The following is a 57,671-nucleotide window of genomic DNA, read 5'->3' on the forward strand; positions in this document are numbered from 1 at the left end:
GGGAGCCAACCATGACGTTGTGGCGGATCCGAGCCACCGTGGACGACCGGCCGGGCTACCTGTCGGTGCTCACGGCGAGCCTCGCCCTGCGCGGGGTCAACATCCTCGCCGTGCAGGTGCACACCACCGAGCGGGGCGCGGTGGACGACTTCCTCGTCGACGCGCCGGACACGCTCGCCGAGGCCGACCTGGTCGCGGCGGTCGAGCGCGGCCGGGGGCGGGACTGCTGGGTGGCGCGCAGCGAGGCACGCGGCCTCGTCGACCAGCCCACCCGGGTGCTCGGGCTGGCCAACCGGCTGGTCCGCGACCCGGAGGCGGCCGGCGAGACGTTGCGCGCCCTGCTCGCCGCGGACACGGTGACCTGGCGGCCGGAGACGTCGGACGCCATCGCCGGGATCGGGCGCGGCACCATGCTGATCGCCGACCCGGGTGGCGGCTGCTACACACTGTTCCGCGCGGTGCCCGAGTTCACGCCCGCCGAGTACGCCCGTGCCCAGGCGCTGGTCGAGTTGGCGGCCACCGTCGCGCGGCGGGCCGCCGAGCAGGTCACCCTGGTACTGCCCGACGGGGCCGAGGTCTTCGTACGGCCGTCGGTCGCCGATGACCTGCCCGGCGTACGCAACCTGCACGAGCGGTGCTCGGAACGCAGCCGGTACCGGCGCTATCTCGGCGCAGCCGCCGTGCCACCGCCGGCCCGGATACGCCGGCTGCTGGAGCCCGCCCGGGGGCTGACCCTGGTCGCGGTGACCGCGGACGCCACGGCGGAGTCGGTGGTCGCCGTGGCGAACCTGCTCGGCGAGGGGGACGAGGCCGAGGTGGCGGTGCTGGTACGTGACGACTGGCAGCGCCGCGGGCTCGGCTCGGCACTGCTGCGCCGACTGGTGCGTCACGCCGACCGGGCCGGGTACACCGCGCTGGTGCTGCACGTGCCGGCCGGCGACACCGCGATGCTTCGCACCGTGGACCGGCTGAACAGCGCGGTCCGTACCGAGGTCGACGGTGGGATCCTCACGCTCACCCTGCCGCTGACCGCGCCGGCGCCGGCGGCCCGCCGGAGCTGACGAGAAGATCCCGCCTGCCGGCGGTCGACGCCGGCGCCGGCCGGCCGCTGCCGGCCCCGGTCAGGTGGTGGGGTAGCGGCTGTAGTCGGGGAAGTTGCCGTACAGCCGCTCGTCGCCGCCCTGCGTGACGGCCTGCACGAGCAGGTCGCCGCCGACGAACGCCCCCTTCCAGGAGGCGCCCCGGCCGCCGAACGGCTCCTCCCGGTCACCACGTGAGCGGGGCCTGTTGATGCCCACCTTGAACGCCTGGAGATCGACCGCGAGTTTGCCCGCCAACTCCTCGTCGTCGCAGGCGAGCGAGGCGACCAGGGCACCGTTGGACGCGTTCATCTGGGCCAGCAGCTCGTCGGTGGTGTCGACCACGACGATCGTGTCGACCGGCCCGAACGGCTCGGCGTGCATGAGCCGGGACCGGCCGGGCGGGGCCAGCAGCACCGCCGGCGCCACGTACGCGGAGGTGTCCTGCGCGGCCAGGAACGGCGCGCCGTCCAGCTTGCCCCGGTACAGCGGCACGGCACCGCCCCGTACCGACTCGTCCACCTTGCGGCGCAGCTCGTCGGCCTTGGTGGCGCTGATCAGCGGCCCGAAGTCCAGTTCGGGCAGCGCGTCGCCGGGCCGCCAGCTCTCCTCGACCGCGAGGGGATGCCCGAACCGGATCGAGGAAACCACCGGCAGGTACATGCCGAGGAACTCGTCGACCAGGTCGCGCTGCACCACGAACCGGGGGTACGCGGTGCAGCGCTGCTTGCCGTACTCGAAGCCCTTCTTCAGGTGCCCGGCCAGCAGGTCCCACTGGGAGAAGTTCCAGATCCCCCAGGCGTTAAGCCCTTCCTGCTCGATGAAGTGGCGCTTGTCGGAGTCCAGCAGCGCGGCGGCCACCTTCCCGCCATTGGACCGTCCGCCGACGAACGCGACCGCGCCGATCTCCGGTGCCCGCACCAGGACCTCGGAGAGTTCCTCGCCGCCGCCGGAGAGCAACGCCGCGGGCAGCCCGGCCCGGCGCATCAGCGCGTGCGCCACGGTGAGGCAGACCGCGCCGCCCTGGGACGGGGTCTTGGCGATGACCGCGTTGCCGGCCAGCAACTGCACGAGCTCGGCGTGCACGAGCACGCTCATCGGGTAGTTCCATGAGGCGATGTTGCTGACCGGCCCGGGCAACGCCTCCCGGCCACCGGCGAGCATCCGGTCGATCTCACCGACGTACCAGCGGACGCCGTCCAGTGCCCGGTCGACGTCGGCGCACGCGAGCCGCCACGGCTTGCCGATCTCCCAGACCAGCAGCAGGGCGAGCAGGTCGCGGTGCGCGTCGAGCGCGTCCAGCGCCTCGCTGACCCGGGCCTTCCGCTCGGCGAGCGGCGTCTGCGCCCAGGTCCGGTGTGCGGCGGCGGCGTGGCTCACGGCGGCCCGCGCGCTCTCCGCGTCCAGCCTGGCCAGGTTGATCAGGACCGTGTTGTCCACCGGGGTCCGGACCGGGGTGGGTGCGCCGACGCCGCGCCAGTCGCCCTCGATCAGGTTGTGCAGGCTGGACACACCGTCGACCTCGGCGCCGAACGCCTCCGGGACGGCGGCCACCGCACGGGCGAGGGTGTCCGTCCAGGCGGTGCCCTCGGCGAGTCGTAGTGCCATCGCGTTCTCCTCAGGATCGTCCAGGGGAGCGGCGGCGTCGATGGCACCGCTGGTGTCGCGTACTGTCGCGCGATCCGGGGCGGGCCAGCAACCGTACGCCCGTATGCCAGGACGGACCGTCCCGTCCCGCGCGCATCACCCGCCGACACACAGATCTTGGACAGTTGCCGTTAGCCGCGAACGGCAACTGTCCAAGATTCATCGTCCGAGTCGCCAGCCAGCGGCCATCAGGGCGCGCCGGACGGTGCCGGCAACCTCGTCCGGCCGCGCGCGCACGAGCCACGCCGGGAACCGCAGGATCCGATCACCGCTCGTCCAGACCGCGTTCTGTCGCCGCATGTCGGCCGCCCACTGGCGTACGTCCATGTGGTAGGCGCCGTCGATTTCCGCGTGCACCCGCCACTCGCGCCAGTACGCATCGAGCCAGCGGACGCGACCGTCCTGGTCGACGCGGCGTTCCTGCAGGTCAGGTCGGGGCAGCGCGTGCCGGCGACACAGCCGCAGAAAGTCGATCTCGGACAGCGCCTCGGCCCCGCCAGCGATGTCCTCGACCGTCTGCCGGATCAGGCGTCGGCGGGGCGCCCGAGGGAGCACGTCGAGCACCTCCCGCAACTCCTGCGGCAGTACCCGACGCTGCTGGCATCCTGCGGCCAGGGCGGCCTGCGCCTCGTCGATCCCGCACGCCCAGCTCGCCGCGTCGACCAGCGCCCGGGCCGTCGTGGTGCGGGTGGGGCGGGCTAGCTGGACGTGCTCCGGTGGCAGCACCGACGTCCGGTGCATCGCCACCGCGACCATGTCGATCGGCAGCCGGCGCAATGTGGTCCGGGCGGCCCGACGATCAGCCGGTACGAGGACGTGCACCGGTTCCCGGCGGAGTCCACGTACGCCGGCCTCCGCCCTGGCCGTCGCGCCGGCCAGCACGGCACCCGGGCCCGCGGCGAGCACAGCGACCCAGAGCTGCTGGTCGCGGGTCAGCCGTCCGTTGCCGGTGAGCAGGACGCCCCGGCAGATCGCGCGCCAACGGCCCGAGCGCACCAGCCCGCGTACCGTGCCCGCAGTGAGCAGTCGCGTCGCCTGGGCGGTGGTCAGTACGCCGGCCTGCTCGAAGGCCAGCCAGTCCAGGTTGTCGGCGTCGGCGCTCGGGAGTGTGGGGAACACCGGCCCGAGTCTGCAGACACGGCGAAGCAACCGCCGCCGGATCTTGGACAGTTGCCGTTAGCCGCGAACGGCAACTGTCCAAGATTTCACGGAAACGGATCGTCAGTGGGCCAGCTCGTCGGCGAGCAACTCCATCAGCAGCCCGTCGTGCCAACGTCCGTCCTCGCCGCGCTCGTACCGGCGCAGCACGCCCACCGGGCGGAAGCCGACCTTGGCGTAACCACGGATCGCCTGGGTGTTCCTCGCGGCCGGGTCGATGGTGAACCGGTGGTGGCCGTACGCCTCGACGAGGTGGCGCACCAGCGTACGGATCGCGTCGGGGCCGAGCCCGAGGCCGTGCACGTCCGGGGCGAGGAAGATGTCGAGGCTGGCGTGCCGGTAGTCCGGATCCTCCTCGGCGTACCACTGGATGGCGCCGACCACCCGCTCGTCACGGCGAACGGTGTAGACGGTCGTCGCCTCGTCGGCGATGTCGGCCTCGACCGCGGCGGCGAGGTCGTCGCTACCGCGCCACCAGCGCCGGACCTCCGGCGTGGCCCGGATCTCGGCCAGCGCCGGCACGTCCGCGGCCGTGGCCGGCCGCAGTGTCACCGCTCGCCCCTGCAGCTCCGGCACCGGACTCAGCCCCCGATCTCGCCATCCTCGACGTGGGTCGTCGACCGATCGCCCGGCAGCGCCGTCCGCCGACGGCGCCGCGCCGGTGCGCGGTCATCGTTCGGGCGGTCCACTGCGGACCGCCGGGGATTCGCTGGCATCGTCACCCTACAAGGCTTCCGCCCTGAGTAGCGCCCGGTCGCTGGGCGTGATCGTGGTCGCGGACGGGCCGAGTGGATCCGCGGGGCGGGATCCGATGGGTGGTAACTTCGCCCGGCGGAGGCGGTCGGCGGCGACCGCGTACGAGGCGACGGGGGTGACGGTGGCGGACCTGCTGGATGCGCGCGACCGTCGCGCCGAGCGGACGGCCCCCGCACCGCAACGGCTGGGCGCCGCCGGCCTGGACGTCATCGTGGGGTGTGAGCCGTGAACCCGGAGACCGAGCCGTGGCAGGGACCGGTGGTGGTGACCGGCACCGACACCGGGGTGGGTAAGACGGTGGTGACCGCGGCGATCACCGCCGCGGCCCAGGCCGCAGGCCTGCGGGTGGCGGTCGTCAAGCCGGGCCAGACGGGTACGGCCCCCGGGGGGCCCGGTGACGTCGACGCGGTGCAGCGGCTGGCCGCCCCGCTCACCGGACGGACGCTGGCGAGCTACCCGGATCCGCTCGCCCCGCTCGCCGCGGCCCGGGTGGCCGAGCTGGAGCCGCTGGAGCTGTACACGGCCGTCGACGCGGTCCGCGAGGAGGCCGAGAAGCACGACCTGGTGATCGTGGAGGGAGCCGGCGGGCTGCTCGTACCGATGGGGCTGCGCCCGTCAGGCGAGCCCTGGACGGTGGCGGACCTGGCCGTCTCGCTGGGCGCACCGGCGGTGGTGGTGACCCGGGCCGGGCTGGGGACGCTCAACCACACGGCGCTCACCCTGGAGGCGTTGGACCGCCGCGCGGTGCCGGCCGGGGTGGTCGTCGGCGCCTGGCCCACCGCGCCCGAGCTGGTCCACTGGGCGAACCTGAGCGATCTGGTGCCGAAGCTGCTCGGCGCGCTGCCGGCCGGTGCCGGCGCGATGGACCCGGGCGTGTTCCGGCGGTCGGCGCCGGGCTGGCTCACCCCGGCGCTGCACGGGGTGCTGGACGACTGGCGTGCCTGGGCCGAGGAGATCGGCTGAACACCTGACTTTCGTCGGTGTCCGCGCAGGTCGGCGGTGGGTAGCCTGGCCGCCGTGACCAGCTGGCGAGGTGTCCGGGAACGGCGCGAGGAAGGCGGCCCGCCGGGCCACCGGCCCCGACCGTGGGAGCGTGCGCTCCGGTACGCGGGGGCGGGGAGGACCGCCCTCGTGCGGGACGTGCTGCTCTTCGCGGTGCTCGCCGCGCCGGTCGGTTACGCCGGTGCCACACCACCCCATCCCCGGTACGCGCTGCCACTGCTGGTGGTCAAGCTGCTGATGCTCGCGACGGCGGTGGCCGTGAGCCGGCGTCGACCACTTGTCGCGCTGGTGTTGGTGGTGCTCGGTTCGCTGGTCGACGGCAACTTCGTCTTCGCCATCCCGGTGTTCAGTTACCTCGTCGGCCGGCGCAGTGCCGCCGCCGCCCCGGCCGTCGTCGTCTTCGCGCTGATCGCGGCGGGCGGTACGGTGCTGAACCTGGCATTGCTCGGCACCGCGGCAGCGACCTGGTTCCTGCTCGCCTCGGTGCTGCTCTTCGCCGGGGTCTTTCCGTGGCTGGTCGGCAGGTACCGGCGGCAGCAGCAGGAGCTGGTGGAGGCCGGTCGCCGGCACGCGGAAGCGTCGGCCCGGGAGGAGCGCGGCGCGGCCGAGCGGATCCGGCTGCGGGAGCGGGCCCGTATCGCGCAGGAGATGCACGACTCGCTGGGTCACGACCTCAGCCTGATCGCGCTGCGCGCGGCCGCCCTGGAGGTCGCGACGGACCTCGACGACCGGCACCGGTTCGCGGCGGGCGAGCTGCGGGCCAGCGTCGCTACCGCCACTGAGCGGCTGCACGAGATCATCGGGTTGCTCCGGGAGGAGGGCGCCGGCACCCGTCCCGCCGACGAGAACGTCGCCGAGCTGGTCGACGGCGCACGCGAGGCGGGGGTCGCGGTACGGCTGGACGCCGAGTTCGACGCGGACGAGCTGCCGACGGTGGTCGGCCACGCCGCGCACCGCGTGGTCCGCGAGGCGCTGACGAACGCGGCCCGGTACGCGCCCGGCGCAGCGGTGACGGTCAGCCTCTCCCGGTCGGGTGACCGGATCGAGGTGACGGTGGTCAACGTCCCGCCGCCGGCCGGCCCGCTGCCCGGTCCGCCGTCGCACGGCAGCGGCCTGCTGGCGCTCGCCGAGCGGGTACGCCTCGCCGGCGGCACGCTCGACGCCGGTCCTCGCGACGACGGTGGCTTCGCCGTGCGGGCCTGGTTGCCTCTGCGGCCGCGGGACGGGCAGGGGCCGGAGCCGGCAGGTAACCCGGTCGACGTGTCGGGTCCGGTGTCCCCGTCGAGGTGGCCGATGGACGGCGAGGAGCTCGCGCCGGACCGTGTGCGGCCGGCGGAGGCGCCGGCCGACGCGGAGCGGCGGCTCCAGGTCGCCCGCCAGCGGGTCCGGCGCAGTCTGCTGGCGGCGCTGGGCGCTCCGGCCGGTTTCGCGCTGGTGCTCTCGCTCGTCTACTACCCGGTGGCGACGGCCGGTACGGTGCTCGACCAGGCGGCCTTCGACGAGTTGCGGGTGGGTGCGCCGCGTGCCGACCTGCCGGGGCTGCCGCACCGGCAGCTCGACCGGCCGGCCGGCGCCGACCGGGACGGGTGCGAGTACTACACGGACGGGAACTTTCCCCTCGCCCAGCCGACGTGGCGGCTCTGCTTCGCCGGGAATCGGCTGGTCAGCAAGGAGCGGATCGACCAGTGACAACTGACGTGGCCGGGGCGGCATCGGTCCGGGTGGTGCTCGCCGACGACGAGGCGATGATCCGCGCCGGAGTGCGGGCGATTCTGGCCACCGACCCGACCATCGAGGTGGTCGCCGAGGCGGCTGACGGCCGCGCTGCCGTCGAGCTGGTCCGGGCGCACCGGCCCCAGGTCGTCCTGCTGGACATCCGGATGCCCAAGCTGGACGGGCTGAGCGCGGCGGCGGAGATCCGCCGCCTGGTGCCGCAGACGGCGGCGGTCATGCTCACCACGTTCAGCGAGGACGACCACATCGCCCGGGCGCTCGGGCACGGGGCGAGCGGCTTCCTGCTGAAGGCCGGTGACCCGCGCGAGCTGATCGCCGGGGTGCACGCGGTCGCCGACGGCGGCGCGTACCTGTCGCCGCGGGTGGCGCGCCGGGTGATCGAGCTGGGCGGCGGGCGGTTGGCCCGGCGTCCGGCGGCCCGGGACCGGACCGCCGCGCTCACCGAGCGGGAGCGGGAGGTGCTGGGACTGGTCGGGGCCGGCCTGTCCAACGCCGAGATCGCCCGCCGGCTCCACCTGGTCGAGGGGACGGTGAAGACGTACCTGACCAGCATCTTCACCCGACTCGAGGTACGCAACCGGGTGCAGGCCGCGATCATCGCCTACGAGGCGGGGCTCGTCGGGCAGTGATCGGCGGCGGCCTGGTCCGCTACTGGATGTAGTCCGTCAACAACGCCGGGGTGAGCCCGGACTTGTAGATCGCCCGCAGCGCTCCGAGCAGGTCGTCCATGAGCGCCGGCCGGAAGTGCATCAGCAGGACGTCGCCGGGCTTCACCACCTTCGTCGGGGTCTGGTAGCGCACCTTCCCCTTGTCGACGGTCTCGCGCCAGTGCAGGGCCGCGATCATCCCACAGTCGCGGGCGGCCTTCAGGGTGTTCGCGTCGCGGCTGCCGAACGGCGGGCGGAACAGCGTCGGTCGCTTGCCGAACAGTTGCTCCAGCTTGTCGGCCGCTCCGCAGATCTCGTGCTTCTGGTAGGCGTACGGCCGGCCGGGCAGCGACGTGTGCGTGATCGTGTGGTTCTCGATCACTCCGCCTGCCGCCTCGATCTGTCTGAAGTAGTCGGGGTGCGCGGCCGCGGCGGGGGAGTTCAGGAACATCGTGACCGGGATGTGCGCCTCCCGGATGAAGTCGATCACCGCGGACGGCCGGGCCAGGGCGCCGTCGTCGATGGTGATGAAGGCGACCTTCTGGTCGGTGGGCACCCGGAACCAGAGGGGAACCGAGGAGCCCGGGGGCAGCTGTACCCGTTGCGGTGGCGGCGCCGGAGGGAACTCCGGCACCTGGGCGAGGTACCAGGCCAACGTCTTGGGCGCGGGCGGGGCGGACGGGGTCGCGGGCGGGCTGGAGAGCGTTGTCGCGGGCGACGGCGGGGCGGACCGGCTCGGCCCACCGGAGGCCGGCGGGCTGCCGGCGGCGGGCCGAGCCCCGTCCGCGCAGGCGGCCGACGCGAAGAGCGTCAGTAACGAGAGGACGGCGAGGAAGCGACGGACGCGGTCTGACGGCACGCGGTTGAACGTTACTCACGAACCGAAAGGTTGCCGGGCCCGGGAATCCAGTGTTCCGGTCCGTCGGGTCAGGCGTCGCGGCGGCGCAGCGCGGCCCGGCCGAGCACGAGCGCGGCGACCGCCCACCCGGCCAGCAGCAGCAAGCCCCACGCTGCCCGGTAGGGCTCGGTGTCGCCCGCCATGAAGTGCCCGCCCGCGACGCCGGGGAAGCCGTCCGCGATCCTATTGAGGAGGGTGATGTCCGGCTCCTGAAGCGACAGCGGCACGATCATCAGGGTGGCGACGAGCACGATCAGGCTGAGTACCGCGCTGCGTAGCGCCGCGCCCAGCCCGAGGGCCAGCACCCCGACCAGCGCCAGGTAGGCGGAGACCGCCAGCAGGTCGCGCAGGGTGCCCGCCACCGGAGCGCTGCCCCACTCGCCGAGCACCGGCCCGGCCACCAGCGTGCCTACTCCGCCGAGCAACAGGCCGAACGGGAAGGTCACCGCCGCGGTCACGACGGCCTTCGCCAGCAGTACGCGGCCGCGCGACGGCGTGCACTGCAGCGTCGTACGGATGGTCCCGCTGGTGAACTCGCTGGTGACGACGAGCAGCCCGAGCGCGAGCACGGCGTACTGGGTGAGCTCCATCGAGCCGATGACGATGCTGCCGACGGTGACGATCCCGCGGTCGTCGGCCGGGTCGTCGTTGGTGTTCGCGTTGGCCGCGTAGATGGCCAGCTGTCCGGCGGTCGCCGCGGTCACCAGCACTGCGGCGAGCAGTGTCCACCAGGTGCTGCGTACCGACCAGAGCTTGGTCCACTCGGCGGCGACGATGCCGCCGAACCCGGCCGAGCGGGTGGTGGGACGGATGCGGGTGGCGGTCATCGGGTCTCTCCTGCCGGGCTGGGGACGCCGGCGTACTCGACGCTGTCGGCGGTCAGTTCCATGAACGCGCGCTCCAGTGACGCGCCGTGCGGGCTCAGCTCGTGCAGCCGCACGCCCAACTCGTACGCCAGGTCGCCGACCCGATCGACGGTGGAGCCGGTGACGGTCAGTTCGTCGGGCCCGGCCGGTTCGACGATGGCGCCGGCCGCCGTGAGCCGGTCGGCCAGCGTGGCCAGGCCGTCCGGCTGCGGGCTGCGTACCCGCACCGCGGCCGCGCTTCCCGCGATGACCTCGGCGATCGGTGCGTCGGCGAGCAGCCGTCCGCGCCCGATCACGACCAACTGGTCGGCGGTGAGCTGCATCTCGGTCATGAGGTGGCTGGAGACGAAGACGGTCCGTCCCTGCTCGGCGAGGAGGCGCATGAGCTGCCGTACCCAGCGCACCCCGTCCGGGTCGAGCCCGTTGACCGGCTCGTCGAACATCAGCACCGGCGGGTCGCCGAGCAGCGCGGCGGCGATGCCGAGCCGCTGGCCCATGCCGAGCGAGAGGGTACGGCCCGGCTTGGCGGCCGCGCGGTCGTCCAACCCGACGGTGGCGAGCACCTCGTCGACCCGGCGCGCCGGGATGCCGTTACTGCGGGCCATGGCCAGCAGGTGCGCCCGCCCGGAGCGGGCCGGGTGGATGGCCTTGGCGTCCAGCAACGCGCCGACCTCGAACAGCGGGTGCCGGAGGTCCCGGTACGCGCGCCCGCCGATCAGCGCCTCGCCGGCGGTGGGCCGGTCGAGCCCGAGGATCATCCGCATGGTGGTGGACTTGCCGGCGCCGTTCGGGCCGAGGAACCCGGTGACCCGGCCGGGTGCGATGTCGACGGTCAGGGCGTCGACGGCGGTGGTACGCCCGAACCGCTTCGTCAACCCACGTAATGTGATCATGCGCCGACGCTAGGCGTCCGGGCGCTCGTGACACCGCGCCCGAACGGCATCACGTACCCCTGACTTTCGTCAGGCGGCCGGATCCCGCTCGCTAGCCGTCGGCCTTCGGCAGGCCGGGCCGCAGCTCCCACACCGTGGTGCGCTTGACCGTGACGCTCTCCAGCGCCGGTGGCACCGGGACGTCGTACGCGGCGAGCTCGTCGAAGCGGTCCCGGGGCAGGAACGCTCGCCCGGGGTCGCCGACCAGCACCCGCGCCCCGGCCCGGGCGGCGCGGAGCAGGAACCGCAGCATCCGCCGGGCCATCGCCTCGCTGTAGAAGACGTCCCCGGCGAGGACCACCTCCGCCCCACCGGCGTCGCCGTCGAGGATGTCGCCGAACTCGGCGTCGACGCGTACCCCGTTGGCTTCGGCGTTGAGCGCGACCGCCGCGACCGCCAGTTCGTCCACCTCGACCGCGCGGACTGCGGTCGCGCCCGCCCGCGCGGCGGCGATCGCGACCAGCCCGGAGCCGGACGCGAGGTCGAGCACCCGGCGGCCGGCGACGAGCTCGGGGTGGTCGGTCACGTAGCGGGCGAGCGCCTGCCCGCCGGCCCAGGCGAAGGCCCAGAACGGCGGCGGCTGGTCGCTGCGGAACTCACCCTCGGTCAGTTCCCAGAGCCCGATCGGCTCGTCCGCCTGGTGCAGCCGCACCTCGGGAACGAACGGCACCGGGGTTAGTCGCGCGTGCAGCCGGACGAAGGTGCTGTTGAGCTCGGACACTTCGCCGATTCTGCCGCACGGGCGACGGCCGTCGGCCCGCGACCGGCCCGGGAGCGGGACCGCGACCGGCCCGGGACCGCGACCGCGACCGGCCCGGACCGCGCCACCACGAGCGGCGGATGCGGGGCCGGCTACGAACCGGCCCCGCCACGGTCGTGACGGGGCCGCTCGTCGGCGCCGGGGCCGGCCCACGGGCCGGCCCCGGCGACGGTCACTTCGAGAACGCCTGGAACTCGGCGATGCGGACCTGGTCGCGCGCCGGGCTGGCGGTCGCGCAGTCGGTCGTGGTCGCCGGGTCGGCGTCCTGCTCACCGGCGTACGCCGGCCCGCCCGTGCACTGGCTCGCCAGGACCTCCAGCCGCAGGTGGGTTGCCTGGGTGGTAGGCACCCGGAACTCACGGAGGTTGATGTCCCGGGTGTACGCCCGGTACGCCCCGCCCGGGAACGCGTCGCTCTTGCTCGTGTAGATGCGCGTGAAGTTCGCCGGGTCGGTGCAGTCGGCCTTCTTCGCGTTGCAGGCGAGCACCGCGAACGAGCGCAGCGAGCTGAGCGCGTTCTGGCTGCCGGCGTCGGCGTCCCCGCTGATGGCCGGGCGCAACATGGCGCTGACGTTCACCCGCTTCACCACGTGCGGCTTGTCGCCGGGCAGCGCCACGGTGACCTGCTTGCCGGCCACCCCGTCGAGCGAGGCCCAGTTCGTCGCCTCGGTGTCGTCGGCGACCCGGTCGAGGTTGACCCCGTCACCGCTGACCGTGGCACCGGACGCGGTGGACGCGAGGTTGCGGTCGAGCTTCAGGTCGAGGTGCCCGTTGTGGCCGGCCTTGGCGGTCACGCGCATCCGCTGGTGCCCGAAGCCGGGCGCCACCGCGATCAGGTCGTACGTCCCGGCCACCAGCTCGACGGTGTCCCCCAGCGCGGTCGCCGGGTCGGTGTCCGCGACCGGGGTGGCCCGCGCCTCGTACGCCCCGACGTAGAGCCGGATCGGCGCGTCGGCGCTCTCTCCACGCGGACGCAGCGTGAACGTCGCGTTGCCGCCGCTCGGCGAGGCGAAGCTCGGCGTGGGGTCGGTGTCGCCGGCGCCGTTGGTGACGGCGTCCCGGCCCATGCCGGAGCGGGCGAACTCGGCCCAGATCAGGTCCTGGTTCTTCCCGTCGAAGCGCAGCAAATCGGCGGTGAGCATGTTGTCGCGCATGTCGAGCATGCTCACCTGACTCGCCGCCTGCAGCAGGAACGAGTCGAAGACCAGCTGCGACCAGCGCCGGTTGCCCGGGCACCGGTCCGCCGGCACCTTGCCCTGCGCGCACTCCAGCTGGAGCTTCGGCGTGCCGAGGCCGTACCGCTTGACCATCGCGGAGCGGACCCGGTGATTGGTGGCACCCCAGATCTCCCCGTCGGCGTGCACGGCCGGGCCGCCGGTGTTGTAGCCCACGTCGGAGTAGTTCAGCGGGCTGCGGCTGAGGTCGTAGTTGCGGATGCCGCTCACCAGGTTGCCGGTGACGTAACCGCCGACGATGAACGGCGTCTCGCCGGGCGCGCGGAGGCCGTGCTGGAACAGGAACTCGGTCGCCAGCAGGTCGCTCCACGACTCACCCATCGATCCACCCTGGTGGCCGCCGATCCCGCTGTCCGGGCCGGCGATCATCCGGTTGCTGATGGCGTGGGTGTACTCGTGACCGATCACGGTCATGTCGTAGTCGCCATCGACACAGGGCGGGTACGGACCGCCGGCCTGCGGCTGCCACAGGTACATGTTGGTGGTCGGCGGCAGGCCGTCGCGCGGGGTGCCCTGGTTGGCGTTGTTGCGGTTGCCGCTCAACGCGCCCTGCTGGGCCCGGCCCTGCTCGGCGTCGCCGCCCAGGCCGTCCGGGGTCAGGTTGACCGCCTGCAGGTTCCACGCCGACTCGGTGAAGCCCAGCTGGTACGCCCAGTCGTGCATCCGGTTGTGCATGGCGAAGAGGTTGCCGATCGCGGCGTCCGTGTCGTTGCGCTGGGCCGAGGTGAACACCTCCGGGTTGCACTTCGCCTGGTGCCACTGGTCGGTGAACGGGTACTCGTACCGCCGCTCCGGGCTGGTCGTGGCGGGCACCATCGGGTTGCCGGCGCCCCAGGAGACCACCGTGTTGGCCGAGTTGCCGCGCGAGGTGAACGTCGGCGTGCCGGTTGCCGCGTCGACGTCCCAGGCGTTGCCGGTGGCCGGATCGCGGTACGCGTCCCGGCAGCCCGGCGCCGGGTCGGCGCACCAGCGGACCCGCGGGTCCTGCCCGGGGCCGAGGTTGCGCGGCGGGGTGGCCGGGAAGACCGCCCAGCTCGGGTTCTCCGAGTCGAAGTCGACCAGGTCCTCCCGGACCAGCACCTTCCCGGTGATGCCGTCGATGTAGGTGGTGAACGCCGCAGGGTGATCGCTGTCCGACCCGATCAGCGTCACCTCGTACGCGCTGCGCGGGCCCTCCAGCGGCGTCGGCACCGCGACCGTGCGCACGCTGTGGCTGGCCACCGCGGCGGCGTCCAGGCCGGCGTCGGTGAGCGCGGCCTCGTACGCCTGCTCCTCGCTGAGGGTGGCCGGGGTGGGCGTCGCGGCGTCCCGGGACAGCGACGAGCTGACCGAGAGCACCTTGCCCTTGCTGACGGCGAGGGTGACCAGGCCGTCGTACCCGGCGGGAAGGTCGCCGAAGCGCTGCCGGAGGGTGACCACCGCGCCGCTGCCGACCGGGCGGACCAGCACCCGCTCCATGTCGGCCACCGCGTCGGCGTCCAACCCGAACAGGTCGCGGTTGGCGGCGAGGTAGGCGCGGGCGGCGGCCTCCGGCTCGGCGGGCAGGCCGGTGGCGAGCGGGGCGGCGCCGGGGCCGAGCGCGTGCGGAGTGCCCAGCTTGTTCCACCGTACGTCCGGGTCGGCCTTGCGGGCGAGTCCGCGCTGGCGGGCGTCGGGCGCGGCGCTGCCGGCGCGGTTGTCGACGTCGGCGTGCTGGTATCCCTCGGCGAAGGGACCGGAGCGGCGCTCCGCAGGGGCGGCGCCGCCGGCTGGCGCGGCGGAGCTGATGCCGGTGGGCAGCAGCGCGGCGACCACCGCGGTCGCCGCCAGGACGGGGATGAGCCGGCGACGCCGCCGGCTCATCCAAGGTGACCACTCCGGGTGTGGCACGGGACCTCCTCGTGGAGCGACATGGCCGGCACCCCGCCGGCCCGCGCATGTTCAGACATGCGCATCTGTGGATACCAGGAGGTGTGCCGCCCGGCAAGGTCCGAGCGGCTAGTCGGTCCTTTCAGCCCATCCGGCCTACGCGTGGCAGCGCTCCCGTTGAACGAACCTGCCCCCGGCGCGCCCGTGCCGGGCCCGTCGGTCGGCGCCGCCGGGAGCGCCCGCCGGTACCGCGACTGCGCCGGCCGGCTGTCGGCGGCTGGTCGGCCGGCGGCGGTGGTGGCGGTGGCGGCGCGGGCGTCCCGCGTGGCGGTGGCGGGGCGGGCGTCCGGTGGCGGTGGCGGGGCGCGGTGGGGGTGGCGCGGCGGCGGTGGCGTCCCGCGGTGGCGTCGGGCGAGGAAGTCGTGTGAGCTCGACGCGGCGGGCGGACCCTGCCGCTGACGAGCCGCCACCGTGGGCGGACGTCGCGTCGACGAGGTTGATACCTCAGAGGCATATTTATGCCTCTGAGGTATCAACCTCGTGGTGATAATCGGCCCGGTGGCCCGGTGGCCCGGTGGCCCGGTGGCCCGGTGGCCCGGTGGCCCGGTGGCCCGGTGGCCCGGTGGCCCGGTGGCCCGGTGGCCCGGTGGCCCGGTGGCCCGGTGGCCCGGTGGCCCGGTGGTTCAGCCGGCCGGCGTCCAGTGTGGGTCGCGGCCGAACGCGGCGATCAGGCGGTCCTGCGCGTCGGCTTCGGTGGGCAGCTCCACACCGGGCCGGGTCAGCTGGGCGCGCTGGTAGTCGACGGCGTGCCTCGCGAACCATCTCGCGCACTCCCGGACCGCGTCGGCGTCCAGCCGAGGGTCGTCGCCGACGGCGACAGCCAGGTCCCAGCCGTGGATGAGGTGCTCGGCGAGGAGCTGGTGCAGGTACTCGGTCGCCGGGAGGGCGCCGGAGGAGAGGTGGACGGTGCGCATCAGTGCGCCGGGGTGGGACGCGGCGATCTCGGCCTGCGACGCGGCCTCCCGGGCGGCCGCGATCGGATCGCCGCCGAGTTGGTCACCGTCGAAGCGGTCACCGACCTCCGCGACGCTGCGGCCGGCGAACAGCGGAACGCTCCACCGGGCCTCGTGCACCACATGGTTGACCAGCGTGCGGACATCCCAGTCCGGGCAGGGGGTCCGCGCCGACCACTGCCGGGGGCTGACCCGCTCGACCCGGTCGATGAAGTCGGCCAGGCTGCGGCGATAGCTCTCCAACAGGTCCATGTCGCCGATTGTCGCGGCGACCCGGGGTGGACCGAGTCGCTATGCCCGGTCTTCCCACGTGGGGCTGCTCGATCAGTCCAGCTCGGTCGGGTCCAGGCCCAATTCGCGAGCGGTGACCAGGCGGACCCACTCGGTGAACTGCCGCCGGGAGATCACCCGGTCGTGCACCGCCAGCTGAACCGCCAGGCCGTCCATCACCGCGCTGATCCGCCAGGCCGCGCCGGCCGGGTCGGCGCACTCGAAGGTGCCGTCACGTACGCCGTCGGCGATGACCGTGGCGAGGTCCTCCCGCCAGCGCAGGTCCAGCCGGCGGGAGACTCGCTCCAGTTCGGGGGTACGCAGCGACTCCGACCATCCGTCGATCCACACCGACCAGGAGGTCGGGCGCCCGGCCGGGGCGTAGAGCTTGATGATCCGGCGCAGCTTGGTCAGCGGCGGGGCGGGAGAGCGGACCACCGCGTCCAGGCGGGCCAGGTCCTGCTCGACCGCGTACTCGAAGGCCTGGGCGAGCAGCCGTTCCTTGGTGGCGAAGTGGTAGAAGACAAGCGCCTGGCTCACCCCGGCGGCCTGCGCGACGTCGGCCGTTCGGGTGTTGGCCAGACCGCGCTCCGCGATCACGTCGCAGGCCGTGCGCAGCAGGGCATCCAGGCGGATCTCGGCCGCACGTCTCGTCACGATCGTTACCGTAGTCCATCCGGATGAATACGGGCAGTTATGATCGAGTGGCTTTCGGCCTGTCAAAGAGTCGGAATCCGGACAGTTCGTCGAAACTCTGTAACATCGAGGCGTAGGGCAGGCTCCTAGGATGCTCTACGCGATGCGGCCGTCCGGCTCGGCCGTGGCCGATTCGGTCGAACAGGGTAGGGACGCGCCGAGTGGGCACCCCGAGTTGGCAACCATTCGCCACCTCGGCTAGAGTTCTCATCCGTCACCGGGGAACGCCGATGACGTGCGGACGTAGCGCAGTTGGTAGCGCATCACCTTGCCAAGGTGAGGGTCGCGGGTTCGAGTCCCGTCGTCCGCTCGGAGATGCCGCCACGCATGACGGGGGCAACCTCGGTGGGGTGGCCGAGAGGCGAGGCAACGGCCTGCAAAGCCGTGTACGCGGGTTCAAATCCCGTCCCCACCTCGTAGCACAGACTCGGGCGATTGGCGCAGTGGGAGCGCGCTTCCTTGACACGGAAGAGGTCACTGGTTCAAACCCAGTATCGCCCACCAGTTGGATGAATAGCTGAAACAGCTCGGCACCGGACATCGGTGGCGAGCTGTTTTCATTTCTGCCGCTGGGCCGCTGGGCCGCTGGGCCGCCGGCGACCCGGCCGAACTGCCGCCGCCGGCGGGTCCCGGCGGCGGGCCCCGGCGGCAGGGCGGCGCGACCGGACCGGTCAGAGTTTGGGGATGACCGCCGCGATCGAGGTCGCGAGGAGCGGACCGATGATCACCAGCCCCGACTGGAGTTCGCTCAGGCTGGTGCGGTTGACACCGAGGATCTCCTCCAGCTTGATCCGGTCCTCCGCCGCGTCGATCAGGTCGGCCTTCGGCACGTGGGCGATGTCCGAGAACTCGTCCACGTACACCTGGCAGCGCCGACGCAGCAGGGTCGCCGACGGGATGTGCATCAACGCGATGAGGATCGAGCCGGCGGCGCCGATGATGAGCGCGGTGGACTGGGGGATCGTCTCCGAGCTGCCCCAACCGACCGATGCGGCACCGATCAGCACCAGTACGAGCAGCAACGAACCCATCATCTGCAGCACCCGGGCGAGGATCCGGCGCAGCCGCATCAGCGCGGCCAGCTGCTCGCCGGGAGTGCCGGTGAGACCGCGCATCGAGACGACGCGCAGCCCTGCGAGGGTCGCCCCGGCCGGTAGGGCCCCGAGTATGACGATGCCGAGGAAGACCCCGAACCGCCAGGTCAGTCCGCGGCCCAGGATGGCGTGGGCGGCGGCCACCGCGCCGGCCACCAGCGCGAGGAAGACCAGCACCGACGAGAAGACCCGTCGGACCGGGACGTGCTGGATCTGCTGGAGGTCGTGCCAGCGAGCCACCCCGGAGCCGATGGTCGATCCGCTGAGCGCGCCGAGCAGCCCGGCGGCGGACGCCCACAGCAGCCACTCGTTACGGGACTCCGGCAGGAGCCGGTCGGGGCTGGTGTACGCGACCCCGAGCGCCGCGGCCGCGCCGATCATCATCATCAGCATCCGTACGACGCGTGGCCAGCCGGCGAGGCCGAGCGGGCGCGGTGTGGTCACCGGCGGCGGCGTTACGGCTTGCATCGGGGCGGCGGGCGTCGGCGCGACGGGCGCCTCCACGGCGGTCATGGCCGGGAACTCTAGTCGATCTTCCGCGCTCTGGCCGCCCCCAGGGATGGGGCGTGGAGTGGGCGTCGCGACTCCGTCCCGGCGCGTTCTTCCCCGCCAATCGTGATCGCGGGCGGGCGGCAGTCGAATCTGTCGCAATTGCTGGCTTTCTCATACGTGCACAAGGGCAAACAGTTCCCGCAGGCTCGTGAGATTCTTCACGCCATTGAACTGCTTCGCGGAGCCGGCACGGGTGATGAGATCGACGCTTGTCACCGCTCTGGTCGCGTCCCATCGCGCCGAATCCCTTTGCTGGCAGGGGATCTGCCGTACGGGCGGGACGTGCGGGCATTCGGGTGTCGGGTGCCAGCCACTCGCTGGCATCAATTTCACTCCCCCCAAGGTGAATTCGACACGCCTTACTCTGAGCGCCGGGGCAGGCGTCCGCGGCCCTCGCGGCAGGTACGGCGAGCGGCCAGGCGGACCCGAAAGTCAGGGAAAGGCACGAAACGATGACGGGTCCAGCCACAAGGGTGTGGAAGGGCATGACGATCCCGGCCGCCGGCACCTATGAACTCGACCAGGCGCACAAGCGGATCGGTTTCGTGGGCCGGCACATGATGGTCAGCCCGGTGCGTGGCGAGTTCACCGAGGGGAAGGCCCGGATCGTCGTCGACGAGGATCCACTGCACTCCTCGGTGGTGGCCACCATCCGATCGTCGAGCATCGTCACCGGACACGACGACCGGGACGTGCACCTGAAGAGCCCCGACTTCCTGGACGTGGAGCGTTACCCCAGGCTGGAGTACCGCAGTACCGGGATGATCCCCCAGGACGAGGTCGATCCGATCTTCTTCTGGGCGCGGCTGCGCGGAAACAACCGCCTCGGGCGCCGCGTCGGGAGCGACCTCGGCGCGCCGCCCGCTCGTGCCTCGGGTCGCTTCGTCCTCAAGGGTGATTTGACGATCAAGGACATCACCCGGCCGGTCGACCTCCAGGTGGAGTTCGGCGGCACCCGTACGGACCTGTCCGGGCAGGAGATCTTCGGGTTCACCGCGACCGCCGAGTTCGACCGTGAGGACTACGGCCTGCTGTGGAACGTCGCGCTGGAGGGCGGCGGCGTGCTCGTCGGCAAGAACGTCCGCATCGAGATCGCCGCCGAGGCGATCCGCCAGCCCTGACGAAGGCAGCGCCGATCGCCCGGGCCGGTAGGCGAGCTGGCTGGGTAGTCTTTCACGGCGCGTACGACGAGTCGACGCGCTGAGGCACGACCGAGCGGGCCGACCACCTCGTCATGAGGAGGTCGGCCCGCCGGAAGCTCGAGTCCGCCGGGCTCGGCAGGTCGATGGCGGCGGTCGGCGTCACAGCGGCGGGGCGACGTCCCGGCGCTCCTCGACTCGGCGGTACTCCACCGGCTCCTCGACCCGGCGGTACTCGACCGGCTCCTCGACCCGGCGGACCGGCTGGTCGGTGGTGACCACCTCGGCACGGCGGCGACCCCAGATGAGCGTGGTCATGATGAGGCCGAGCACGCCGGCCGCCATCAGGATCCAGCCGACGACGTCGAGGTCGATCCCGCCGACGTTCGCGTCGAGCGCGAAGGTGAGGATCGCGCCGACCGCGATCAGGAAGATGCTGGTTCCGATACCCATGACAGCCTCCTTCTGCGGGGATGTGGTGCGCTGTCGGGAGACTCAGTACCCCGCCGTCGAACAGCGCAACCACGCAACCCGCCGGGTACCGTGCGGGGCGATCTTGGGATCGGGTACAGTTCTCCCTGTCACCGGCGCTCGCCGGGGATGTGCGGACGTAGCGCAGTTGGTAGCGCATCACCTTGCCAAGGTGAGGGTCGCGGGTTCGAGTCCCGTCGTCCGCTCGCGGATCCACCTGACGGATGCCTGGCTGTTCCGGGCCGCAGGTGGTCACCACGGGCGATTGGCGCAGTGGGAGCGCGCTTCCTTGACACGGAAGAGGTCACTGGTTCAAACCCAGTATCGCCCACCATCTTGAGCAGAAGGTCCACGGCTCGTCACCGGTGTCGGTGACGAGCCGTAGTGCATCTGGGCCGCTCCGCGGTCGCCGTGGCCCGGGGGCCGACCCGTCCGGCGGCCGCGGTCCTCGCCGCACTCGCGGGGGAGGACCACGGCCGGCCGGGCCCGGTGTCAGCCGACGATGCGGACCGGCCCGCAACCGAAGAAGGTGAAGGTGCCGGCCGGGTCGGTGAACTTGCCGATCAGGCAGCCTTCGGTGTCGCCGGGTGCGAAGCCGCCGTCGGCGGCGCGGAAGTGCAGGACGGCGTCGAGGTCGGCGTCCCGGGTCCGCTCGTCCAACTCGTAGCTGCGCTCGTCGTGCCGCCGGTTGTGCGTCTCGGTGGCGCCGCCGCCGTCGAGCACCACCGCCCGGTTCCCGAAGCGGGCGGTCGTGGCGACGACGGTCCGGGCGTCGAAGGCGAGCGGGTTGCCGTACTCGCCCGCCGCCGTGGTGAGCACCGCCAGGGGCGTGTTGTTCCCGCCGGCGCCCAGGTTGATGCTGTTCGGGTCGCCGCCGGGCTTGATGTTGACGGTGACCGGCACCGCGCAGTCGATGGTGTGGGTCGTGGACCTGGTGTTGTTCGCGGCCACCAGGTCGACGTCGGCCGGGTGGGTGGTCGCCACCGTGGCGGTGAAGGTGACGGTGTGCTGGCCCGGCGTGTCGCACCGCACGGTCCACTGGTCGGACTCGGTGACGTCGGCGCCGACCGCGACGCCGGGCAGCGTCGCCGTCCGGGTGGCCGGGGTCACCGTCACACCCGATCCGGCCGTCGCCGTCGTGGTGAGTGCCGCGTCCGCCGGGCCGTCGGGGCCGTTGTTGGTCACGACGGTGCCGACGGTGATCGTGGCATCCTTCCCGACGAGGCCGATCGGCGGTGCGGCGGTCACGGCGACCGCCTCGACCGCGAGGTCGGCCCGGAGGCAGTCCTCGTCGTCGGGGTGGGCCAGGCAGAAGTCGTGGATCGCGTCGGTGAGGTCGGCTCGTACGATCTCGTCGGCGGCCGCGATGTCGGTGACGACGATGGTGGTCGCGTCCCGGTCGAACGGGGCGATCCAACGTCCCGACGCGTGCGGGTTGAGCCGGCGGGTCTCACCGCCGCCGGGTGCCTCCTCGCCCAGCTCCCACATCGGGTGCCAGTCGTTGAAGGTGCCGATCAGGTCGCCCGACCCGCCGAGCACGTCCACCTTGGACAGCGGTGGCGCGCCCAGGTGGGAGGGGGCACGCTCGTCGACCACCTGGATGTCGGTGACCGTGGCGTTGGCGCGGCCGTTGAACGACGCCCGTACGACTATCGACTTGGCCTCGTCCGCCGCGGCGTCGGCGGCGAAGTCGGGGATCGGTTGGATCGTCGGGTCGTTGGCGGGATCCGAGAGGGCCGGGGCCCCGGCCCAGAGCGCCACGCCGACCGCGACCGGTAGCAGCCACCAGGCCAGGCGGCGGGAGTTGGTTGTCATGCGCATCGTCCTCATCCCCTCAGCACTTCGCGCCGCGGCACTCGGCGAAGTACCACTCGATGCGTCTGGTGTCGGCCGCCTGGGCGGTGGTGTTGTCCACCATCAGGTCGTTCGTGGCCGGGTCGGAGACCGACCAGTCGAAGTCGTCCCAGTTCTCGATCTCTTCCTCGAACTCCCGGCAGTCCGAGGCGGTCCGGCCGAGGTCGGGTGCGTCGTCGGCGCAGTCCTCCGGCTCGTCGTAGACGTTGGGGTAGACGTCCTGCTGGTAGTAGCCGCCGTCGCAGCAGTACTCGTCGGCGAGCCCGAACGGACGGTGCCCGGACTCGTGGCGGATCGTGCTGAAGCTGGTGTTCTCGCCGGAGAAGACGTTCGAGCCGCCCATCGCGCAGTCGCGGAACGAGTCCACGTGCACCACCATCACGCTGTCGGCCCAGCCCGAGTCGGGTACGACGTGGTCGCAGCCGTCCTCGGCCGGGTCGGCCTGGCCGGTGCCGACCTGGAGCCAGAAGTTCATCGCGTCCTGGTGCACGAGGAACGGGTCGTAGCTGTAGAACGAGTTGTAGATGATCTGCTGCACGTCCGACTGGAACTGCGGGTCGGCGGCGCCGTTGTAGTCGTCGGAGTCGCCGACGAACACCCAGTCCACCCGGCTGTAGGTGCTGCCGGTGTAGAGCACCGGGACCTCGTCGCCGGCGCCGGCGGTCGCCGCCACCGACCGCCATCCGGTGAAGATGGGGACGCTGTCGTCGACGCCGCGGCAGCCGTAGCTGAAGCTGCCCCCGCCGGTGATGGTGTGGTTGTACGTGAGGGTGAGCGAGTTGGCCGTGCTCACGTCCGGGGCGGTGCGATCGTTGACCCAGATCTCGAGCGTGTCGGCCCGCGCTGGGGTGAGCGCGCCGTCGAGGAACTCCGCGGTGATGGTGACGGTGTCGCCGACCTGCGGGAAGAGCGGTGTGTGCATGCAGCGAATCCGGATGCCCGGGGCGGCCGGAGGTTCGGTCACCTCGACCCGCAGCCGGATGGAGGCCGACTCGTCGGGCGTTCCGGTGCTGGTGAACACGCCGCAGCCGCCGTTCAGGTCGCCGCTCACCGTGCAGGCGTTGAGGTCGACCGTGAAGCTGAGCGACTGGTCGGTGTCGTCGTCGTTGTCCGTGGGGTCGTCCGGGTCGTCGCCGTCGGGATCGAGGTCGGCGAAGTCGTCGTCGAATCGGAGGAAGCCGTCCTCGTCGCGGATCTCCAGGTAGATCGGGACGGTGCCGCTGGAGAGGGCCACCTGCTTGGAGAACTCCCAGTTCGGTTCGATCGTGTAGGTGTCCTCGAACGGGTCGCTGGCCGGGGTGTCCTCGTTGTTGAACGACTCTCCGGCGATCTCCACGTAGCTGTAGAAGTCGGGGTCCTCGCCGAAGTCGTGGCCTTCGACGCGCTCGACGGTCACCCGGACCGTCATGTTGAGATCGGCCGCCGCCGCCGGGCTGCTGAGCACCAGGACGGGCAGCAACGCGCTGACGAGTACCGGGACGACGGGTATCGCCCCCAGACGTCGCCGCCAGCCCACGGCGGGCTCGGCGGCGTACACCACTTTGGTCATACGGACCTCATTCGAGCAGGTGGCCCGGATCCCGGGGATCGGGCTGCGACGGGAAGAATGCCTGGTGGGACGGGTAGGCACGTCGGAGCGTATGCGTCGGGTGACCGGCTCATTCCGTACAGTCAGCTACCGGATAGGCGCCCGGGCGGGGTGCGGACGAGCGGTGGACGGGCCGGTGAACGTCCGCCGTGGACGGTGAACCGGTCGATGTCTGCCGGGTCTCCCGGCGGTCGGTCGGGGGTGACCGAACGGTCGCTCGACGCGGCTCCCGGCCCGCCAAATGACATGGAAAGTACCCGTGACGTTACGAGATTGTTTCCAAGGTAACGGCTGGGTTGCGGGCGCTTCCGCGTGATCGTTCGTCGCTCCTACCTTTCGGCCACCGTCACCATCCGCGTGACGGCCGGCACACGACGTGGAGGACAACGACGTGCCAGAACCGAACGTGCAGAGGTCCGGGCGCACCGTGCGCGGGGTCGGCCTGCTGGCCGCCGCGGCACTGGTGGCGGCGAGCCTGACGAGCGTGGCGGGAGGTGCCGCCGCGGCCGCGCCGACCAGCAGCGGCGGGCCGACGGCCCGGTACCTCGTCCAGCTCGACGAGCAGCCGCTGGCGACCTACACCGGCGGCGTGGCCGGGATCGCGGCGACCAGGCCGGCCCGGGGCGGCAAGCTCGACAAGAACTCCGGGAACGCCACCGCCTACCGGGAGCACCTGCGCCGCAAGCGCACGGACGTGCTCAAGGGCGTGGGTGTCACGGCACAGCCCCGGGTCACGATGGAGACGGCGTTCAACGGCTTCGTGACGGAGTTGACCGGGCCGCAGGCGGCCCGGCTGCGCGCCACCCGCGGCGTACGCGCGGTGTACGCGGACCGCAGGGTGCACGCACTCACCTCGCACACCCCCGACTACCTGGGCCTGACCGGGCGCGGTGGGGTGTGGCAGCAGCAGTTCGGCGACGTCGGGCACGCCGGCGAAGGCATGATCATCGGGGTCATCGACAGCGGTTTCTGGCCGGAGAGCGCGAGCTTCGCGCCGCTGCCCACCCCGCGCCCGGACCAGGCGGTCATCGACGCCAAGTGGAAGGGCACCTGCGACGTCGGTGTCGAGGCGGCCGTCACCTGCAACAACAAGGTGATCGGGGCGCGCTGGTACAACGACAGCGGGATCGCCGACGCGTTCCCCGACGACTTCCTCTCGCCTCGCGACCGGAACGGTCACGGCACCCACACGGCCAGCACCGCCGCCGGTAACAACGGCGTGCGGGCGACCTCGGGCGGTCGCGACCTCGGCACGATCTCCGGCATGGCGCCGGCCGCCCGGCTCGCGGTCTACAAGGCGCTGTACGACGACGGCGCCGGCTCGGCGGTCGGCAGTGAGATCGACATCGTGCACGCCATCGACGACGCGGTCGCCGACGGCGTCGACGTGATCAACTATTCGATCGGTGACGACAACGAGACCCTCAACGCGATCGACGCGGCGTTCTTCAACGCCGCCGCGGCCGGGGTGTTCGTTTCCGCTGCCGCCGGCAACGCAGGCCCCACCCCGAGCACCGTCGACAACTCCAGCCCGTGGGTGACTACGGTGGCCGCGACCGCCACCGACCAGCAGTACACCCGCACGCTCACCCTCGGTAACGGCACCACCGTCGAGGGTGTGGGCATGGGCGAGACGAGTGTCGGGCCGGCACCGCTGGTCACCGCGCGGGACAGCGCGATCGACCCGAACAACACCTACGCCGCCGAACTCTGCGCCGACGACGTCCTGGACCCGGCCAAGGTCAAGGGCAAGATCGTGATGTGTCTGCGCGGCGAGATCCCGCGCGGCGACAAGAGCATCGCCGTCGCCCGGGCCGGGGGAGTCGGCATGGTGATGTACAACGACACGCTGAACTCGCTCAACGCCGACGTGCACGCGGTTCCGTCGGTGCACATCAACGAGGTCGACGCCGCGACGGTCCTCGCGTACGTCGCCGCCGGCAACGCCACGGCGACCATTTCGCCGAGCACCCTGGAGACGGTCGAGGCGCCCTCGGTCGCGGCGTTCTCCTCGGCCGGTCCGTCGAGGTTGAGCGCCGGCGACCTGCTCAAGCCGGACATCAGCGCCCCGGGCGTGGACGTCGTCGCGGCGTTCTCGCCGTCGGCGGGTGGTAACGACTTCGCCCTGGAGTCCGGTACCTCGATGGCCGCGCCGCACATCGCCGGCATCGCGGCGCTGGTGCTGGCCAAGCACCCGGACTGGTCGCCGTCGGCGGTCCGTTCGGCGCTGATGACCAGCGCGGTCGACCGTACCGACAAGGGCAACCCGATCAAGATCGGCACGTACGACGCCAGCCCGCTGAACTACGGTGCCGGTGAGGTGCGGCCCGGTGGCGCGTTCGATCCGGGACTGGTCTACGACTCCAACCCGCAGGACTGGCTGCAGTACCTGTGCGGGCTGGACGCGGACCGGGCCAGTGAGACCGGGGCGAACGTGGAGGGCTGCGACGAGATCGGCGCGATCGACACCGTCCAGTTGAACTACCCGTCGATCGCCCTGGGCCGGATGGTCGGCAAGCAGAAGGTCACCCGTACCGTCACCAACGTCAGCGACCGGACCAGCACGTACACCGCGTCGGTCGAGTCGCCCGCGGGTTACCAGGTGAAGGTCACCCCGGCCAAGCTGACCGTCCGCCCCGGCGAGACGGCCCGCTTCACGGTCGAGGTCACCAACAGCGGCGGCGCGTTCGACACCTGGGCCGACGGCGCGCTGACCTGGCACGACCAGTACCGGCACGACGTACGGGTCCCGCTGGTCGTGCACAACAGTGGGCTGATCGCCCCCGACTCGATCACCGGTTCCGGCACCTGGGGCAGCGTCAAGATCGCCACCGAGGCCGGCTACCAGGGCAAGCTGGTCGCTCAGCTCACCGGGTTGACCGCCGGCACCAGCAACGCGGTCACGCTGCGCGGCGAGGGAGCCTCGTGGGACTGGTCCTCGCTGGACAACCTGCCGAACCCGCTGCCCGCGTCGATGTACCGCAGCACGCTGCACGTACCGGCCGGCACCCGTGACCCGCACGTGCTGGTGACCTCGCAGCTGCCCGCCTGCTCGGCCATCGACTGGGACGACGAGGAGGGGGTGATGGCGTGCACCGAGTACAGCGTCTACGTCTACGACACCGCCGGCAAGTTCGTCACCGCCACGGTCAGCTCCCGCCGCGGCGCCAAGGTGGACCTGCCGGCCGCCGGGGACTACGTCCTCGTCGTCGAGCAGGGGTTCGTGGAGAACCTGCCCGCGGATCAGGACGGCGTCGGGTACACCGTCACCACCTACCTGCCGGGCGCGCCGGGCAGCTCCACCGGCAAGCTCACCATCGATCCGAAGCAGCGCACGGTCCAGCCGGGCGCGAAGGCGAACCTGACGCTGCGGTGGTCCGGCCTCGAGCCGGGGGTCCGCTACGTCGGGCAGCTGGAGTTCCGCAACGGTGACGGTCCGCTCAAGACCGTGCCGATCACCGTCGAGTCCTGACCCACCTCCGGCCCGGCGGGCCGGCGACGTGACCCAGGTCACCGCCGGCCCGCCGGGCCGTTCCCGGTCGACGCCGAGGTGATCTGCTCGCCATCACGGTGACCGGCGGCGGCGAGGACGACGTGCGGGGCGGCGGGATCACATCCCCGATCCGCCCCGCACGCCTGCGCGGGCCCGTCGAGTTCGTCGGGCGTGCCGCCGAGCTGGCGCTGCTGCGCCGGCTCATCGGCGCCCCGCCGTGCCTGGTCCTGCTGGAGGGTGAACCCGGCATCGGCAAGAGCCGGTTCGTCCGCGAGCTGCTCGCCACGCTGCCCGGGCGGCACCTGATCGGCGAGTGCGACGACGTTCCCGAGCCCTTCCCGCTCGGCGTCCTGCTCGACGCCGTCCGGGCGTACGGCGACCGGCTCGGTCCGCTCAACCCGGTGGCCGGGGCACTCGCTCCGGTGCTGCCCGAACTCACCGACGTGCTCCCCGCCGCGCCACCCCCGCTGACCGACCCGGTGGCGGAGCGGCACCGGCTGCTGCGGGCCGTCGCCGCGCTGCTCGCCGGGCTGTCTCCCGCGGTACTGGTCCTGGAGGACCTGCACTGGGCGGACCCGGCGACCTGCGAGTTCCTCGCCTACCTGAGCGGCCACCCGGTGGACGGGCTGGCCGTGGTGCTCACCGCCCGCACACCGGTGCCCGGTGGCAGCACCCCGATCCACGACGCGCTGGCGCGTACGCCACCCGGGGCGGTCACCCGGGTCCCGCTGGGCCCGCTCGGGGCCGACGACGTACACCGGCTGGCGGCGCGGACACTGCGGCTCGATGAGCCGCCCCAGCAGCTCACCACGACCCTGCTCGACCGCACGGCGGGGATCCCGTTCGTGGTCGAGGAGGTGCTGCGTACGCTCGCCGAGCGGGGCGGCGACCCGCTCGCCGACGACAGCGTCCCGTTCGTCCTGCGCGACGTGCTCCTGTGGCGGCTGCGCCCGCTCGACGAGGGCGCCCGGGAGGTGCTCGGCGCGGCCGCGGTGCTGAGCCTCGCCCCCGACCCGCGCATCCTCACGGAGGTGCTGGGCCAGGACCGGGCGACCGTCGGCGCGGCGCTGACCGCCGCGCACCGGGCCGGGCTGCTGCACGACGCCGGGGACGGGCTGCGGTTCCGGCACGACCTGGCCCGGCAGGTCGTGTACGACCTGGTGCCCCGCCAGACCCGCGAGTGGCTGCACCTGCGTATCGCGCGGGTGCTGGAGCAGAAGCTGCCCCGGCCGGTCGCCCAGCTGGCGTACCACTACCGGCTGGCCGGCAGTGACGCCGACTTCGTCCGCAACGCCGAGGCCGCCGCCGACCTGGCCACCGAACGCGGCGACGACGCGACCGCCGCCGGTTTCCTGCTCCAGACGATGGACGTCGCGGAGCTGCCCCGGCCGGTGCGGGTCCGGCTCGCCGGCAAGTTGGGCCGATCCGCCATCGACGGGCTCAGCCAGGCCACCGCGATCCCGGTGCTGGAACGGCTGCTGGCCGATCGGCGACTGCCACCCGGCGCCCGGGGCGAGCTGGGCCTGGTGCTCGGCCGGCTGCTGCGCCAGCAGGGGGAGGCGCTGCGCGGGTACACCGAGATCGAGCGGGCGGTGCCGTACCTGCGGACGCCGCGCCGTCGGGCGCCGGCCCTCGCGGTGCTGGCGGCCCCCGACACGGTCGTCGGCCGCCACGTCGACGACCACCTGGCCCGGTGCGCGGAGGCCGAGGCCGCCGCGGCGGCCAGTGGAGACCCGGCCGCGCACCTCGCGGTACGGATCGCCCGCGCCTCGCTGCTGCTGGAACTGGGTGACCCGGCGGCCTGGACGGTCATCGCCGAGCTGCGCGCCTCCGCGGCGCTTGCCGACCGGCCCCGGGAACACGCGCGGGCCTGCCTGAACTGGGCGCAGGGCGCGCTGCACGCGGGGCACCTGGACCGGGCCGCGGCGCTCCTCGCGGCCGGCCGGGAACTGGTCGAGGAGACCGGGTACGAGCGGCTGACCGCTCTCGTCGAGGCGACCGGGCTGTCGCTGGAGCGGGCCGCCGGACGGTTGGCCGGGCTGGCCGGGCGGCTCGAGCAACTGGTCGCCGCAGCCGAGCGGATGCCGGTCACCCTGCTCGACGCGCGGGCCGAGCTCGCCACCGTGCTGGCCCGTACGGCCACCGGCCCCGAGATCGGGCGGGCCGAGCGGACGCTGCACGAGGTCGTCGCCACCGCCCAGCGGGTCGGGGCGATCTGGCCGCTGGTGCAGGCGCTCTCGGCGTTGGCCCGGCTGACTCTCGTCGAGCGACCCGACGAGGCCTCCCGGCACGCGACCGACGCCCTGGTGCTGGTGCGTGGCAAGGGAATCTGGGCCTGGGCCGCCGAGGCAGTCCTGGTGCTGACCGAGGCGGCGGTGGCGGCGGGCGAGCCGGCGCGAGCGGTAGCCGTCGTGCGCGAGCTGGCGGCCGGCATCGAGGGGCGCGACGCCCCGGTCGCCGTGGCCGCCCTGCGGCGCTGCCGCGAGCTGATCGGGAGTTGAGTTCTGCCGTCGGCAGATCCGCTCACCGTGAACAACGCTCGATCCCCGGCCGGTGACCGGGCAGGGTGGAGCCATGAGGCTTCTGGTGCTGGGTGGTACGGGGTTCGTGGGCGGGGCGACGGTCGCGGAGGCGGTACGCCGCGGCTGGTCGGTGACGGTGTTCAACCGTGGGCTGCACGGCGACGTGCCGCCGGGCGTACACCGGCTGCGCGGTGACCGGACGACATCCGACGGGTTGGCGGCGCTGGCCGGCGGCGAGTGGGACCTCGTGGTGGACACCTGGGACGGTGCGCCGCGGGTGGCCCTCGACTCGGCCCGCGTGTTGGTCGGCTCGGTCGGGCACTACGGCTACGTGTCCAGCGGTTCGGTCTACGCCGAGCCGGTGGCGCCCGGCTCGGGCGAGGAGGCGCCCACGGTCGAGGCCGCCCCGGACGCCGAGGACGGCGACTACCCGCAGAACAAGGCCGGGGCCGAGCGGGCGGTGCGCGAGGTCTTCGGTGATCGGGCGCTGCTCGCCCGGGCGGGGCTGATCCTCGGTCCGGGGGAGGACATCGGCCGGCTGCCGTGGTGGCTGGGGCGCATCGCCCGGGGCGGGGACGTGCTCGCTCCCGGGCCGGTCGACCTGCCCCTGCAGTACGTCGACGTACGCGACCTCGCCGGCTGGCTGCTCGACCAGGGCGCGCGGGCGGGCGGCGGGGCGTACAACGTGGTCAGTCGCACCGGGCACGCCACCATGGGTGAGCTGCTCGACGCCTGCGTGCGGGTGACCGGGGCGGACGCGCGGCTGCGCTGGACGCCGCCCGAGCCGATCCTGTCCGCGGGCATCGTGCCATGGAACGACCTGCCGATCTGGATCCCGCGCGGCCACGAGTACCGGTGGTTGCAGGAGCGTGCGGTCGAACGCGCGTACGCGGCCGGGCTGACCTGCCGCCCGCTCGCCGAGACGGTCGAGGACACCTGGCGGTGGCTGCGGGAGGTGGGCACGGTGCCGCCGCGCGCCGGGCGTCCGGCGCGGGCCCCGGTCGGCCTGGACCCGGCGCGGGAAGCGGCAGTGCTGGCCGCTGCCGTAGCCGTCGACCCGGTCTGATCTGGACCCGGAACGGGTGGGGCGGTGGCTCGCAGTGCGAGCCACCGCCCCAGCGGGCAGACGGCGTCAGACGACCGCCCGGTAGCCCTGCCAGCCCGTCGCGATCTTCGTGCCGCTGCCGAACGATCCGTTCCCGGTGCCGTTGTGGCGCCACACGTTCCCGGTGGTGTCCCGGGCGACCAGGTCAGCGCGGCCGTCGCCCGTGAGGTCGCCGACGCCGACGATCGCGTTGTACGACGCGCCCCAGCCGTCGAACACCTTGACCCCCGCCTTGATGGTGCCCGGGCTCGCCGGATCGGCGTCGAAGCGCCAGAGCGCGTTGGACCCGTCCAGGGCGAGCAGGTCGCCGCGGCCGTCACCGTTCAGGTCGCCGGCCCCGACGATCTGCTTGTAGCCGGTCCAGCCGGCGCCGATCCTGCTTCGGGCGGAGAGGGCGCCCGTGCTGGTGCCCTTGAAGAGGTAGACGTCCCCGGTGAGCGACTCGCGGGCGACCAGGTCGGGTCGGCCGTCCCCGTCGACGTCACCCGGTGAGGTCAGGAGATCGTACCGGCGCCAGCTCACGGTGCCCGCGAACCCGGTGGACGGGGTCGACGGTGTCAGCGCCTCGCCGCAGGCCGGATGGTAGGCCCGGAGGACGCCGGTGCCGGTCAGGACCAGGACGTCGTTGCACCGGTCGCCGTCGAGGTCGCCGAACGGCACGAACCTCGTGTTGACCGGCCAGCCGGGGCCGGAGATCGCGCTGCCCAGCGTGCCCGTGCCGGTGCCGCGGTGGATGGCGAGCGTGCCGGAGCCGTCGAAGGTGAACACTTCGCCGACACCGTCCTTGCCCGCGTAGTCGCGCGGGGCGGCAAGCCCGTCCGTCACCGGGGTGGTGCCGGAGAGGGCCAGGGCGGTCCCCTGGCCGTCGGCGGGCTGGGCGGTGAGCGTCCAGGTGTACGTGCCGTTGGCGACCAGGACACCCGCGGAGTTCCTGCCGTCCCAGTCGGCGGTGAGCAGACCACGGGCGGCCGAGCCGGCGAGGGTACGGATCAGGGCGCCGGACGCGGTGCGGATGGCCACGGTCCACGAAGCCGCCGGCTTGGACAGCCACCAGGTGCCGGACCAGCTCGCGGCCGCGGAGGTGAGCGCCGAGTCGATGGCGGTCAGCGCGGAGGTCGGTACGCCGCTCGGCACGACGTGCACCCGCTGCTCGGTGTCGGCGTAGGCCACGCCGCCGCCGAAGCGGTCCACGGTCCAGCCGGAGCGGCCGTAGCTGTCCGGCCCGAGGGCGGCCCCGGTGGTGAGCATCCGGCTCGGCAGGTCGGTGTGGGATCCGCTGGCCGGCAGCCCACCGTGCAGGTCGATGAGCTTCAGGCCGCTGTCGGCGCCCGTGCCGGGAACGTGCTGGACGAGGTAGTTGTCGCCGAGGAGGACGTCGCCGGGGGGTGCGGTGGCGGTGCGCTTGGTCGTCCGGTCGTAGAGGCCGGTGCCCCGCTCGTATCCCCAGTAGTCGACGCAGGTCCAGTAGACCCAGCGACCGACCGCCTGGAGGCCGGAGGGGGTGCAGCCGTTACCGGTGGTGAAGGTCTCGACGGGCGAGCCGGCCGGCAGCCGGGTGGCCGTGACCGTGCCCCCGCTGGTCGCACCGCTCCACAGGGTGGAGCCCCAGACCGCCGCCGCGACCTCGTCGCGCCGCTGGAGGACCACACCGTCGGCGCCGGGCCGGAACTCGCCGATGTACTGCCAGCCCCCGGCCGCCTGGTCGATGACCGCGTACCGGCCGGAGAGGTCCATGAGCTCCGGGGAGCTGGCGCCGGTGTCGATGCTCGGGCCCCACTCGGTGGAACCGTTGGGGTACAGGATGTTCAGCTCGGAGCCGTCGGCGGTGCCGGTGTCGTAGCGCCGTCCGTGGTGGCCGGTGCCGTCGGCCAGCATCCAGATGCACCGCGCCCGGGACCCGTCGCGGGGCTGGCAGTCGCCGTCGCTCCCGTCGACCGACCGGTCCACGGTGCTTCGCTGGACCGTCGGCGTGCCACCGGCGCTCGGGGTGGTCAGCCAGGTGCTGCGGTACGCCCCGATGGTCGAGCCCGGTGCGTAGGCGGTGCTGTCGTCGGCGCGGCTGAGGATGCCGCTGCCGAGGGCGAGGCCGTAGATCCGCGCCGGCACCGGCTCGACGGCGGTCAGCCGGCTGCGGGTGATCGAACCGTCGGCGGCCTGGGCGACCCGGTACACGCCCCAGTCGAGGTCGCCCTCCTCGACGTACCGTTCGGCACCGGCCACGAGGACGGAGCCGTCCGGCGCCGGCACGATCTGGTGGGCGGCCGGGTCCATGACCTTCGTCCTGACGATCTCCGTACCACCGAACGAGTAGGCCCAGAGCGGCTGGCCCCGGTAGAGGTTGTTACCCGGCCAGACCGGCTCGACGCCCAGCAGCGCGGAGTCGACGACCGCGAACTCGGCCTGGTAGCTGAAGGAGCCCGTGTCGAGGGTGTGGGGCTGCGCGGACAGGTCGCTCCGGTCGTACACGTCCGCCCCGCCACGGCCGGCGCGCAGCCGCAGCACCGAGTCGGTGCTCAGCCGGAAGCCGCTCACCTCCCAGCCGTTCTCCGGGTCGACCCGGTCGGGCAGCGGGGTGAGCGCCGCGGTGGCGAGGTCGACGAGGCCCCAGTGCGGCCAGACGTCGGAGCCCTCCGAACCGTCGCCGACCTTGTAGCGCAGGACGACGGAGCGGGCGTCGCCGTCCTCGACCACGACTTCGTGGGCGTCCGCGGGGAGCCCGGTCACGGTCGTCCCCGTGACGTCCTCGCCGTGGACCCGCCACAGGTGGTACGCCGCCGGGCTGCCGTCGTCGCCGGTACGGGTGAGGACGACATCGCCGAAGGTGCCCCGGTACGAGTGACCCTCGGGGATCGGCACCTCGACTCCGGTCGGGGTGGCGCCCCGCAGGAGGGTGACGTGCGGAGCCGGCTCGGCGGAGTAGAGCGCGACGGTGTCGGAGCCGGTCCCGTACCCAGCGTCGTCCAACGGATTCCAACGGAAGTAGCCGGTGTCGATGTCGTACTCGAGCGGAGTGGCCAGTCGTCGTTCGAGAGCGGTGGTGGTGCCCGAGACGTACTCCGTCCACAGCAGCCGGTCGTCGCCCTCCTGCGCCCAGAGGAAGCCGGTGACGCCCGCGTTGAGGATCTGCGTTGCCCGCGGAACGGCACGCGGTTCGGCGGGCAGGACGAGCTCGTCCGTGGTGGTGACCGAGGACGTCGTCGGAGCCGCCACGGACGGCGTGGCGGTCATCGTGATGGTGAGGCTCAGCGCCGCGGCCAGGGCGGCCGTGGTGGCTGCCACTGGGCGGACTACTGAGGTGGTCGAGTCGGGCGTCGTCGCGCGCCGGCGTCGGCCGGGTCGGGCCACCGATCCTCCTGAGAAAGAAGTTGGCGTGGTGGACCACGCGGCGACCCGGCCCCTGCCGTGGCTGCCCGCTCGCGTCCCCCACACAAGTGCGGGGAGCGTAGCGTACGGATCGACAGGCATGCAGTCCGACGGATGGTGAAGATCCACACCCGGTCCGGCGGATCGGACGGGCCACATTGTCCGGTCCGTACGCCTCGACGCCACACCCGGGTCAGCGCTCCCGGACCACCGCCACCGGGCACCGGGCGTGCTGGATGAGCTGCTGACTCACCGAGCCGAGCAGCATGCCGCGCAGCCCGCCCCGCCCGCGGGTGCCGACCGTCACCAGCTGCGCCCCGTCGCTCGCCTCGACCAGCATGGACGCGGGACTGCCGACCGCCACCTCGACGGTGGCGTCCAGCCCCGGGAACGTGTGCTGCCAGGGCGTGAGGGACTCCGCCAGCGCGGTGCGCTCATCCGCCAGCCGCTCGTCGATGTTGCCGGAAGCGTCGCCCGCGCCCTGCGGCGACCAGGCCCGGATCACCCGCAGTGGTACCCGTCGCTGGGCGGCGCGCTCGACAGCGAAGCCCAACGCCACCAGTGACTGCTCGGAGCCGTCCACGCCGACCACCACCGGCCCGTCGGCCGACCCGGCCGGCACGTTCCCGGCGGGGGCGCGTACCACCACGACCGGGCAGTGCGCGTGGGCGGTGACCGTGACGGTGGTGGAGCCGACGAGGAGTCCGACGAACCCGCCGTGTCCCCGGCTGCCGAGCACCAGCAGCGCGGACTCCGCCGACCGTTCCTGGAGCATGAACGCGGGCGGACCGTCGATCACCTCGCCGGTGATGTCCAGATCCGGGTGGGCGTTGGCGGTGTCGCCCGCCGCCCGGTGCACCAGCCGCTCGACCTCGCGCCGGGCGGAGTCGTCCGGCCAGACGCCCGGGGCCACGCCGGGACCGAGCCAGCCCACCATGGTCGCCCACTCGAAGACGTACGCCAGGCGGACCGGGCGGCCGCTGTGTGCCGCCTCGTCCAGCGCCCATTGCAGTGCCACCGCCGAGTCGGGGGAGCCGTCGTAGCCGACCAGGATCTCGGCGCCGCTCACGTGCCGCTCCGCAGCTCGGGATCGGTCTCCCGGATCCAGCGCCACTCCGCGACCCGCGGGTCGTCCTCACCGTGCTGGCGAGTGTAGTCGCGGCATGCCTGACGGGTGTCGACCATGTGCTGACGTAGGTGGGCGGCACGGGCGGCCAACCCGGGCACCCGGTCGATGACGTCGATGACCAGGTGGAAGCGGTCCAGGTCGTTGAGCATCACCATGTCGAACGGGGTCGTGGTGGTGCCTTCCTCCTTGTAGCCGCGTACGTGCAGGTTGTCGTGGTTGGTGCGGCGGTAGGTGAGGCGGTGGATCAGCCACGGGTAGCCGTGGTACGCGAAGATGATCTGCCGGTCGGCGGTGAAGATGGTGTCGAACTCGCTGTCGGACAGGCCGTGCGGGTGTTCGCTGGGCGGCTGGAGCCGCATCAGATCGACCACGTTGACCAGCCGTACCTTCAGCTCCGGCAGGTGCTGGCGGAGCAGGTCCGCGGCGGCCAGCGTCTCCAGGGTCGGCACGTCACCGCAGCAGGCGAGCACCACGTCCGGCTCGCTGCCGGCGTCGTTGCTGGCCCAGTCCCAGATGCCCAGCCCCCGGCGGGTGTGCTGGATCGCCTCGGACATGGTCAGCCAGTTCGGGGCCGGTTGCTTCCCGGCCACCACCACGTTGATGTAGTGCCGGCTGCGCAGGCAGTGGTCCATGGTGGAGAGCAGGGTGTTGGCGTCCGGCGGCAGATAGATCCTCACCACCTCGGCCTTCTTGTTGACCACGTGGTCGATGAAGCCCGGATCCTGGTGCGAGAAGCCGTTGTGGTCCTGCCGCCAGACGTGGCTGGAGAGCAGGTAGTTCAGCGAGGCGAGCGGGCGTCGCCAGGGGATGCCCCGAGTGACCTTGAGCCACTTCGCATGCTGGTTGACCATCGAGTCGACGATGTGGATGAACGCCTCGTAGCTGGTGAACAAGCCGTGCCGTCCGGTCAGCAGGTAGCCCTCCAGCCAGCCCTGGCACAGGTGCTCGGAGAGCACCTCCATCACCCGCCCGTCCGGGGAGAGGTGGTCGTCGCCGGGGACGGTGCCGGCGACCCAGGCCCGGTCGGTGACCTCGAAGGCGGCGCCGAGCCGGTTGGAAGCGACCTCGTCCGGCCCGAAGAGCCGGAACGTCTCCGGGTTGGCCGCGATCACGTCGCGGATCCACGGACCGAGCACGCCGGTGGCGCCGGCCATCGGTTCGCCCGGGCGGGGCACGTCGACGGCGTAGTCGCGGAAGTCGGGCAGGGCGAGTTCCCGCAGCACCATGCCGCCGTTGGTGACCGGGTTGGCGCTCATCCGCCGGTCGCCCCGCGGCGGGAGCGAGGCCAGCTCGGCGACGGGCGCGCCGGTGGCGTCGAAGAGTTCCTCCGGCCGGTAGCTGCGCAACCAGCGCTCGAGCTCGGCCAGGTGCCCCGGATTGGTGCGTACCTCGGACAGCGGCACCTGATGCGAGCGGTAGGTGCCCTCGACCGGCTTGCCGTCGACCTCGCGCGGGCCGGTCCAGCCCTTCGGCGTCCGCAGAATGATCATCGGCCAGCGGGGGCGTTCGACGGGTCCGCCGGAGCGGGCCAGCCGCTGGATGGTCGCGATCTCGTCGATTGCCCGGTCCAGCGTGGCGGCGAGCAGCTGGTGCACCTGTGCCGGGTCGTCGCCGGCGACCACGTACGGGTGGTAGCCGTTGCCGCGCATGAGTTCGAGCAGATCCGGTTCCGGGATCCGGGACAGCACCGTCGGGCCGGCGATCTTGTAGCCGTTGAGGTGCAGGATCGGCAGCACCGCACCGTCGCGGGCCGGGTTGAGGAAGACGTTGGAGAGCCAGCTGCCGGCCAACGGCCCGGTCTCCGCCTCGCCGTCGCCGATCACGCAGGCGACCAGCAGGTCGGGATTGTCGAACGCGGCCCCGTACGCGTGGCTGAGCGCGTACCCCAGCTCGCCGCCCTCGTGGATCGAGCCCGGCACCTCCGCGGCCACGTGACTGGGGATGCCACCGGGGAAGGAGAACTGCCGGAACAGCCGGGCCATGCCGGCCTCGTCGCACCCGACGTCGTGGTAGCGCTCGCTCCACGTGCCCTCCAGCCAGGTGTTCGCCACGATCGCCGGGCCGCCGTGACCCGGCCCGGTGACGAACATGGCGTTCAGGTCGTGGGCGACGATGGCCCGGTTGAGGTGGGCGTAGAGCAGGTTCAGCCCGGGGCTGGTACCCCAGTGGCCGAGTAGGCGCGGCTTGAGGTGCTCGGCGGTCAGCGGCTGCCGGAGCAGGGGATTGTCCAGCAGGTAGATCTGTCCGACGGTGAGGTAGTTCGCCGCTCGCCAGTACGCGTCCAGCCCGCGCAGTTCGTCCTCGGTCAGCGGGCCTTGCACATCGAGAGCCGTGTCCATGGTGATTGAGCCTCTCGCGGTTCGGGGAGTGCTGCATCCGGAAGCGCATTTCCTGTGGCGGGTTCAGCCTGCCCGGTCGGGGCGGTCCGGTTCAGGGCCGTTGGTCCTGTCGAGTGGATGTCCTGGCCGCTAGCGGAGCGGTGCCGGCCAGGCCGCGTACGACGATCACCGGCGAGGGCGCGTGGTAGAGCAGCGCCTGTGCCACCGCGCCGAGCATGCCCCGGCCCGGCTCGTCGCCGCGCGGGGCGATCATCGCCACCTGCGCCGAACGGGACTGCTCGACCAGCACTCTGCCGGGGTCACCGCGGATCGTGTGGCACTCCACGGCTACCTCGGGGTGGTGACCGGCGTACCTGTCGACCGACTCGGTGAGCTGTCGAGAGATCTCCTCGTCGTCCTCGTCGGGTTCCACCACCCGGATGGCGAGCAGCCGGCTGCCGCGCTGTCGCGTGCAGCCGAACGCCCACTCCAGTGCCTGGAGGGAACTGGGTGATCCGTCGACGCCGACCAGGACGGGACCCTGCGGCGGCGGGTCGCCGCGGGCCACCAGCACCGGGCAGCCCGCCTGGGCGGCGAACTGCACGGCGGGCGCCTCCGCCGGTACGCAGTCCTCGCGGGTGGACATGCCGCTGTCCCCGACGACGAGGAGGAACGCCTGCTGGGACCGGCGCAGCAGGACGGGAACCCGGGGTCCCTCGACGATCTCGCCGGTCACCGCCAGCTCCGGTCCGACGTCGCGGGCCAGATCGTTGGCCCACGCGATGAGGTCCTCGGCCTCCTCCCGGGGGGCCGCCACGGTCTCCGCCTCGAACGCGCTGCGCCAGTCGAAGGTGTGCACCAGGTGCAGCGGCCGGCCGTGCTCGACGGCCTCCTCGGCGGCGAGCCGCACCATCGGGAGGTTGCGGTCCGTGCCGAGGCCGACCAGCACCGGCCGATCGGTGGCTGCGGCCATCGGACATCACCTCCCGGGCGTCGCGCCCGGCACGACCACGCTCCTCGACCGAGGGTAGTCGTGCGACTGCGTCGAGGTGCGGGTTCTCGCCGTCGGGCGGCCCGGTTGACATTAGGCAGGTAAACACCTGCATAATGAGGCGTGAGCGAGATGGAACTGGTCTTCAAGGCGTTGGCCGACCCGACGAGGCGGCTCCTGCTCGACCGTCTCCGCGAACGCAACGGCCAGACGCTGCGCGAGCTCTGCGAGCACCTGGCCATGGCCCGGCAGTCGGCCACCCAGCATCTCGACGTCCTCGTGCGGGCCAACCTCGTCACCGTCGTGCGGCGCGGCCGGGAGCGGCTGCACTACCTCAACCCGGCGCCGATCCACGAGATCGAGGAGCGCTGGATCTCCGGCTTCGACAAGCCCCGGCTCGAGGCGCTGGGCGCGATCAAACACCAGGCAGAGGAGTACGCCATGACATCCGTTCCGACGTACGTGTACGTCACCTACATCCGTGCCACCGCCGACCAGGTGTGGCGCGCGCTCACCGACGCCGATCTGACCGCGCGTTACTGGGGCCACGCCAACGTCTCCGACTGGCAACCCGGCTCGACCTGGGAGCACCGGCGCGTCGACGGATCGGGTGCCGTCGACGTCGTCGGCAAGGTGCTCGTCGCCGAGCCGCCGACGCGCCTGGTCATCACCTTCGAGGACAGTCCGGGCTCGGAGCGCGACGCCTCGGTCGTGACGTTCCTCGTGGAGCCGCACGAGGACGTCGTACGTCTCACGGTGACGCACGAGAACCTGCCCAACCGCGACATGTTCAACGGCATCTCGCTCGGCTGGCCGGCCGTCCTGTCGAACCTCAAGTCCCTGCTGGAGACCGGCGACGCGCTTCCCCAGTCACTGTGGGAGATGGCCGGCCCGAAAGCCTGAGAGACGGGCCGATCGATGGACACGAACCCGCTCCGGCAGGCCTACGACGCGCTGCTGGCCGCCCAGCCGCGAGCTGTGCCACCGCCCGGAGAGTGGAACAGCGCGCAGATCCTGGCCCACGTCGTTCTCGTCGGCGCTGCCACCATCAGTGCCGTCGCCGCCATCGCGTCGGGGCCGGTCCCGACGTACGACAACCGCCTGTCCCAGGACCCGTGGACCCTGGAGCGCGTGATCGCGCTCGCGGGCGGCGAGGCGGGTCTGCGGGACCGCATCCGCGCGCAGGCCACGGCGCTGTGTGCCCTCGCCGCCGTGCTGGGCGAGGCCGAACTCGCCACGGAGGTGCCGACGCTGCTGCTGTCCAACGGCACGTGCCTGGTGGACCAGCCGCTTCCGTTGGGGGACATCCTCGCCGGCCTCGCCAGCGAGGAGTTGCCCGGGCACGCGAAGCAGCTGTAGCGGTCGCCCGCCGGGCCGAACGGCCGGCGTTCTCTGGCTGCCGGGACGGCTGGTCGGCGCCACGGACAGCCGACCGTGGAGCCGGACGCATGCCTGTCAACTGTGGTTGACAGGAGTCATGCTGTCAACGTATGTTGACAGCATGACTCAGGCGACGGAACTCGCGGCGGCCGCCGGCAGCCCCGACCCCCGGGTCGGCCTGCGCGCCGTCCGGGCGCTGCGCCGGCTGCTCGAGCGGCTCGAGGTGGTCCAGGTTGACAACGCCCGCCGACAGGGCTGGTCCTGGCAGGAGATCGCCGACGCGCTCGAGGTCAGCCGGCAGGCGGTCCACAAGAAGCACGCCGGGCGACCGGCGGTCCCCACCTCCTGGGAGGCGTGATGTTCGAACGGTTCACCGACCGCGCCCGCGAAGTCGTCCGTCGGGCACGGGACGAGGCCCGGGCCGAGGGCCAGCGGCCGATCGGGACCGAGCACCTGCTCCTCGCCGTGCTCGCCGACCAGGCGAGCCTCGCCAGCCGGGTGCTCACCGAGACCGGTGTCAGCGCCGACGACCTTCGGGCCCGCATCCACCGGCACGTCGAGACCGGCGGTGTCGGCCTCGGCGACGCCGACGCGGCGGCGCTGCGCGAGATCGGCATCGACCTGGCCGCCATCGTGGCCCGCGTCGAGGAGACGTTCGGCCCCGACGCGCTGCGCGAGGCGACACCCGAACCGCGCCGTCGCTGGGGGCGGCGCCGCTACACCGGCGGCCCGTTCTCACCCCGGTCGAAGAAAGTCCTGGAACTGTCGCTGCGCGAGGCCATCCGGCTGCGGCACAAGCACATCGGCACCGAGCACATCCTGCTCGGTCTGCTCCGCGAAGGTCACGGTCTGGCGGCACTGGTGCTCACCGAGGCCGGCGCCGACCTCGACGACCTGCGCCGTCGGGTGGAGCAGGCGCTGCGTACGGCCGCCTGAGCGGTGCACTTCGGCAGGGCGCCGCACGGACACCTGCCGTGGTGCGGCCGGGCCGGACCTGCATTGCGCAGCGGCCGGACCCTCGCGCCGCTCCACACCGCTGGCCGCTCGGCGTGCGCCTCCCGTAAACCTGTCTGTGGCGGTTGTGACCCTGCCGCCCGCCACGGCTCGCTGAACGACGCCGGGTGCTGCACACTGACGCCGTGACTGGTGGACGGGGTGCGCGGACGGCGTGCGACGACGGCGGGCTGCGGTCCGCCGTCGTGGTCAACCCGGTGAAGGTGGCCGATCCGGACCGGCTGCGGCGTACGGTGAACGACGCCCTCGCCGCCGCCGGCTGGCCCGAGCCGCTGTGGTACGAGACCACCGTCGAGGACCCGGGCCGGGGCCAGACCGAGGCGGCCGTCGAGGCCGGCGTCGAGGTGGTCTTCGCCTGCGGCGGCGACGGCACTGTCATGTCCTGCGTCAGCGGGCTGGTCGGCACCGAAGTGGCGCTGGCCGTCCTGCCCCAGGGCACCGGCAACCTCCTCGCCGCCAACCTCGGCCTCTCCACCGATCTGGCCGCCGGGCTGCAGGTGGCCATCGAACGCGGCCGCCGACTGCTGGACGTGGGAGAGGTCGACGGGCACTACTTCACCGTCATGGCCGGCATGGGCTTCGACGCGCAGATGCTCGCCGCCACCAGCGAGGCGACCAAGGCGCGGATCGGCTGGCCCGCGTACGTGGTGGGGGCCGCCCGGCACCTGCGCGACCGTCCGATGCGGGTGTCGATCCGGGTCGACGACCGGCCGCCGGTGCGCCGCCGGGCCCGCTCGGTGCTGGTCGCCAACGTCGGGCGGTTGCAGGGCGGCATCCGGCTGCTCACCGAGGCCGAACCGGACGACGGCTGGCTGGACGTCGCCGTGCTCACCCCGCGCACCCTGGGGCACTGGCTCTCCCTCGGCTGGGCGGTGATCCGCGGCCGCGGCCGGGTGCCGAGGATGGAGGTGTTCCGCGGCCGGCGGGTGATCGTCACCGCCAGCCGCGCCCAGCCCCGGGAACTCGACGGTGACCTCATCGCCCCCGGCCGCCGGCTGCGCGCGGTGATCCGGCCGAAGTCGCTCTGGTTGTGCGTGCCGCAACCCGAGCGGGCGCGCGACCTCGCCGTCGACGCCGAGCGCGCCGCCGAGCGCGGTGAGGAACTGGTCGAGGAGGCGCGCCGTGAGTAGCACCCGGATGGTGCCGGAGACCCGCCTCATGACCGACGAGGAGCTCTCCGCCGACGACGCCTGGCACACCCTGCGCCGGCAGGGCGGCTGGCACCTGCTGCGGGACGCGTTCATCCGGTTCCGCTACGGCGACGGCTTCAGCCACTCCCGCGCGTTCGCGCTCCAGCTCTGCCTCGCCGTGGTGCCGTTCATGATCGCGTTGACCGGCCTGATCAGCGAACTCGGTGTGGAGGAGGGCGGCCAGGTGGTCGCCGACACCGTACTGGCGGTAACCCCGGGGGCGAGTGAGCCGGTCGTGGCCGAGCTGCTCGGCGAGGGGGAGAGCACCGAGCGCGCCGGTGAGCTGGCCCTCACCCTCGGCCTGCTCACCGGCCTGGTGGCGCTCACCACCACCATGGCCCAGATCGAGCGCGGCGCCAATCGCATCTACGGCGTCGAGCGGGACCGGCCCGCCCTCTGGAAGTACCTGCGGGCCGCCGTCCTCGCGGTCACCGCCGGCGTGCCGGCGCTGACCGGGTTCCTGATCCTCGTCGGCGGCGGAGCGATGGGGGACTCCGTCCAACGCCACTACGCGTGGGGCAGGTGGGTCCACGGCGTCTGGGACGTGGTCCGCTGGCCGCTCAGCCTGGCGCTGACCGTGCTCGCGGTGGCGGTGCTCTTCCGGCACGCGCCCCGGCGGCGCCAACCCGGCCTGTCCTGGCTGTTCTTCGGCGCCGGCATCGCGACGGTGCTCTGGTGGCTGACCAGCCTGCTGCTGGCCGCGTACGTCGGCTTCAGCGACGCGTTCGGCCAGACGTACGGCGCGTTGACGGGGATGATGGCGCTGCTGATCTGGGCCAACCTCACCGGCATGGCACTCTTCGGCGGGCTCGCGTTCACCGCCCAGCTCGAGGCGTTGCGGATCGGCGTGCGCGAGCCGGCCCAGCCGGATCTGTGGGAGCCGGAGAAGGAACGCGCGGCGGACCCGGGCGAGATGACCGTCACCTGACGCGCCCTGACCGACCGGCAGCGCCGCGCCCGACCGCCGGACCTCCTGTGTACGCGCCGAGCGAATCGGGTAAAGCCGCCTCGCCAGGGTGATCGAGGGAGGTGCGGGGTGACCGCGGTCAGGGAGGTACTGCGGCGACCGATCGGGCATTTCGCCGAGCGGAGCGTCGCCGGGCTGGCGACGATCGCCGGGGCCGGTGCCGCGTTCGGCCTGCTGCTCATGCTGGTCCGGTTCCGGTGGAGTCCGCTGTACACCGCCGACCGGGCGGTCGCCGAGTGGTTCAACGACCTGGTGGCCTCGCACGGCCCCGTCGTGACAGTGCTCCAGGCGGCCACCGACCTCGGTGGACGGCCCGTCCTGATCTGGCTCGTCACCATCGCCGTGGTCGGGTTGCTCATCCGCCGCCAGCCCCGGCTGGCCGTCTACCTGATCGTCACCGGCGTCGGCGGCCTGATCCTCGACCCGTCGCTGAAGACGCTTGTCGGCCGGCTCCGGCCGATCGTCGACGTGCCGGTCGCGAGCGCCCCCGGCAACAGCTTCCCCAGCGGGCACGCCCTGGGGTCGTTCGTGGCGTACGGGGCACTGCTGCTGGTCTTCCTCCCGGCGCTGGCGCCCCGCTGGCGTAGGCCGGCCATCGCCCTGGTCGCCGCGCTGGTGGTCCTCATCGGGCTGACCCGCATAGCGCTGGGCGTGCACTTCGTCTCCGACGTGCTCGCCGGTTGGCTGCTCGGTGCCGCCTGGCTCGGCGTCACCGCGTACGCCTTCCGGCTCTGGCGGCGGGAGCGCGGCCGGCCCGCGCCCCCGCTGGCGGAGGGGCTGGAGCCGGAGGCGGGGCACGACATCGCGCCGGCGCCGGCCGAGGAACACGTACTGGAGCATCCACGCTCCGCCGTGGCCGAACTGCTCGTCGGGTGGGTGCTGGTCTTCGGGGTGCTCTACGGCTTCGGGATGTACGTCAGCTACCACGCCGGCGGGACGTTCCTGGCCACCCTCGACACCGAGGTGCCGCGCTGGTTCGCGCAACGGCACACCCCGGCCCTGACCGAGCTGAGCTGGTGGTGGAGCAAGTTCGGCGACACCCACGCGATCCTGCTCGTCTCGCTGGTGTTCTGCCCGCTGGTGCTCGCGGTGTGGCGGCGGTGGCGGCCCGTGCTCTTCGTGGCGCTGGCCATGTTCGGCGAACTGAGCCTCTTCCTCACCAGCGCCCACGCGGTCGGCCGGCCCCGCCCGCCGGTGGAGAACCTGGACGGGCCGATGCCCACGTCGTCGTTCCCGTCCGGTCACATCGCCGCCACGATCTGCCTGTACACGGCGATCGCCGTGCTGGTCATGGCGCGTACCGACCGCTGGTGGCGGTGGCTGACCGTGGTGCTCGCCGTGGCGATGCCGCTGGGAGTGGCCGCCTCCCGGATCTACCGGGGCATGCACCACCCCACCGACTTCATGGGCGCGATCCTGCTCAGCGCGCTCTGGATCGGCCTGCTCTACTGGGTCGTGCGGCCCAACGCCGACGTGTACGCGGGCAACCGCCCGAGCATCGAGGGAGAAGACGTGCACACCCTTGACGACGAACTGGCCCGGGCCGCCCGGGTGGACTGAGCCGTGCTACGCGTGATGACCTGGAACATCCGTACCGGCGGTCGGGACGCCGACGGTACCGATCGGCGGGACGAGATCGTCGAGCTGATCGACGCGCAGCGCCCCGACGTGCTGCTCCTGCAGGAGCTGCGCGGTTTCGACGACCAGGTGCTCGCCGGGTTCGCCGACCGGCTGGGCCTGCGGCCGCACCGGGCGGGAAGCTGCGTCGGCCAGCCGGTGGCCGTGCTCGTACGCCCACCGCTGCGTACGCTCGCCGCCGGCCCGCTGCGCCGGCCGTTCCACCATGCGGCGGCCCGGGTGGTGCTGGCCACCGAAGCCGGGCCGCTCACCGTGCTCGGTGCCCACCTGAGTCCGTACTCGGGCGGGTGGCGGCGGGTCGAGGTGGACTGGCTGGCGGGCGCCGTCCGGCGGGCGCCGGGCGAGTTGACGCTGGTCGGCGGCGACCTGAACGCGCTCGACCCGGCGACGGATCACAGTGAGCAGCTGAGCCGGCTCCAGCCGAAGTACCGCCGCCGGCACCTGCGCCGCGACAGGCGCACGGTGGACACCCGGGCGGTGGCCGTGCTGCTGGGCGCGGGCCTGGTCGACCTGCAACCCGCGGTCGGTGGGTCGGACGCGGGGCTCACCGTACCGACCTGGCACGGCGGGGCGGAGTTCGTCGGGATGCGACTGGACTACCTGCTCGGTTCCCCGGCGTTCGCCGCTCGGGTGCGGGAGGTGCGGGTGGTGCGGGGTGGCGTCGCGGAACACGCGTCGGATCACTATCCGGTGGTGGCCGACGTGGCGCTGGACCCGGCCTGACCGGTACGCCGGCCGGCATCTCAGGTCGAACGGCCGTCGCCGGCCCGGCGGTCCCCGCAGACGCCGGTGCGCCGGTCAGAGCAGCAGGTTGACCAGGACGGTGAGCACCACCGAGGCGACCACCGAGAAGAGGATCATCAGCAGGCAGCCGAGGCCGCCACCGAGCGGGCGGATCTCCACGTTGCCGATGCGCATCCGGGTTCCTTCGTTCTCGTTCGGTTCACAGCTCGCGCAGCCGCGGCAGCAGCTGCTCCTGGGCCCAGTCGAGGAACATCGGCTGGCGCTCGGCACCCACCTGGACGAGCGCGACGTGGGTGAAGCCGGCCTCGACGAAGGCGCGGAACGCCTCCACGTGCCGGTCGACGTCCGGACCGCAGGTGATCCCCTGCGCCACGTCCTCCTCGCGGACGAACTGGGTGGCAGCGGCGAACGCCCCCGGACCGGGTAGGTCGGGCATCACCCGCCAACCCAGCCCGAACCAGCGGAACTGGTCGTGCGCGATCTTGCGGCACTCGGCCTCGTCCGGGCCGTAGCAGATCGCCAGCTGGCCGTAGCGGTTGCGGCCACCACCGCCCGCGTCCTCGTACAGCGCGATGATCTGCGGATCGGGCTCGGTGGCGATGACGCCGTCGCCGTACTCGGCGGCGAGGCTGGCCGACTGCGGACCGGAGGCGGCGACCGCCATCGGCACCGGGGTGTCCGGGCGGTCCCAGACGTACGCGTCGGGCACGTCGAAGTGGTTGCCGGAGAAGGTCAGCGTCTCGCCGTTGAGCAGCGGGCGGATGATCTGCAGCGCCTCCTCGAACATCTCGTGCCGCTGCTGCACGTGCGGCCAGCCGCCGACCACGTGTTCGTTGAGGTTCTCGCCCGCGCCGAGGCCGAGGGTGAACCGGCCGTCGGAGAGCAGGCCGACGGTGCTGGCCTTCTGCGCCACCACGGCGGGGTGGTAGCGGCGGATCGGGCAGGTCACGAACGACATCAGGTCGACCCGGTCGGTGGCGTGCGCGACCGCGCCCAGCACCGACCAGGCGTACGGGGAGTGGCCCTGCGAGTCCAGCCAGGGGTAGTAGTGGTCGGAGACGACCACATGGTCGAACCCGGCCGCCTCGGCCCGTACCGCATGGTCGACCAGTTCCTTCGGCCCGGCCTGTTCGCACAACAGGGTGTAACCCACGCTGACCATGTGGCGTCTCCTTCCCCACCGGCTGATCTTCGGCGAATACCCCGTCGGGGCGCGGTCAACCCTCAGGTCCGGTTCAGGGCGGTTTGTCGAGGAGCCGGGTCAGTGGGCGCCGTTCAGGTTCACGATGACCACGCCCGCGATGATCAACGCGATGCCGGCGAGCTTCACCGCACCGACCGGCTCACCGAGGAAGACCGCGCCGATCGCCACGATCGTCGCGGTCCCCAGCCCGGACCAGAGGGCGTACGCGACGCCGACCGGGATCTGCTTCACCGCCTGCGACAGCAGCACGAACGCCAGCCCGTAGCCGCCGAGACAGGCCAGCGTCGGCCAGAGCCGGGTGAACCCCGCGGTGGCCTTGAGCAAGCTGGTGGCCATCACCTCGGCCGCGATCGCGATGCCCAGCAGGACGTACGCCATGTCGTACCCCCCCGGTCACTCGTCGTTCGATGAGCTCTGCGCACCGGCCAACCGGGCGGCACGCATGGCCAGGTACCGCTGCTCGGGCAGGCTGTTCGTCCGGGCCGCCGCCGCCCGGTAGTCGGCCACCGCGCGGTCGCGGTCACCGGCCATCTCGTACAGGTGGGCGCGGGCGGCGTGCACCCGATGGTGCCCGGCCAGCCGGGGTTCGTCCGCGAGTTCGGCGAGGGCGGCCAGTCCGGCGTGCGGCCCGTGCACCATGGCGGTGGCCACGGCGCGGTTGAGCGCCACCACCGGGCTGCCGGACTGTCTCTCGAGGACCTCGTAGAGAGCGAGGATCTGTGGCCAGTCGGTCTGCTCGGCCGAGGGCGCCTCGTCGTGCAGCGCCGCGATGGCGGCCTGGAGCTGGTAAGGCCCGACGGGGCCGCGGGGCAGCGCGTGGGTGACAAGCGCGACGCCCTCCGCGACGGCCGACGTGTCCCACCGGCTGCGGTCCTGCTCCGCCAGGGAGATCAGTTCGCCGGACGGGCCGGTACGGGCCGGGCTACGCGCCTCGGTGAGCAGCATCAGCGCCAGCAGCCCGGTCGTCTCGCTGTCGTCGGGCAGCTGCTCGTGCAGCGTCCGGGTCAGCCGGATCGCCTCCACCGACAGGTCCACCCGGCGCAGGTCGGGCCCGGCGCTGCTGGTGTGTCCCTCGGTGAAGATCAGATAGAGGACGTGCCGGACGGCGGCCAGCCGGTCACCACGGTCGGCCTCGTCGGGCATCCGGAACGACAGCCCGGAGGAGCGGATCCGCTGCTTGGCACGGCTGATGCGCTGCGCCATCGTGGCCTCGGGCACCAGGAAGGCGTGCGCGATCTCGGCGGTGCTCAGGCCACCGACCGCGCGCAGGGTCAGCGCGATGGCCGAGGCGGGGGAGAGCGCCGGGTGGCAGCAGAGGAAGAGCAGGATCAGGGTGTCGTCCCGCTCCCCGAAGAGCTGTTCGTCCGCCGCCGGGGCGGCCCGCCGGTCGTCCGGCTCCCGCCGCGCCACCAGATCCTCACGGTTGCGCCGGGCGGCCTCCGCGCGAACCAGTTCGATCATCCGGCGGTACGCGACCTGGATCAGCCACCCACGTGGGTTCGCCGGCATCCCCTCCTCCGGCCACTGTGTCGCCGCGGCCAGCAGCGCCTCCTGGACGGCGTCCTCGGCGGTGGCGAAGTCGCCGAAACGCCGGGCGAGCACGCCGAGGACCTGCGGCGCCAGCTCGCGCAGCAGGTCCTCGGTGCGTCGGTCGGTGGTGGCCAGCCGTCACAGCTCCTGCGGCGGGGCGGACATCACCGGGTGCACCTCGATCGGCATGTTCAGCGGGCGGCCACCCGGACCGGGGGCGGTGGAGATGTGCGCGGCGATCTGCACGGCCCGCTCCGGGGTCGCACAGTCGACGATCCACCAGCCGGCGAGGAACTCCTTCGTCTCCGGGAAGGGGCCCTCGGTCACCACCGGCACGCCACCCTCACCGGCCCGGACGATCCGAGCCTGCTCCGGGCCGCCGAGCCCTTCCCCCTGGACCCATTCGCCGTCCGCGGTGAGCTTGGCGTTGACGTCGCCCATGAAGGCGATGTGCGCCCGGATCTCCTCCGGCGTCCACGTCCCGATCGGGGGGAACTCGGTCCCGGCGGCACTGAACTGCATCAGCAACATGTACTTCACGGTCGGCTCCTCACGCCTGCGCACCTCATTCTCGGTGCTCTCACCCTCAGGTAGAAGCAGCGGCCCGCCGTCTCGACATGCCCGGCCGAAAATCTTCGAACAAAATCAGCCGGCCGCGGTGACCTCCAGCAACAGGGCCTGCTCGGGGTGCAGGGCCGGCAGTTGCAGGCCCACGTTGCCGAGCGCGGCCCCGGTCAGCGTCACCCCGTCCGGCAGCCAGCCCGGCTCGGCCCGCTGCACCGTCGCCGGCGCCGGTACCCCCTGCGCCGGTCGCACCGTGTACCGGCGCCGCTGGTCCAGGCCGGGCAGCCGGACCGCGCCCGGTACCTGGGCCACGGAGGTGGCCAGCCGGCTGACCGCGTACACCGCCTGGGAACCGTCGTGGGCCACCACGCCGTGCGCCCAGACGGCCGGGTCGGGGTGGTCCACCCGGACCGTACGGCCGGTGTGCAGCAGCGGGCGCAGCCGCTTGTGCAGCGCCACCCAGGCGGCCAGTTCCCTCCGCTGCACCGGGCTGATCGAGGCGATGTCCCACTCGATGCCGTGGTGGCCGAAGAGCGCCGTGGTGGCCCGGAAGCCGAGATCGTGCACCCGGTTGGTGGTGTGCGAACGCTCCGGGCCGATGTGGCTGCCGATCAGCTCCGGCGGGAGCAGCAGCCCGGTCCAGCGCTGGATGGCGAGCCGCTCCAGGGCGTCGTTGCAGTCACTCGCCCAGACCCGGTCGGTGCGGGCGAGGATCTCCAGGTCGACCCGGGCGCCACCGGAGGAGCAACTCTCGATCTCCACGTTCCGGTGGCGGCGGCGCAGCTCGTCGAGGAGGCGGTAGACCGCCTCGGTCTGCGCGTGCACACCGGGCCGGCCCTGGTGGCCCGCCTCGGTGAGGTCCCGGTTGTGGTCCCACTTCAGGTAGCTGATCCCTGGATGCTCGGTCAGCAGCGCGTCCAGCCGGTCCAGCAGATACGCGTACGCCCCGGGCTGGGCCAGGTCGAGCACCTGCTGGTTGCGCCACGACAGGGGCAGCCGCCCCGGGGCGGCGAGCACCCACTCGGGGTGGGCGCGGAACAGGTCCGAGTCCGGATTGACCATCTCCGGCTCGACCCAGAGGCCGAACTGGAGGCCGAGTTTGGTGACGTGGTCGATCAGCGGGTGCAGGCCGTCGGGCCAGACACCCTCGTCGACGTACCAGTCGCCGAGCCCGGCGGTGTCCGCCCGCCGGCCCCGGAACCAGCCGTCGTCCAGCACGAACCGTTCGACGCCGACCTCGGCCGCCTGGTCCGCGAGCGCGCGCAGGCGGGCCAGGTCGTGGTCGAAGTAGACCGCCTCCCAGACGTTGAGGGTGACCGGTCGCGGCGCACGGGGATGCTGCGGCCGGGCCCGCAGGTGGGTGTGCAGGGTGTCGCTGAGCCCGTCCAGCCCCGCGTCGGACCAGACCGCGTAGAGCAGGGGAGTGGCGTACGAGTCACCGGGGCCGAGCACCACCTCGCCCGGGGCGAGCAGCTCGCCGCCGCCGAGGGTCGCCGTGCCGGTGGGGCTCCGCTCGGCGAAGGTCACGTGGTCGCCGCTCCACGCCGTGTGCACCGCCCACACCTCGCCGGTGCCGAAGCCGAATCCGGCCGTGCCGGCGACCAGGAGCAACGTCGCGTCGTGGCCGGTACGCCCGTGCCGGCCCTCCCGTACCCAGGTGCCCATCGGCCACGGGTGCCGCTGCGGCGACCGTTCCCGGCACCACCGGCCGGTCAGGTCGAGCAGTTCGGTGGCGACCGCGGGTACCGGCAGCACCGGCGTCAGCTCCCGCAGCTCGTACGGGCTCGCCCCGTCGTTGCGCAGCCGGTGGCGCAGCAGCACCAGGCCGGTCGGGTCCAGGGTGAGCTCGATGGTCAGCGACAGGCCGGCTTCGGGGTCGGACGCGTGGACGCCGACCCGCGCGGGAGCGCCCGGGTCCGCCGGGTCGTCCACGTCCAGCCGGTCCAGCTGGAAGGAGGTGGACCAGTCGGCACGGTCGCGATGCCCGGCCAGTGCCGGCCGGCCGCTCCAGCCGGCGCTCGCCTCCGGCAGCAGGGAGAGCACCGTCGGAACGTCGAAGCTGCTGGGCACCACCGGCGGCACCGTGGCGTCGGCGAGCTGGCGCAGTCCGTGGTCGTCGAGGTCGCCGGTGTCGCCGCCCCAGTGGACGACCCGGGGCAGCCCCGGGCCGCGCGCGTCGAGCACCAGGCTGGTCCGCGCGCGGCGCAGGTGGACAACGCTCATCCTTTGCTGGCTCCCAAGGTCAGGCCCCGGACGAAGTGTCGCTGGAGCAGGAAGAAGATCACCAAGGTCGGGATCGCGACCAGCACGCTACCGGCCGAGACCAGGTTGTTGTCGGTGAAGAACTCGCCGCGCAGGTTGTTCAGCGAGCTGGTGACGGGGAACTTGTCCCCGGTGCGCATGAGCACGGTGGCCCAGAAGAACTCGTTGTAGATCCAGGTCACCTCCAGCGTGGCGAGCGCGGCCAGGGCCGGTCGGCACAGTGGCATGGTCACCTGCCAGTACTGCCGCCAGACGCTCGCCCCGTCGACCATCGCCGCTTCGTACAGGTCGCGCGGCAGCGCCTTCATGTAGTTGCTGAGCACGAAGACGCAGAAGCCGCACTGGAAGGCGACGTTGATCAGGATCAGGCCCCAGTAGCTGTCGTACAGCAGCTCCGAGTCGCTCATGAACTCGGGCAGCGGCACCTCGGTGAAGAGCCGGAACAGCGGGATGAGCAGGGCCTGCTGGGGCAGCAGGTTGGCCGCGGTGAAGAGGCCGAGCAGCACCAGGTTGATCTTCCAGCTGAACCGGGCGATGACGAAGGCCACGCAGGAGGCGAGGAAGAGCGTCAGCAGCACCGCCGGGACGGTGATGTAGACCGAGTTGAGGAAGTGCTTGCCGAACTCGGCGGTCTGCCACGCGGTCACGTAGTTGTCGATGGTCCAGCCGCCGAACGAGACGTACCCGTGGGTGGCGGTGTAGTCGTACGACCGCAGCGACGTGAGCACGGCCCAGAGGATCGGGAACAGCCAGCCGACCGCCACCGCGATGAGGAAGATGTGCAGCACCACCCGCTGCGGGGTGGGCCGGCGCCGTCGCGGCTGCGCGTCCTCGGCGGCCGGTTGCCGCGTCAGGGTGCTGGTGGTCATCGGTCCTCCCCGCGCATCACGGTGACCAGGTAGACGGTGATGAACACCAGCGACACGACCAGCATGATCGTCGCCAGCGCCGAGCCGAAGCCGATCCGGCTCGCCTCGCCCACCACGTTCTGGGTCACCAGGGCGGAGAGCAGCTCCAGCCCGTTGCGTCCCTTGTTGACGACCCACACCAGGTCGAACGCGCGCAGCGACTCGATCACCGTGACGACGAGCACGATGATGTTGATGGGGCGCAGCACCGGGAAGATCACCCGGAAGAACGCCTTCGGCTCCGAGGCGCCGTCGACGGACGCGGCCTCGCGCAGCGACGGGTCGACGCCCTTCAGCCCGGCCAGGTAGAGCAGCATGATGTAGCCGACGTGCCGCCAGCCGGAGGCGAGCATGACCGCCCAGATGTTCACCCCCGGGTCGCCGTACCAGTCGACGTCGGTGCCGAGCACCGCGTTGAGCAGGCCCTGGTCGCGGGAGTAGATGAGCTGCCAGACGAAGCCGATCAGCGCCAGCGAGAGCACCACCGGCAGGTAGAGCGCCGTCTGGTAGAAGCGGCCGCCGCGCAGCTCCTTGTCGAGCAGTACGGCCAGGAACATGCCGAACGGCGTTGCCACCAGGAAGAGCGCCGCGAGCCAGAGCAGGTTGTGCTGAACCGCGGGCACGAACGGTGGGTAGATGGTGAAGACGTCGCGGTAGTTGCGCCCGCCGACGAAGTCGATGTCGGCCAGCGGGCCGATGCCGTCCCAGTCGGTGCCCGAGAGCACCACGGTGGCCAGCGCGGGCAGCCATACCAGGGCGGTGACCAGCAGCAGTGGGACCGACACCATCAGCGTGATCACCACGCGATCGGTGCGGGACAGGAGCCGCAGCCGCCGGCCGCGACCACCACTCGTGGTGGTCGCGGCCGGCGGTTCCACGGCGCGATCCGCTTGGATCAGGGGCAGGTCGGACATGATGTCCTCCCCCTCTCGCCGTCAGCTCGTGAAGATCGACTTCTTCTGGTTCTCGATGCTGGTCAGCAGCCCGCCGACGTCCTTCGGGTCCTTGATGAACTGCTGGAGTGCCGGGATGATCACCGTGGACGCGAAGTCCGGCCGGGTGTCCCGGTCGAGGAACTGGGCGATCTCGGTGGCCGAGCCCACCAGCTCGGCCGCCTTCTTCTGCAGGGCGCTGTAGCCGCTGGTGTCCGCGCCGGTGTTGGCGACGAGGGTGCCGGGGTCGGTCTGCACGGAGATGTTGGCCGCGTCCACGCCGCCGATGTACTCCAGCAGCTTCTTGGCGTTGGCCTCGGACTTCGGCTTGCGCGCCATCATGTAGCCGTCGATCGGGGCGTCCAGCGCCTTGGCGCCGATCACCGAATCGATCTCCGGGAAGGTGAAGAAGTCGATGTCGGCCTGCTCGTCGGCGTTGAACTGCTGCGCCACGAAGAGGCCGAGCAGGTACATGCCGCTCTTCTTCTGCTGCAGCGACTGGGCGGCCTCCTGCCAGGTGCGGCCCAGCGCGTCCGGCTGGTGCAGCGGCAGCAACCCGGCCCAGGTGTCGAAGACCTTCTTCACCTTGTCGGAGGTCCACGCCTCCTTACCGGCCATCAGGTCGACGTGGAACTGGTAGCCGTTGATCCGCAGGTTCAGGATGTCGAACGTGCCCATCGCCGGCCAGCCGTCCTTGTCGGCGAAGGCGATCGGGATGAGGCCGTCCTTCTTCATCTGGTTGGCCAGCGCGGTGAACTCGTCCAGGTTCTTGGGCACCTGGTAGCCGTACTGCTGCCAGACCGACTTGCGGTAGAAGACCGCCCACGGGTAGTACGAGAACGGCACGAAGTACTGCTTGCCGTCGTCGCCGGTCGAGGCCTTCTTGAAGGCGTCGGAGAAGCCGGAGAGCTTGCCCCAGACGTCGGAGACGTCACCGGCCAGTCCCCGCTCGGCGAAGAACCGCATCCGGTAGCCGGCGAACCAGGTGAACACGTCGTCCGGCTTGCCCTGCAGGTAGTTGTTGATGTTCTCCTGGAACGTGTTGTGGTCGACGGTGTTGATCGCGACCTCGATGCCCGAGGACGTCTTGAAGGCGCCCGACACCTTGGCGAGCACGTCCTTCGGCGTCGGGTCGGACGCGTTCGAGCCCATCGACACCGTCTTGGATCCGGACCCGCCGGAGTCGGAGTCGCCGCAACCGGCGAGCAGTCCCGTGCCGAGCAGGCCGCCCGCGCCGGCCGCACCGGCCAGCAGCGTACGGCGGTTGAGCCCGGCGACGGAGGGCGGTACGAGTCTGGCCAGATACTCGGCCTGGGTACGGGGACGGGACATGGTTCCTCCTGCGGATGAAGAGGTGCGCTGTGCCCAGATTCGGGGGTGGGGTGGGTGCTCGTGATCGCACACTGGATCCACCGTTAATCCACATTGCTAAACACGAACTCCCAGTGGCGCCTCAAGCTACCCGTCCCGACGTCGGTGTCAAGAGGGCCGGAATGGATCGATGGCCTAGTCGTGACTGGGCTGTTATGAGGTAAACGTTGGAAACCTTTCTATGTTGGAATCTGTTGACTTGAGGGATCGATAGGGGCACGCTCTGCTGCCATGCGGCAATGGCAGGGCGATCGGATCCTCTACGGCGGCGACTACAACCCGGAGCAGTGGCCGGAGGAGACCTGGGCCGAGGACGTCCAGCTCATGCGCCGGGCCGGGGTCAACCTGGTCTCGGTCGGGATCTTCTCCTGGGCCCTGCTCGAACCGTCACCCGGCCGGTACGAGTTCGGCTGGCTGGACCGGGTGCTCGATCTGCTGCACTCCGGTGGTGTCGACGTCGACCTGGCCACCGCCACCGCGAGCCCGCCTCCGTGGCTGGCGCGGAACCATCCGGAGACGCTGCCTCGCCGGGCCGACGGCACGATCCTCTGGCCCGGCGGGCGGCAGGCGTACTGCCCGAGCTCGCCGATCTTCCGGGAGCGGTCGCTCGCACTGGTGGAGGCGATCGCCACCCGGTACGCCGAGCATCCGGCAGTGGTCATGTGGCACGTGTCCAACGAGCTCGGCTGCCACAACGTGCACTGCTACTGCGACGTCAGCGCCGAGGCGTTCCGGGGCTGGCTGCGCGAGCGCTACGGCGACCTGGAGCGGCTCAACGCCGCCTGGGGCACCGCCTTCTGGAGCCAGCGGTACGGCGACTGGGCCGAGATCAATCCGCCGCGCAGCGCGCCGACCTTCGCCAATCCCACCCAGCAACTGGACTTCCTGCGGTTCTCCTCCGACGAGCAGCGCGCACAACTGCGCGCCGAGCGCGAGGTGCTGCGCGGGCTGGTCCACCAGCCCGTGACGACGAACTTCATGATCGGTACGGGTATCAAGTACCTCGACTACCACTCGTGGGCCGGCGATGTGGACCTCGTCGCCAACGACCACTACCTGACCGCCGCAGACCCGCGGGCGCACGTCGGGCTGGCGTTCTCCGCCGACCACACCCGCGGCGTCGCCGGGGGCGAACCCTGGCTACTCATGGAGCACTCCACCAGCGCGGTCAACTGGCAACCGCGCAACGTCGCCAAGACCCCCGGCCAGCTGCGCCGCAACAGCCTGGCGCACGTGGCCCGGGGCGCCGACGGGGTGCTCTTCTTCCAGTGGCGGGCGTCCCGGGCGGGCGCGGAGAAGTTCCACTCGGCGCTGGTGCCGCACGCCGGACCGGAAACCAAGGTCTTCCGTGAGGTCTGCCGGCTCGGCGCCGACCTCGAGGCGCTGGCCGAGATCCGGGGCAGCCGGGTCGACGCCCAGGTGGCGATCCTCTTCGACTACGAAGCGTGGTGGGGCGTCGAACTCGACTCACACCCCAGCGCCGACGTCACGTACCTGGACCGGATCACCGCACTCTACGACTCGCTCTGGCGCACCGGGATCACGGTCGACGTCGTGCACCCCTCGGCCGACCTGGACCGTTACCGGCTGGTCCTGGTGCCCACGCTCTACCTGACCCGGGACGCCGACACCGCCGCGCTGCGCCGGTTCGTCGAGTCCGGCGGCACCGCGCTGATCACCTACTTCAGCGGCATCGTCGACGAGAACGACCACATCCGGCTGGGCGGCTACCCGGGCGCGTTCCGCGAGCTGCTCGGTGTGCGGACCGAGGAGTTCTTCCCGCTCCGCGAGGGGGACCAGGTCCGGCTCGACGACGGGGCCACGGCCGACGTGTGGACGGAGTGGCTGCACCCGGAGGGCGCCGAGGTGCTCGCCTCGTACGCCGACGGGCCGCTGCCCGGCGTGGCCGCGGTGACCCGGCACGCGGTGGGCGCGGGCGCCGCCTGGTACCTCGGCACCCGGTTGGCGCAGCCGGCCACCGACCGGCTGGTCGCCCGCCTGGTGGCCGAGTCCGGCGTCCGGCCGGCCGCCGCGGTGCCGGCCGGCGTGGAGGTGGTCCGCCGCCGCGCCGGCGAGCGCAGCTGGCTGTTCGTCGTCAATCACACCGAGGACGCGGCAAGGGTCGCCGCCGCCGGCGTCGACCTGCTGACCGGCGAACGCTGCGACGGCGAGCTGCTGGTGCCCGCAGGCGAGGTCGCGGTGGTCCGCGAGGACTCCGCGCCGACGGCCTGACCCGCCGGCAACGACGGGTCGAAGGAGGTCGAACGGATGCTCGCCCAGCAACGGCAGAGTGCCATCCTCGATTTGATCCGGCAGCACGGCGGCGTCCGGGTCAGCCACCTGGTGAGCCGGTTCGGCGTGTCGGACATGACCATCCGGCGGGACCTGGAGGTGCTGGCCGAACGCGGCCTGGTGGACAAGGTGCACGGCGGCGCGACGCTGGCCGGCCCGGGCTCCGCCGAAGAGCCGGGGTTCGCGGCGAAGTCGATCCGTCAGCAGGCCGAGAAACGGGCCATCGCCCGGCGGGCCGCCTCGCTCGTGGAGCCCGGCATGGCCGTCGCGCTCTCCGCCGGTACGACCACCGCCGCGCTGGCCCGGCTGCTCTCCGAGGTACGCGGCCTCACCGTGGTGACCAACTCGATCCCGGTGGCCGACGCGCTGTACCAGGATCCCCGGGCCGACCAGACGGTCGTGCTGACCGGTGGTATCCGTACGCCCTCGGACGCGCTCACCGGCCCGGTGGCCGAGTCGGCGATCGGCTCGCTCAACGTCGACCTGCTCTTCCTCGGCGTGCACGGGATGAGCCAGCGCACCGGCTTCACCACGCCGAACCTGCTCGAGGCGGGCGTCAACCGGTGCCTCGTCGGCTCGGCCCGCCGGCTGGTGGTGCTCGCCGACCACACCAAGTGGGAGACGATCGGGATCGCCACCATCGCGCCGCTGGAGTCCGCCGACATCCTGATCACCGACGCCGGGCTGCCCTCCGAGGGGCGGACGCTCATCGGTGAGCAGGTCGGTGAGCTGATCCTCGTCGAGCCGACGTAGCACCGGCACGACGAGCGGACGTTCCGCCGGCCGCACCGACCGTCGGCTGCCGTGCCGTCGAGCGCGGACAGCCGACGGCCCGACCCCTCACTCCAGGTGGAACCGTTCGTCGACGGCGAGGCCCGCCAGTTGCCGAACGGAGAACGGCAGCGTGACGAGCCCCGGCTCGTTCGCGTCGAGCGTCCGCCCCCGGGCGACGAAGACCACCACGCCGTCCGGATGCCGGTAGGCCGCCCACTGGTCGAACCGGTCGTCCACGTTAGGCCGGGCCACCACACCCACCTGCGCCGTTCCGACGGTCACCAGCTGGCACTCGCCCTGCATGCCCCAGAACCCGCGGGCGAGCGCGCACGGCTCGCTCGGCAGCTGATTGCCCGCGGTGTGGGTCTCGACGAGCAGCCAGCCGGTCCGATCGCCCTGGGCGAGGGCCGCCGACGACATGTAACTCCAGACGTCGACACCGTCCACCCGCTCCTCGAACTGCGCCTGGTGGCTTCGTACCGGCATCGCGTCCGCCGGCCGGCCCGGCGCATCCTCGGGTGCGGTGTAACCGGTGGGTACGACGGAGACGATCTCACCGAGCAGCCGGACACCCTGGTCGTACCTCGAACCGGCCTGCGCGGTCCGGTCTTCCTGCGGGTGGCCGTCCGGTCCGGTCGGCCACGGCGTCGCGGAATCCTTCGACGTGCGCGGCACGGCCGACGCGGGGTCGGCCGGCTTCGTCGGTGGCGTGGCCGGCGCTGGGCCCGCAGGGCCGGAGTAG

General features: G+C 72.3%; 46 protein-coding genes and 5 tRNA genes (1 of these 51 cut by a window edge). 24 read left to right on the plus strand and 27 right to left on the minus strand.

What is annotated here, in order from left to right; all coding sequences use genetic code 11:
- Positions 1-11: 11 nt before the first annotated feature.
- Positions 12-1,061 (plus strand): GNAT family N-acetyltransferase, encoded by a 1,050-nt coding sequence (locus BXA10_RS17315; protein ID WP_076471421.1) that lies wholly within the window; start codon positions 12-14, stop codon positions 1,059-1,061.
- A gap of 60 nt (positions 1,062-1,121) precedes the next feature.
- Here BXA10_RS17315 and BXA10_RS17320 read toward each other — a convergent pair whose 3' ends face one another.
- From BXA10_RS17320 to BXA10_RS17330, 3 genes are all read right to left on the minus strand, one after another.
- Complete coding sequence (locus BXA10_RS17320) at positions 1,122-2,687, minus strand: aldehyde dehydrogenase family protein (RefSeq protein WP_076471422.1); 1,566 nt, start codon at positions 2,685-2,687, stop codon at positions 1,122-1,124.
- 198 nt (positions 2,688-2,885) lie between these two features.
- A complete protein-coding gene (locus tag BXA10_RS17325; RefSeq protein ID WP_084752889.1) occupies positions 2,886-3,845 on the minus strand; it encodes a PDDEXK family nuclease in 960 nt (319 codons plus the stop codon).
- 102 nt (positions 3,846-3,947) lie between these two features.
- Entirely contained in the window at positions 3,948-4,460 is a 513-nt protein-coding gene (locus BXA10_RS17330; protein WP_076471423.1) for a GNAT family N-acetyltransferase, read from the minus strand.
- Between the two features lie 235 nt (positions 4,461-4,695).
- Between BXA10_RS17330 and BXA10_RS31540 the strand changes: the two genes are divergently transcribed.
- Genes BXA10_RS31540 through BXA10_RS17345 form a run of 4 tightly spaced genes read left to right on the plus strand, consistent with a single transcriptional unit; the run spans position 4,696 to position 8,005 of the window.
- Positions 4,696-4,869 (plus strand): hypothetical protein, encoded by a 174-nt coding sequence (locus tag BXA10_RS31540; protein WP_175649231.1) that lies wholly within the window; start codon positions 4,696-4,698, stop codon positions 4,867-4,869.
- Positions 4,870-4,898: 29 nt separating this feature from the next.
- Entirely contained in the window at positions 4,899-5,603 is a 705-nt protein-coding gene (bioD, locus tag BXA10_RS17335) for a dethiobiotin synthase (protein WP_076471495.1), read from the plus strand.
- Between the two features lie 54 nt (positions 5,604-5,657).
- Positions 5,658-7,331, plus strand: a complete 1,674-nt coding sequence (locus tag BXA10_RS17340; protein WP_245828290.1) for a sensor histidine kinase — start codon at positions 5,658-5,660, stop codon at positions 7,329-7,331.
- On the plus strand, positions 7,328-8,005 hold the full coding sequence (locus BXA10_RS17345) for a response regulator (RefSeq protein WP_076471425.1): 678 nt from the start codon (positions 7,328-7,330) through the stop codon (positions 8,003-8,005). The genes BXA10_RS17340 and BXA10_RS17345 overlap by 4 nt, the downstream gene beginning before the upstream one ends.
- Positions 8,006-8,024: 19 nt before the next feature.
- Here BXA10_RS17345 and BXA10_RS17350 read toward each other — a convergent pair whose 3' ends face one another.
- From BXA10_RS17350 to BXA10_RS17380, 7 genes are all read right to left on the minus strand, one after another.
- Positions 8,025-8,882 carry a polysaccharide deacetylase family protein gene (locus BXA10_RS17350; protein ID WP_076471426.1) on the minus strand — a complete coding sequence of 286 codons (858 nt, stop codon included), beginning with the start codon at positions 8,880-8,882 and terminating at the stop codon, positions 8,025-8,027.
- Positions 8,883-8,950: 68 nt separating this feature from the next.
- A complete protein-coding gene (locus BXA10_RS17355; RefSeq protein ID WP_076471427.1) occupies positions 8,951-9,748 on the minus strand; it encodes an ABC transporter permease subunit in 798 nt (265 codons plus the stop codon).
- Positions 9,745-10,680 (minus strand): ATP-binding cassette domain-containing protein, encoded by a 936-nt coding sequence (locus BXA10_RS17360; protein WP_076471428.1) that lies wholly within the window; start codon positions 10,678-10,680, stop codon positions 9,745-9,747. The genes BXA10_RS17355 and BXA10_RS17360 overlap by 4 nt, the downstream gene beginning before the upstream one ends.
- 91 nt (positions 10,681-10,771) lie before the next feature.
- Positions 10,772-11,440 carry a class I SAM-dependent methyltransferase gene (locus tag BXA10_RS17365; RefSeq protein ID WP_076471429.1) on the minus strand — a complete coding sequence of 223 codons (669 nt, stop codon included), beginning with the start codon at positions 11,438-11,440 and terminating at the stop codon, positions 10,772-10,774.
- Between the two features lie 211 nt (positions 11,441-11,651).
- Entirely contained in the window at positions 11,652-14,582 is a 2,931-nt protein-coding gene (locus BXA10_RS17370; protein WP_139338024.1) for a M36 family metallopeptidase, read from the minus strand.
- Between the two features lie 662 nt (positions 14,583-15,244).
- Complete coding sequence (locus tag BXA10_RS17375; RefSeq protein ID WP_076471431.1) at positions 15,245-15,826, minus strand: TIGR03086 family metal-binding protein; 582 nt, start codon at positions 15,824-15,826, stop codon at positions 15,245-15,247.
- Positions 15,827-15,898: 72 nt separating this feature from the next.
- Positions 15,899-16,501 (minus strand): TetR/AcrR family transcriptional regulator, encoded by a 603-nt coding sequence (locus tag BXA10_RS17380; RefSeq protein ID WP_076471432.1) that lies wholly within the window; start codon positions 16,499-16,501, stop codon positions 15,899-15,901.
- A 276-nt stretch (positions 16,502-16,777) separates the two neighbouring features.
- On the opposite strand from BXA10_RS17380, the gene BXA10_RS17385 reads away from it, so the two are divergent.
- The 3 genes from BXA10_RS17385 (at position 16,778) to BXA10_RS17395 (ending at position 17,044) form a co-directional block, all read left to right on the plus strand.
- Positions 16,778-16,850 (plus strand) — tRNA-Gly (locus BXA10_RS17385).
- A gap of 34 nt (positions 16,851-16,884) precedes the next feature.
- Positions 16,885-16,955 (plus strand) — tRNA-Cys (locus BXA10_RS17390).
- 14 nt (positions 16,956-16,969) lie between these two features.
- Positions 16,970-17,044: transfer RNA gene (locus BXA10_RS17395), tRNA-Val, on the plus strand.
- Positions 17,045-17,211: 167 nt separating this feature from the next.
- Here BXA10_RS17395 and BXA10_RS17400 read toward each other — a convergent pair.
- Complete coding sequence (locus BXA10_RS17400; protein WP_076471433.1) at positions 17,212-18,147, minus strand: hypothetical protein; 936 nt, start codon at positions 18,145-18,147, stop codon at positions 17,212-17,214.
- Positions 18,148-18,671: 524 nt separating this feature from the next.
- On the opposite strand from BXA10_RS17400, the gene BXA10_RS17405 reads away from it, so the two are divergent.
- Positions 18,672-19,307 carry a YceI family protein gene (locus BXA10_RS17405; protein ID WP_245828291.1) on the plus strand — a complete coding sequence of 212 codons (636 nt, stop codon included), beginning with the start codon at positions 18,672-18,674 and terminating at the stop codon, positions 19,305-19,307.
- 180 nt (positions 19,308-19,487) lie between these two features.
- On the opposite strand, the gene BXA10_RS17410 is transcribed toward BXA10_RS17405, so the two are convergent.
- Complete coding sequence (locus BXA10_RS17410) at positions 19,488-19,778, minus strand: DUF6458 family protein (RefSeq protein ID WP_076471435.1); 291 nt, start codon at positions 19,776-19,778, stop codon at positions 19,488-19,490.
- Positions 19,779-19,929: 151 nt separating this feature from the next.
- Between BXA10_RS17410 and BXA10_RS17415 the strand changes: the two genes are divergently transcribed.
- Both BXA10_RS17415 and BXA10_RS17420 read left to right on the plus strand, forming a co-directional pair.
- Positions 19,930-20,002 (plus strand) — tRNA-Gly (locus BXA10_RS17415).
- A 53-nt stretch (positions 20,003-20,055) separates the two neighbouring features.
- Positions 20,056-20,130: transfer RNA gene (locus tag BXA10_RS17420), tRNA-Val, on the plus strand.
- A 158-nt stretch (positions 20,131-20,288) separates the two neighbouring features.
- Here the strand turns inward: BXA10_RS17420 and BXA10_RS17425 are convergent.
- Both BXA10_RS17425 and BXA10_RS17430 read right to left on the minus strand, forming a co-directional pair.
- Complete coding sequence (locus BXA10_RS17425) at positions 20,289-21,611, minus strand: hypothetical protein (protein WP_076471436.1); 1,323 nt, start codon at positions 21,609-21,611, stop codon at positions 20,289-20,291.
- Between the two features lie 19 nt (positions 21,612-21,630).
- The gene (locus BXA10_RS17430; protein ID WP_076471437.1) at positions 21,631-23,199 is read right to left on the minus strand and encodes a hypothetical protein; all 1,569 of its coding nucleotides are present in this window, start codon (positions 23,197-23,199) and stop codon (positions 21,631-21,633) included.
- Between the two features lie 430 nt (positions 23,200-23,629).
- Between BXA10_RS17430 and BXA10_RS17435 the strand changes: the two genes are divergently transcribed.
- The 3 genes from BXA10_RS17435 (at position 23,630) to BXA10_RS17445 (ending at position 30,319) form a co-directional block, all read left to right on the plus strand.
- Positions 23,630-26,710: a S8 family serine peptidase gene (locus BXA10_RS17435; RefSeq protein ID WP_139338025.1), complete on the plus strand. Its 3,081-nt coding sequence runs from the start codon at positions 23,630-23,632 to the stop codon at positions 26,708-26,710.
- A 98-nt stretch (positions 26,711-26,808) separates the two neighbouring features.
- Positions 26,809-29,232 (plus strand): ATP-binding protein, encoded by a 2,424-nt coding sequence (locus BXA10_RS17440; RefSeq protein ID WP_076471438.1) that lies wholly within the window; start codon positions 26,809-26,811, stop codon positions 29,230-29,232.
- Positions 29,233-29,305: 73 nt separating this feature from the next.
- Positions 29,306-30,319 carry a Rossmann-fold NAD(P)-binding domain-containing protein gene (locus BXA10_RS17445; RefSeq protein ID WP_076471439.1) on the plus strand — a complete coding sequence of 338 codons (1,014 nt, stop codon included), beginning with the start codon at positions 29,306-29,308 and terminating at the stop codon, positions 30,317-30,319.
- A gap of 66 nt (positions 30,320-30,385) precedes the next feature.
- Here BXA10_RS17445 and BXA10_RS17450 read toward each other — a convergent pair whose 3' ends face one another.
- The 4 genes from BXA10_RS17450 to BXA10_RS17465 form a co-directional block, all read right to left on the minus strand.
- A complete protein-coding gene (locus tag BXA10_RS17450) occupies positions 30,386-33,637 on the minus strand; it encodes an FG-GAP-like repeat-containing protein (protein WP_084752895.1) in 3,252 nt (1,083 codons plus the stop codon).
- A gap of 277 nt (positions 33,638-33,914) precedes the next feature.
- Entirely contained in the window at positions 33,915-34,790 is an 876-nt protein-coding gene (locus tag BXA10_RS17455) for a universal stress protein (RefSeq protein ID WP_076471440.1), read from the minus strand.
- Positions 34,787-37,189 carry a phosphoketolase family protein gene (locus BXA10_RS17460; RefSeq protein WP_076471441.1) on the minus strand — a complete coding sequence of 801 codons (2,403 nt, stop codon included), beginning with the start codon at positions 37,187-37,189 and terminating at the stop codon, positions 34,787-34,789. The genes BXA10_RS17455 and BXA10_RS17460 overlap by 4 nt, the downstream gene beginning before the upstream one ends.
- A gap of 91 nt (positions 37,190-37,280) precedes the next feature.
- Positions 37,281-38,141, minus strand: a complete 861-nt coding sequence (locus tag BXA10_RS17465; RefSeq protein ID WP_076471442.1) for a universal stress protein — start codon at positions 38,139-38,141, stop codon at positions 37,281-37,283.
- 150 nt (positions 38,142-38,291) lie between these two features.
- Here BXA10_RS17465 and BXA10_RS17470 point away from each other — a divergent pair, with 150 nt between their 5' ends.
- The 8 genes from BXA10_RS17470 (at position 38,292) to BXA10_RS17505 (ending at position 45,071) form a co-directional block, all read left to right on the plus strand.
- Complete coding sequence (locus BXA10_RS17470) at positions 38,292-39,062, plus strand: ArsR/SmtB family transcription factor (RefSeq protein ID WP_076471443.1); 771 nt, start codon at positions 38,292-38,294, stop codon at positions 39,060-39,062.
- Between the two features lie 15 nt (positions 39,063-39,077).
- Positions 39,078-39,518, plus strand: coding sequence for a DinB family protein (locus BXA10_RS17475; RefSeq protein WP_076471444.1), 441 nt, complete (start codon positions 39,078-39,080; stop codon positions 39,516-39,518).
- A gap of 142 nt (positions 39,519-39,660) precedes the next feature.
- Positions 39,661-39,897, plus strand: coding sequence for an HTH domain-containing protein (locus tag BXA10_RS17480; protein ID WP_076471445.1), 237 nt, complete (start codon positions 39,661-39,663; stop codon positions 39,895-39,897).
- Positions 39,897-40,475 carry a Clp protease N-terminal domain-containing protein gene (locus BXA10_RS17485; RefSeq protein ID WP_076471446.1) on the plus strand — a complete coding sequence of 193 codons (579 nt, stop codon included), beginning with the start codon at positions 39,897-39,899 and terminating at the stop codon, positions 40,473-40,475. Before BXA10_RS17480 ends, BXA10_RS17485 begins: the two co-directional genes overlap by 1 nt.
- A gap of 203 nt (positions 40,476-40,678) precedes the next feature.
- Positions 40,679-41,683: a diacylglycerol/lipid kinase family protein gene (locus BXA10_RS17490; RefSeq protein ID WP_076471498.1), complete on the plus strand. Its 1,005-nt coding sequence runs from the start codon at positions 40,679-40,681 to the stop codon at positions 41,681-41,683.
- The gene (locus BXA10_RS17495; protein WP_076471447.1) at positions 41,676-42,671 is read left to right on the plus strand and encodes a YihY/virulence factor BrkB family protein; all 996 of its coding nucleotides are present in this window, start codon (positions 41,676-41,678) and stop codon (positions 42,669-42,671) included. Before BXA10_RS17490 ends, BXA10_RS17495 begins: the two co-directional genes overlap by 8 nt.
- A 108-nt stretch (positions 42,672-42,779) precedes the next feature.
- Complete coding sequence (locus BXA10_RS17500; protein ID WP_076471448.1) at positions 42,780-44,270, plus strand: phosphatase PAP2 family protein; 1,491 nt, start codon at positions 42,780-42,782, stop codon at positions 44,268-44,270.
- A 3-nt stretch (positions 44,271-44,273) separates the two neighbouring features.
- The gene (locus BXA10_RS17505) at positions 44,274-45,071 is read left to right on the plus strand and encodes an endonuclease/exonuclease/phosphatase family protein (RefSeq protein ID WP_076471449.1); all 798 of its coding nucleotides are present in this window, start codon (positions 44,274-44,276) and stop codon (positions 45,069-45,071) included.
- Between the two features lie 220 nt (positions 45,072-45,291).
- Here BXA10_RS17505 and BXA10_RS17510 read toward each other — a convergent pair whose 3' ends face one another.
- From BXA10_RS17510 to BXA10_RS17545, 8 genes are all read right to left on the minus strand, one after another.
- Positions 45,292-46,254 (minus strand): TIGR03557 family F420-dependent LLM class oxidoreductase, encoded by a 963-nt coding sequence (locus BXA10_RS17510; RefSeq protein WP_076471450.1) that lies wholly within the window; start codon positions 46,252-46,254, stop codon positions 45,292-45,294.
- A 99-nt stretch (positions 46,255-46,353) separates the two neighbouring features.
- Positions 46,354-46,674: a DMT family transporter gene (locus BXA10_RS17515; RefSeq protein ID WP_076471451.1), complete on the minus strand. Its 321-nt coding sequence runs from the start codon at positions 46,672-46,674 to the stop codon at positions 46,354-46,356.
- Positions 46,675-46,689: 15 nt separating this feature from the next.
- On the minus strand, positions 46,690-47,961 hold the full coding sequence (locus tag BXA10_RS17520) for an RNA polymerase sigma factor (protein WP_076471452.1): 1,272 nt from the start codon (positions 47,959-47,961) through the stop codon (positions 46,690-46,692).
- A gap of 3 nt (positions 47,962-47,964) precedes the next feature.
- The gene (locus tag BXA10_RS17525) at positions 47,965-48,357 is read right to left on the minus strand and encodes a YciI family protein (protein WP_245828296.1); all 393 of its coding nucleotides are present in this window, start codon (positions 48,355-48,357) and stop codon (positions 47,965-47,967) included.
- Between the two features lie 114 nt (positions 48,358-48,471).
- Positions 48,472-50,613, minus strand: a complete 2,142-nt coding sequence (locus BXA10_RS17530) for an alpha-galactosidase (protein ID WP_076471454.1) — start codon at positions 50,611-50,613, stop codon at positions 48,472-48,474.
- Positions 50,610-51,521: a carbohydrate ABC transporter permease gene (locus BXA10_RS17535; protein WP_076471455.1), complete on the minus strand. Its 912-nt coding sequence runs from the start codon at positions 51,519-51,521 to the stop codon at positions 50,610-50,612. The genes BXA10_RS17530 and BXA10_RS17535 overlap by 4 nt, the downstream gene beginning before the upstream one ends.
- The gene (locus tag BXA10_RS17540) at positions 51,518-52,474 is read right to left on the minus strand and encodes a carbohydrate ABC transporter permease (RefSeq protein ID WP_076471456.1); all 957 of its coding nucleotides are present in this window, start codon (positions 52,472-52,474) and stop codon (positions 51,518-51,520) included. Before BXA10_RS17540 ends, BXA10_RS17535 begins: the two co-directional genes overlap by 4 nt.
- 21 nt (positions 52,475-52,495) lie before the next feature.
- Positions 52,496-53,824 carry an ABC transporter substrate-binding protein gene (locus tag BXA10_RS17545; RefSeq protein ID WP_076471457.1) on the minus strand — a complete coding sequence of 443 codons (1,329 nt, stop codon included), beginning with the start codon at positions 53,822-53,824 and terminating at the stop codon, positions 52,496-52,498.
- Between the two features lie 270 nt (positions 53,825-54,094).
- Between BXA10_RS17545 and BXA10_RS17550 the strand changes: the two genes are divergently transcribed.
- Together BXA10_RS17550 and BXA10_RS17555 are read left to right on the plus strand one after the other, a co-directional pair.
- Entirely contained in the window at positions 54,095-56,095 is a 2,001-nt protein-coding gene (locus BXA10_RS17550; protein ID WP_076471458.1) for a beta-galactosidase, read from the plus strand.
- Between the two features lie 36 nt (positions 56,096-56,131).
- Complete coding sequence (locus tag BXA10_RS17555) at positions 56,132-56,908, plus strand: DeoR/GlpR family DNA-binding transcription regulator (RefSeq protein WP_076471459.1); 777 nt, start codon at positions 56,132-56,134, stop codon at positions 56,906-56,908.
- 87 nt (positions 56,909-56,995) lie between these two features.
- Here BXA10_RS17555 and BXA10_RS17560 read toward each other — a convergent pair whose 3' ends face one another.
- Positions 56,996-57,671 carry the 3' portion of a hypothetical protein gene (locus BXA10_RS17560; protein ID WP_076471460.1) on the minus strand. It continues 200 nt past the right edge of the window, so only the last 676 of its 876 coding nucleotides appear in the window; its start codon lies beyond the right edge, outside the window; its stop codon occupies positions 56,996-56,998.

It is taken from the genome of Micromonospora avicenniae (genome assembly GCF_900156065.1).
GTDB lineage: Bacteria > Actinomycetota > Actinomycetes > Mycobacteriales > Micromonosporaceae > Micromonospora > Micromonospora avicenniae.

What these genes read in the sequence shown, in the direction of transcription:
- BXA10_RS17405 (WP_245828291.1), top strand. Translation starts at nt 18,672, where the DNA reads ATGACGATCCCGGCCGCCGGCACCTATGAACTCGACCAGGCGCACAAG.
- BXA10_RS17515 (WP_076471451.1), bottom strand. Translation starts at nt 46,674, where the DNA reads ATGGCGTACGTCCTGCTGGGCATCGCGATCGCGGCCGAGGTGATGGCC.
- BXA10_RS17485 (WP_076471446.1), top strand. Translation starts at nt 39,897, where the DNA reads ATGTTCGAACGGTTCACCGACCGCGCCCGCGAAGTCGTCCGTCGGGCA.
- BXA10_RS17375 (WP_076471431.1), bottom strand. Translation starts at nt 15,826, where the DNA reads ATGGACCTGTTGGAGAGCTATCGCCGCAGCCTGGCCGACTTCATCGAC.
- BXA10_RS17535 (WP_076471455.1), bottom strand. Translation starts at nt 51,521, where the DNA reads ATGACCACCAGCACCCTGACGCGGCAACCGGCCGCCGAGGACGCGCAG.
- BXA10_RS17465 (WP_076471442.1), bottom strand. Translation starts at nt 38,141, where the DNA reads ATGGCCGCAGCCACCGATCGGCCGGTGCTGGTCGGCCTCGGCACGGAC.
- BXA10_RS17510 (WP_076471450.1), bottom strand. Translation starts at nt 46,254, where the DNA reads ATGGTCAGCGTGGGTTACACCCTGTTGTGCGAACAGGCCGGGCCGAAG.
- BXA10_RS17445 (WP_076471439.1), top strand. Translation starts at nt 29,306, where the DNA reads ATGAGGCTTCTGGTGCTGGGTGGTACGGGGTTCGTGGGCGGGGCGACG.
- BXA10_RS17355 (WP_076471427.1), bottom strand. Translation starts at nt 9,748, where the DNA reads ATGACCGCCACCCGCATCCGTCCCACCACCCGCTCGGCCGGGTTCGGC.
- BXA10_RS17460 (WP_076471441.1), bottom strand. Translation starts at nt 37,189, where the DNA reads ATGGACACGGCTCTCGATGTGCAAGGCCCGCTGACCGAGGACGAACTG.
- BXA10_RS17360 (WP_076471428.1), bottom strand. Translation starts at nt 10,680, where the DNA reads ATGATCACATTACGTGGGTTGACGAAGCGGTTCGGGCGTACCACCGCC.
- BXA10_RS17315 (WP_076471421.1), top strand. Translation starts at nt 12, where the DNA reads ATGACGTTGTGGCGGATCCGAGCCACCGTGGACGACCGGCCGGGCTAC.
- BXA10_RS17320 (WP_076471422.1), bottom strand. Translation starts at nt 2,687, where the DNA reads ATGGCACTACGACTCGCCGAGGGCACCGCCTGGACGGACACCCTCGCC.
- BXA10_RS17410 (WP_076471435.1), bottom strand. Translation starts at nt 19,778, where the DNA reads ATGGGTATCGGAACCAGCATCTTCCTGATCGCGGTCGGCGCGATCCTC.
- BXA10_RS17540 (WP_076471456.1), bottom strand. Translation starts at nt 52,474, where the DNA reads ATGTCCGACCTGCCCCTGATCCAAGCGGATCGCGCCGTGGAACCGCCG.
- BXA10_RS17430 (WP_076471437.1), bottom strand. Translation starts at nt 23,199, where the DNA reads ATGACCAAAGTGGTGTACGCCGCCGAGCCCGCCGTGGGCTGGCGGCGA.
- BXA10_RS17555 (WP_076471459.1), top strand. Translation starts at nt 56,132, where the DNA reads ATGCTCGCCCAGCAACGGCAGAGTGCCATCCTCGATTTGATCCGGCAG.
- BXA10_RS17400 (WP_076471433.1), bottom strand. Translation starts at nt 18,147, where the DNA reads ATGACCGCCGTGGAGGCGCCCGTCGCGCCGACGCCCGCCGCCCCGATG.
- BXA10_RS17530 (WP_076471454.1), bottom strand. Translation starts at nt 50,613, where the DNA reads ATGAGCGTTGTCCACCTGCGCCGCGCGCGGACCAGCCTGGTGCTCGAC.
- BXA10_RS17545 (WP_076471457.1), bottom strand. Translation starts at nt 53,824, where the DNA reads ATGTCCCGTCCCCGTACCCAGGCCGAGTATCTGGCCAGACTCGTACCG.
- BXA10_RS17480 (WP_076471445.1), top strand. Translation starts at nt 39,661, where the DNA reads ATGACTCAGGCGACGGAACTCGCGGCGGCCGCCGGCAGCCCCGACCCC.
- BXA10_RS31540 (WP_175649231.1), top strand. Translation starts at nt 4,696, where the DNA reads ATGGGTGGTAACTTCGCCCGGCGGAGGCGGTCGGCGGCGACCGCGTAC.
- BXA10_RS17525 (WP_245828296.1), bottom strand. Translation starts at nt 48,357, where the DNA reads ATGTTGCTGATGCAGTTCAGTGCCGCCGGGACCGAGTTCCCCCCGATC.
- BXA10_RS17550 (WP_076471458.1), top strand. Translation starts at nt 54,095, where the DNA reads ATGCGGCAATGGCAGGGCGATCGGATCCTCTACGGCGGCGACTACAAC.
- BXA10_RS17475 (WP_076471444.1), top strand. Translation starts at nt 39,078, where the DNA reads ATGGACACGAACCCGCTCCGGCAGGCCTACGACGCGCTGCTGGCCGCC.
- BXA10_RS17425 (WP_076471436.1), bottom strand. Translation starts at nt 21,611, where the DNA reads ATGACAACCAACTCCCGCCGCCTGGCCTGGTGGCTGCTACCGGTCGCG.
- BXA10_RS17470 (WP_076471443.1), top strand. Translation starts at nt 38,292, where the DNA reads ATGGAACTGGTCTTCAAGGCGTTGGCCGACCCGACGAGGCGGCTCCTG.